General features: G+C 39.6%; 58 protein-coding genes and 3 pseudogenes (2 of these 61 running past the window's edge). 55 read left to right on the top strand and 6 right to left on the bottom strand.

What is annotated here, in order from left to right; all coding sequences use genetic code 11:
* From B9T30_RS08450 to B9T30_RS08415, 8 genes are all read left to right on the top strand, one after another.
* Positions 1-624: the 3' portion of a helix-turn-helix domain-containing protein gene (locus B9T30_RS08450; protein ID WP_086184585.1), read on the top strand. The gene continues 72 nt to the left of window position 1, outside the view; the window shows 624 of its 696 coding nt (coding positions 73-696); its start codon lies beyond the left edge, outside the window; the stop codon is at positions 622-624.
* Between the two features lie 3 nt (positions 625-627).
* Positions 628-1,488, top strand: a complete 861-nt coding sequence (locus B9T30_RS08445; RefSeq protein WP_086184584.1) for a hypothetical protein — start codon at positions 628-630, stop codon at positions 1,486-1,488.
* A gap of 87 nt (positions 1,489-1,575) precedes the next feature.
* The gene (locus tag B9T30_RS08440; RefSeq protein WP_086184583.1) at positions 1,576-3,732 is read left to right on the top strand and encodes a phage tail tip lysozyme; all 2,157 of its coding nucleotides are present in this window, start codon (positions 1,576-1,578) and stop codon (positions 3,730-3,732) included.
* A complete protein-coding gene (locus tag B9T30_RS08435; RefSeq protein WP_086184582.1) occupies positions 3,725-4,273 on the top strand; it encodes a hypothetical protein in 549 nt (182 codons plus the stop codon). The genes B9T30_RS08440 and B9T30_RS08435 overlap by 8 nt, the downstream gene beginning before the upstream one ends.
* Positions 4,274-4,389: 116 nt before the next feature.
* The gene (locus tag B9T30_RS08430) at positions 4,390-4,905 is read left to right on the top strand and encodes a hypothetical protein (RefSeq protein WP_086184581.1); all 516 of its coding nucleotides are present in this window, start codon (positions 4,390-4,392) and stop codon (positions 4,903-4,905) included.
* A gap of 88 nt (positions 4,906-4,993) precedes the next feature.
* Positions 4,994-5,473, top strand: a complete 480-nt coding sequence (locus B9T30_RS08425) for a hypothetical protein (protein ID WP_086184580.1) — start codon at positions 4,994-4,996, stop codon at positions 5,471-5,473.
* Positions 5,474-5,555: 82 nt separating this feature from the next.
* Positions 5,556-5,777 carry a hypothetical protein gene (locus tag B9T30_RS08420; RefSeq protein WP_086184579.1) on the top strand — a complete coding sequence of 74 codons (222 nt, stop codon included), beginning with the start codon at positions 5,556-5,558 and terminating at the stop codon, positions 5,775-5,777.
* A 338-nt stretch (positions 5,778-6,115) separates the two neighbouring features.
* Positions 6,116-7,015 carry a hypothetical protein gene (locus tag B9T30_RS08415; protein ID WP_086184578.1) on the top strand — a complete coding sequence of 300 codons (900 nt, stop codon included), beginning with the start codon at positions 6,116-6,118 and terminating at the stop codon, positions 7,013-7,015.
* Positions 7,016-7,128: 113 nt separating this feature from the next.
* Here the strand turns inward: B9T30_RS08415 and B9T30_RS08410 are convergent, their stop codons facing one another.
* A complete protein-coding gene (locus B9T30_RS08410; RefSeq protein ID WP_086184577.1) occupies positions 7,129-8,400 on the bottom strand; it encodes a hypothetical protein in 1,272 nt (423 codons plus the stop codon).
* A 433-nt stretch (positions 8,401-8,833) separates the two neighbouring features.
* On the opposite strand from B9T30_RS08410, the gene B9T30_RS08405 reads away from it, so the two are divergent.
* The 45 genes and pseudogenes from B9T30_RS08405 to B9T30_RS08185 all read left to right on the top strand — a co-directional run bounded on the left by B9T30_RS08405 (position 8,834) and on the right by B9T30_RS08185 (position 48,955).
* Complete coding sequence (locus B9T30_RS08405) at positions 8,834-9,187, top strand: hypothetical protein (RefSeq protein WP_086184576.1); 354 nt, start codon at positions 8,834-8,836, stop codon at positions 9,185-9,187.
* Entirely contained in the window at positions 9,184-9,525 is a 342-nt protein-coding gene (locus B9T30_RS08400; RefSeq protein WP_086184575.1) for a hypothetical protein, read from the top strand. The genes B9T30_RS08405 and B9T30_RS08400 overlap by 4 nt, the downstream gene beginning before the upstream one ends.
* Complete coding sequence (locus B9T30_RS08395; protein WP_086184574.1) at positions 9,509-10,948, top strand: hypothetical protein; 1,440 nt, start codon at positions 9,509-9,511, stop codon at positions 10,946-10,948. The genes B9T30_RS08400 and B9T30_RS08395 overlap by 17 nt, the downstream gene beginning before the upstream one ends.
* A pseudogene (locus B9T30_RS08390) lies at positions 10,936-11,544 on the top strand (hypothetical protein); the annotation flags it as partial. The gene B9T30_RS08395 and the pseudogene B9T30_RS08390, both read left to right, overlap by 13 nt.
* An 804-nt stretch (positions 11,545-12,348) precedes the next feature.
* Positions 12,349-12,813, top strand: a complete 465-nt coding sequence (locus B9T30_RS08385) for a hypothetical protein (RefSeq protein ID WP_086184573.1) — start codon at positions 12,349-12,351, stop codon at positions 12,811-12,813.
* Positions 12,813-13,010: a hypothetical protein gene (locus tag B9T30_RS08380; protein ID WP_086184572.1), complete on the top strand. Its 198-nt coding sequence runs from the start codon at positions 12,813-12,815 to the stop codon at positions 13,008-13,010. The genes B9T30_RS08385 and B9T30_RS08380 overlap by 1 nt, the downstream gene beginning before the upstream one ends.
* A 12-nt stretch (positions 13,011-13,022) precedes the next feature.
* Complete coding sequence (locus B9T30_RS08375) at positions 13,023-13,247, top strand: hypothetical protein (RefSeq protein WP_086184571.1); 225 nt, start codon at positions 13,023-13,025, stop codon at positions 13,245-13,247.
* 73 nt (positions 13,248-13,320) lie between these two features.
* On the top strand, positions 13,321-14,244 hold the full coding sequence (locus B9T30_RS08370; protein WP_086184570.1) for a hypothetical protein: 924 nt from the start codon (positions 13,321-13,323) through the stop codon (positions 14,242-14,244).
* A complete protein-coding gene (locus B9T30_RS08365) occupies positions 14,241-15,047 on the top strand; it encodes a hypothetical protein (protein ID WP_086184569.1) in 807 nt (268 codons plus the stop codon). The genes B9T30_RS08370 and B9T30_RS08365 overlap by 4 nt, the downstream gene beginning before the upstream one ends.
* Positions 15,040-15,549 carry a hypothetical protein gene (locus B9T30_RS08360; protein ID WP_086184568.1) on the top strand — a complete coding sequence of 170 codons (510 nt, stop codon included), beginning with the start codon at positions 15,040-15,042 and terminating at the stop codon, positions 15,547-15,549. Before B9T30_RS08365 ends, B9T30_RS08360 begins: the two co-directional genes overlap by 8 nt.
* Before the next feature lie 726 nt (positions 15,550-16,275).
* The gene (locus tag B9T30_RS08355) at positions 16,276-16,818 is read left to right on the top strand and encodes a GTP-binding protein (RefSeq protein WP_086184567.1); all 543 of its coding nucleotides are present in this window, start codon (positions 16,276-16,278) and stop codon (positions 16,816-16,818) included.
* Positions 16,819-16,827: 9 nt separating this feature from the next.
* Positions 16,828-17,244 carry a roadblock/LC7 domain-containing protein gene (locus tag B9T30_RS08350; protein WP_086184566.1) on the top strand — a complete coding sequence of 139 codons (417 nt, stop codon included), beginning with the start codon at positions 16,828-16,830 and terminating at the stop codon, positions 17,242-17,244.
* 74 nt (positions 17,245-17,318) lie between these two features.
* Positions 17,319-18,314: a hypothetical protein gene (locus tag B9T30_RS08345; RefSeq protein WP_086184565.1), complete on the top strand. Its 996-nt coding sequence runs from the start codon at positions 17,319-17,321 to the stop codon at positions 18,312-18,314.
* Positions 18,315-18,355: 41 nt separating this feature from the next.
* Positions 18,356-18,712, top strand: coding sequence for a hypothetical protein (locus B9T30_RS08340; protein ID WP_004649182.1), 357 nt, complete (start codon positions 18,356-18,358; stop codon positions 18,710-18,712).
* Between the two features lie 717 nt (positions 18,713-19,429).
* Positions 19,430-21,424, top strand: coding sequence for a Hint domain-containing homing endonuclease (locus B9T30_RS08335; protein ID WP_086184564.1), 1,995 nt, complete (start codon positions 19,430-19,432; stop codon positions 21,422-21,424).
* 60 nt (positions 21,425-21,484) lie between these two features.
* Complete coding sequence (locus B9T30_RS08330; RefSeq protein ID WP_086184563.1) at positions 21,485-22,318, top strand: hypothetical protein; 834 nt, start codon at positions 21,485-21,487, stop codon at positions 22,316-22,318.
* Between the two features lie 68 nt (positions 22,319-22,386).
* A complete protein-coding gene (locus B9T30_RS08325; protein ID WP_086184562.1) occupies positions 22,387-23,952 on the top strand; it encodes a phage tail protein in 1,566 nt (521 codons plus the stop codon).
* Positions 23,952-24,383, top strand: coding sequence for a hypothetical protein (locus B9T30_RS08320; RefSeq protein WP_086184561.1), 432 nt, complete (start codon positions 23,952-23,954; stop codon positions 24,381-24,383). The genes B9T30_RS08325 and B9T30_RS08320 overlap by 1 nt, the downstream gene beginning before the upstream one ends.
* 104 nt (positions 24,384-24,487) lie before the next feature.
* Complete coding sequence (locus B9T30_RS08315) at positions 24,488-24,757, top strand: hypothetical protein (protein ID WP_086184560.1); 270 nt, start codon at positions 24,488-24,490, stop codon at positions 24,755-24,757.
* Between the two features lie 12 nt (positions 24,758-24,769).
* Complete coding sequence (locus tag B9T30_RS08310) at positions 24,770-25,876, top strand: hypothetical protein (RefSeq protein ID WP_086184559.1); 1,107 nt, start codon at positions 24,770-24,772, stop codon at positions 25,874-25,876.
* Positions 25,876-26,433 (top strand): hypothetical protein, encoded by a 558-nt coding sequence (locus B9T30_RS08305; protein WP_086184558.1) that lies wholly within the window; start codon positions 25,876-25,878, stop codon positions 26,431-26,433. Before B9T30_RS08310 ends, B9T30_RS08305 begins: the two co-directional genes overlap by 1 nt.
* 21 nt (positions 26,434-26,454) lie before the next feature.
* The gene (locus B9T30_RS08300; RefSeq protein WP_086184557.1) at positions 26,455-26,757 is read left to right on the top strand and encodes a hypothetical protein; all 303 of its coding nucleotides are present in this window, start codon (positions 26,455-26,457) and stop codon (positions 26,755-26,757) included.
* Between the two features lie 143 nt (positions 26,758-26,900).
* The gene (locus tag B9T30_RS08295; protein ID WP_086184556.1) at positions 26,901-28,664 is read left to right on the top strand and encodes a hypothetical protein; all 1,764 of its coding nucleotides are present in this window, start codon (positions 26,901-26,903) and stop codon (positions 28,662-28,664) included.
* Between the two features lie 70 nt (positions 28,665-28,734).
* Positions 28,735-29,427: a hypothetical protein gene (locus B9T30_RS08290; RefSeq protein WP_086184555.1), complete on the top strand. Its 693-nt coding sequence runs from the start codon at positions 28,735-28,737 to the stop codon at positions 29,425-29,427.
* On the top strand, positions 29,420-30,613 hold the full coding sequence (locus tag B9T30_RS08285; RefSeq protein ID WP_086184554.1) for a BspA family leucine-rich repeat surface protein: 1,194 nt from the start codon (positions 29,420-29,422) through the stop codon (positions 30,611-30,613). Before B9T30_RS08290 ends, B9T30_RS08285 begins: the two co-directional genes overlap by 8 nt.
* Before the next feature lie 135 nt (positions 30,614-30,748).
* A complete protein-coding gene (locus B9T30_RS08280) occupies positions 30,749-32,050 on the top strand; it encodes a hypothetical protein (protein WP_227518953.1) in 1,302 nt (433 codons plus the stop codon).
* 20 nt (positions 32,051-32,070) lie between these two features.
* Positions 32,071-32,847 carry a hypothetical protein gene (locus tag B9T30_RS08275; protein WP_086184553.1) on the top strand — a complete coding sequence of 259 codons (777 nt, stop codon included), beginning with the start codon at positions 32,071-32,073 and terminating at the stop codon, positions 32,845-32,847.
* Between the two features lie 161 nt (positions 32,848-33,008).
* The gene (locus tag B9T30_RS08270) at positions 33,009-33,656 is read left to right on the top strand and encodes a hypothetical protein (protein ID WP_086184552.1); all 648 of its coding nucleotides are present in this window, start codon (positions 33,009-33,011) and stop codon (positions 33,654-33,656) included.
* 5 nt (positions 33,657-33,661) lie between these two features.
* A complete protein-coding gene (locus B9T30_RS08265; RefSeq protein WP_086184551.1) occupies positions 33,662-34,108 on the top strand; it encodes a hypothetical protein in 447 nt (148 codons plus the stop codon).
* Complete coding sequence (locus tag B9T30_RS08260) at positions 34,108-35,004, top strand: hypothetical protein (RefSeq protein WP_086184550.1); 897 nt, start codon at positions 34,108-34,110, stop codon at positions 35,002-35,004. The genes B9T30_RS08265 and B9T30_RS08260 overlap by 1 nt, the downstream gene beginning before the upstream one ends.
* On the top strand, positions 35,001-35,822 hold the full coding sequence (locus tag B9T30_RS16665; RefSeq protein WP_227518952.1) for a hypothetical protein: 822 nt from the start codon (positions 35,001-35,003) through the stop codon (positions 35,820-35,822). Before B9T30_RS08260 ends, B9T30_RS16665 begins: the two co-directional genes overlap by 4 nt.
* 109 nt (positions 35,823-35,931) lie before the next feature.
* On the top strand, positions 35,932-36,216 hold the full coding sequence (locus tag B9T30_RS08250; RefSeq protein WP_086184549.1) for a hypothetical protein: 285 nt from the start codon (positions 35,932-35,934) through the stop codon (positions 36,214-36,216).
* Positions 36,216-36,539 (top strand): annotated as a pseudogene (locus tag B9T30_RS08245) (hypothetical protein); the annotation flags it as partial. The gene B9T30_RS08250 and the pseudogene B9T30_RS08245, both read left to right, overlap by 1 nt.
* Positions 36,540-36,663: 124 nt before the next feature.
* Positions 36,664-37,632 (top strand): hypothetical protein, encoded by a 969-nt coding sequence (locus B9T30_RS08240; RefSeq protein ID WP_086184548.1) that lies wholly within the window; start codon positions 36,664-36,666, stop codon positions 37,630-37,632.
* Between the two features lie 64 nt (positions 37,633-37,696).
* Positions 37,697-39,235, top strand: a complete 1,539-nt coding sequence (locus B9T30_RS08235; RefSeq protein WP_086184547.1) for a hypothetical protein — start codon at positions 37,697-37,699, stop codon at positions 39,233-39,235.
* 5 nt (positions 39,236-39,240) lie between these two features.
* Positions 39,241-39,954 (top strand): hypothetical protein, encoded by a 714-nt coding sequence (locus B9T30_RS08230; RefSeq protein WP_086184546.1) that lies wholly within the window; start codon positions 39,241-39,243, stop codon positions 39,952-39,954.
* A gap of 74 nt (positions 39,955-40,028) precedes the next feature.
* Complete coding sequence (locus B9T30_RS08225) at positions 40,029-41,906, top strand: hypothetical protein (protein ID WP_086184545.1); 1,878 nt, start codon at positions 40,029-40,031, stop codon at positions 41,904-41,906.
* 24 nt (positions 41,907-41,930) lie between these two features.
* Positions 41,931-42,236, top strand: a complete 306-nt coding sequence (locus tag B9T30_RS08220; RefSeq protein WP_227518950.1) for a hypothetical protein — start codon at positions 41,931-41,933, stop codon at positions 42,234-42,236.
* Positions 42,237-42,294: 58 nt separating this feature from the next.
* Positions 42,295-45,339 carry a hypothetical protein gene (locus tag B9T30_RS08215; protein WP_171264141.1) on the top strand — a complete coding sequence of 1,015 codons (3,045 nt, stop codon included), beginning with the start codon at positions 42,295-42,297 and terminating at the stop codon, positions 45,337-45,339.
* 69 nt (positions 45,340-45,408) lie between these two features.
* Positions 45,409-46,269 (top strand): hypothetical protein, encoded by an 861-nt coding sequence (locus B9T30_RS08210; RefSeq protein ID WP_086184544.1) that lies wholly within the window; start codon positions 45,409-45,411, stop codon positions 46,267-46,269.
* A gap of 5 nt (positions 46,270-46,274) precedes the next feature.
* A complete protein-coding gene (locus B9T30_RS08205) occupies positions 46,275-46,976 on the top strand; it encodes a hypothetical protein (RefSeq protein WP_086184543.1) in 702 nt (233 codons plus the stop codon).
* 31 nt (positions 46,977-47,007) lie between these two features.
* Positions 47,008-47,184, top strand: coding sequence for a hypothetical protein (locus tag B9T30_RS16480; protein WP_171264140.1), 177 nt, complete (start codon positions 47,008-47,010; stop codon positions 47,182-47,184).
* A pseudogene (locus tag B9T30_RS16815) lies at positions 47,185-47,445 on the top strand (hypothetical protein); the annotation flags it as partial.
* A gap of 521 nt (positions 47,446-47,966) precedes the next feature.
* Entirely contained in the window at positions 47,967-48,341 is a 375-nt protein-coding gene (locus B9T30_RS08190; protein WP_086184541.1) for a hypothetical protein, read from the top strand.
* Complete coding sequence (locus tag B9T30_RS08185) at positions 48,338-48,955, top strand: lysozyme (protein WP_086184540.1); 618 nt, start codon at positions 48,338-48,340, stop codon at positions 48,953-48,955. Before B9T30_RS08190 ends, B9T30_RS08185 begins: the two co-directional genes overlap by 4 nt.
* Positions 48,956-49,018: 63 nt before the next feature.
* On the opposite strand, the gene B9T30_RS08180 is transcribed toward B9T30_RS08185, so the two are convergent.
* The 3 genes from B9T30_RS08180 to B9T30_RS08170 are packed head-to-tail and all read right to left on the bottom strand — an operon-like array spanning position 49,019 to position 51,709.
* Positions 49,019-49,810 carry a hypothetical protein gene (locus B9T30_RS08180; RefSeq protein ID WP_086184539.1) on the bottom strand — a complete coding sequence of 264 codons (792 nt, stop codon included), beginning with the start codon at positions 49,808-49,810 and terminating at the stop codon, positions 49,019-49,021.
* A gap of 37 nt (positions 49,811-49,847) precedes the next feature.
* Positions 49,848-51,146 carry a Y-family DNA polymerase gene (locus B9T30_RS08175; protein WP_086184538.1) on the bottom strand — a complete coding sequence of 433 codons (1,299 nt, stop codon included), beginning with the start codon at positions 51,144-51,146 and terminating at the stop codon, positions 49,848-49,850.
* A complete protein-coding gene (locus B9T30_RS08170) occupies positions 51,143-51,709 on the bottom strand; it encodes a LexA family protein (RefSeq protein WP_086184537.1) in 567 nt (188 codons plus the stop codon). The genes B9T30_RS08175 and B9T30_RS08170 overlap by 4 nt, the downstream gene beginning before the upstream one ends.
* Positions 51,710-52,036: 327 nt before the next feature.
* On the opposite strand from B9T30_RS08170, the gene B9T30_RS08165 reads away from it, so the two are divergent.
* Positions 52,037-53,860, top strand: coding sequence for a DUF4209 domain-containing protein (locus B9T30_RS08165; RefSeq protein ID WP_086184536.1), 1,824 nt, complete (start codon positions 52,037-52,039; stop codon positions 53,858-53,860).
* An 80-nt stretch (positions 53,861-53,940) separates the two neighbouring features.
* Here B9T30_RS08165 and B9T30_RS08160 read toward each other — a convergent pair whose 3' ends face one another.
* A complete protein-coding gene (locus B9T30_RS08160) occupies positions 53,941-55,557 on the bottom strand; it encodes a tyrosine-type recombinase/integrase (RefSeq protein WP_086184535.1) in 1,617 nt (538 codons plus the stop codon).
* A gap of 122 nt (positions 55,558-55,679) precedes the next feature.
* On the opposite strand from B9T30_RS08160, the gene dusB reads away from it, so the two are divergent.
* Entirely contained in the window at positions 55,680-56,726 is a 1,047-nt protein-coding gene (gene dusB, locus B9T30_RS08155; RefSeq protein ID WP_086184709.1) for a tRNA dihydrouridine synthase DusB, read from the top strand.
* Positions 56,727-57,120: 394 nt separating this feature from the next.
* Here the strand turns inward: dusB and B9T30_RS08150 are convergent, their stop codons facing one another.
* Positions 57,121-57,671, bottom strand: partial view of an NAD(P)H-dependent flavin oxidoreductase gene (locus B9T30_RS08150; RefSeq protein WP_086184534.1) — the 3' portion only. 496 nt of this gene lie beyond the right edge of the window; 551 of the gene's 1,047 nt are visible here — the last part of the coding sequence; the start codon falls outside the window, past its right edge; its stop codon occupies positions 57,121-57,123.

Below are 57,671 nucleotides of genomic sequence, written 5' to 3'. Positions count from 1 at the left end.
GGTATGCTCCAGCATGAAGTCGCTCTTAAACTGTTTGGCGTAGCACAAAAGAATCGTATTAGTGAAATGGAGAATGGGAAAACTCTGCCCGATGCAGAATTACTTCAGGTGATGTGCAGTCTTTACCGGGTTTCAGTGGATTGGGTGCTCGGCTTTACAATCAATCCTGAATTGAATGAGACGGAATCAGTAGCTGGTGTTCTGTTTAACAGTGTGGGAGATATTCTTGCTGAAAACTTAAACGCCGTAGCAGCACAAATGTCCATGTTATGCGCAAAGCATATTGCCAGTTTCCCAAAGCCTTTGACAATTCAGCTTTTAGAGCAAGCTAAAACCGTAGTGAACCAATACCTATTGGATCAATGCTCAAATGATAAATTACAGCCCGTTATGATTGAACTGATCCAAACAATTAAAGAGTGTGAAAAGGATCGAGCGATTCAATTCAATTACTTGGCCAAAGGCTTAGATGATATTTTTGAGCGTGATGAAAGTGATGTACAGGAAAAGATTTTAATTGATCTTAAAAAATCAAGAAAAACACGCTTTGCTCAAACCACATTGCCAAAGAGTGACTGCAAAGATATGCAGATGGATTTTTTAGACGGTTCTGGGTTGGGTTAATTTATGGCTGTGCAATCTTATCCTCAAGAGGTTTGGGATCGATTAAAGGAGGTGTATGAAACATCTCCTAAGTTGACATGGCAGCAGCTGGTAGATTTTGTTGCTGAAGAATTAGGCTGTGAAATGCCTTCGGCGTCGGTTGTACGCCGTAAAGCATTGGCTGAAAAATGGAAGAAGAGGACTAAATCACTAGTCAAAAAGAGTGCCCAACAGCTCAATAAAGAGATCAAAAAAATGACTAGTCAAAAGACTGGTCAAAAAAGTTCACAAGCTGATGATAGTAAAGATAAAACTAGCACTGAAAATGACGTCAAAAATCCGTCATTTTTACCTACTTTTGCTAGTCAAAGTGATGAGAAATCACATAGTGATGACCGCATTCATAAAAACAAACTTTCAGCAGCCACAATTATCAGAAAAAACCGCAATCGATTAGCGAGTTTGGGCGAGTTAGCAGGCGATACAATTGATAGTGTGATCCATATCCGCGATGAAATATTGGAGATCGATATAAGCGGTCCAATCACTGAAGAAACTGAATGGGTGATCAAGAATGTAAAATTTAAGATGGGTCTTATTAGTCAAATTGTTGAGTTGAACGTAAAACAGAGTATTACCCTAACGAATATTGCCCGATCTGAAGCCTTGTTCTGGGGCTTCGAGCAGGAAGATCTTAAGGACCTATCAGAAGTACAGGCACGGCGTACAGCTGTTGTTTCAGATGCTGAAAGAAAACTACAGGAGGCTAAAGAAAAAATGAAAGAAGGCAAACGTGCAGCATTCCAGCGTAAGCTTGAAATTATTGAGGCGGGTGAAGTAGACGATGATGGGATAACGGTTATAGATGGAACAGATGTTCATTAATCATTTTTGATGTCGATGGAACTGACAGTCAATCAGCCACTGCCAATACCTCAAAATCATCCTATGTAAAAATAGGGTGATTTTTTTATGTCTCAATCTGCAAGTGGTTTGCAATATGATGAGCTGGGTTTTCTGATTGGCTTGAAAAAGACTGGCCGTGATGTGGCCAAGATTGACCAGAATGTAGAGCAGATTATCAGTCTGCTTGAACGGGCTTTAAAAACCAGAGAAAGCCAGCAGTATCAGAACGATTTGCCTCAGCCTAAGCTCAGTGCATTGGCGCAGGCATTGATTGATGCACAACGTGAGCCGGTTAATTCTGAAGACTTAATTCGAGAACAAAGACAGGCTACAACGGCTATTAATCAATTATTGGAAACAGTAGAGGATCTAGTCTCTGAATCAGTCCAACCATCTAATTCAAAAGCGAAGCCAAAGCGGTCTGCAATACAGAATGATTCGGTCACAATTGATTCGCAGGAAAGCATTGCGCGTGAACTGGGATCAGACCGCCAGCGGGATGCAAATGGTCGCTTTATTGGTTCTGGCCAAGAGAGTGGATCAGCCTTAGGTAAAATTACTCAAACGCTCAGTACGGCGATAACAAATGGCTTGAATAGCACCCCTCAAGGCGTAGATCCTACCCTTGATGCTATTAATGAAGTGGCAACGGTACTTTCTCCAGTTAAACGCGTGGCTGGCTTTATGTTGCGTCCTTTGTCCGGTCTGATGAAGAGCCGTAAACGCAGTGAGCCATTGCCTAAGGAAGAAAGCGAACACAATAAGAAGCAGATTAAGATGCTTCAAAAGATCGCTGATAACTTGGCTTCAAGAGGTGGATTGCTTGGTGGTATTGGTAAACTTTTGGGTGCTGGTGGTGGCCTATTAGGTGGTTTATTAGGCGGGTTATTAGGCAAAGGTGGTAAAGGTTTAACTAAATTACTGAAGCTTGGTAAAGGGTTGCCAGTCGTTGGGGCTTTACTTACCGCATTGTCATTCAGTGATTGGAAAAGTCAGAACACCAAAGAGAAAGGCGGTACGGTAGGTAGTCTTGCAGGTGGTACTGTTGGTGCGATTGCTGGGAGTTTGCTTGGGCCTGTAGGAACACTTATCGGTGGCATGGCTGGTGCTTGGGTTGGTGATAAGCTGGGCAGTACTGTAGCGCCGTATTTTAAGGAATGGACAGACAGCTTAAAGGCAGCAGATTTACCCGGTATTTTAAAGGCTGGCTGGGACAGTTTTATTGACCTTGCTACGAAGGCTTTTAATTTAACGCCAGCTGGTAAGAGTGCTAGTCTTATTAAAGATGGCTATGACTGGATAAAACAAAAGCTATCGGGTAACAGTAGCGGCACGTCGCTTTTATTCCGTAAACAATACGGCGGACAGGGATTAGATCAGCCTGCGCAGTTTGGTGGGGGATCAATACCTAAAATTAATCCGTCAGATGCTAGATCCAAGGCCATGGACTTTTTTATGAGTGAAAAGGGAGGAAAGTGGACAAAAGAGCAGGCGGCGGGAATTGTTTCTAACCTTGAAGCCGAAAGCAATTTCAATCATAAAATACCCGGAGATGGTGGAAGGGCCTATGGGATTGCGCAATGGCACCCAGATAGACAGCAAGTATTTAAGCAGGCTTATGGTAAAGACATTAGAAATTCAACTTATGAAGAGCAATTAGCATTTGTAAATCATGAATTGAAAAATAATGAGAAAGGAGCAGGTAATTTACTGCGTAAAACAACAACACCTGAACAAGCTGGTGCAATTGTGTCTAAGCATTATGAAAGACCAGCTGCAAGGGAGTTAGAAGCGGCTAAACGGGCAAATATGGCTAGGGCGGTATATAACCACGAAGGCAAGAAGGCAGTAAAAAAAGAACCTAAAAGTAATGATGCTAAACAATCTCAGAACAAGATTAATGGCACGAAAAATGCGCATACTGCGATAGTAAATACCGCAGAAAATATGATGCGGAGCGTAGAGCCTCGTACCTCAATGTTAAGTACAGAAAAGGCTGAAGTTCCTGTTGTTACTCGAACAAACTCCTTAGCTTCTTCATTTACGCCGCCTAAGATTAATACTCAGATAGAGCCGGCCAAAGAATATCTAACTTCTCCAAGCCCTCAGCAAGTCGTTGTTGTTAATCAAAATGGTGGTAACATTAATCAAAATGTGAGCGATAGATTCTTTGCTCATGCTATTACAGGGGGGTTAGGTATGGGAGATAACTGGAATGGGTAAAATAATATTATTAATGAGTTTATTTGCATTTACTCCATTAGTTAATGTTTATGCTGCGGATATTTGTCAAGGGAAAGTCATCAATAGTTTAAAAACAAAAGATGATCCTAATCCTTATTATAAGGTTGGCAACACAATAACCGCTATTACGCAATATAATTATGATATTGAAAACAAGAACTATTTTTTTTGTAGTCATGGAGGTGGATGTTATCCTCGTTACAACAAGGTTAATGGAAAAACAGTTGAATCCATACAACTAAAAAATTGCAGTATTGGAGAGATTATTGATCGTGATCAATATGAAATATCATATAAATTAAATGTAGATCGTAAAAATAATCCAACATCAAAATTAAGATTCAATGATATTGAAAACAAACTGTTAGATTTTAATATGTGTAGTGCGTGTGCTAACAATGCAACGAATTATTATATAAAACAACCTAATTCAAAATGTGGAAAGTTGGTAAAAAGTGCTTTGGAAGGTAATCCAGATTCGATAAATAAATTGTCAAATAATCCGAGTTACTGTCTTTAATTCACACTAATATTAAAGCTTTAAAGTGAGATTCATATAATTTCTTATTGGAACTCCTAAGAATCAACTTTCGAGCGAATGACAAAATTGCCCTATTCAACAATAGGGCTTTTTTTATGGGCAATCTCAACCTTACAGCTATTACAGACCAAACGCCGTATGTTCAAAAGATTAAAGGCGCTTTAGAGAAGGCATCGGGACAATCCATCCCACTGACAGAAGTTAAAAAGGTGCAGCGTAAAGGCGGCGTCAGTGTTGTGCCGATTGTATTTTTATTTGCTGGCGGTCAGGAATTAACTTTATTTGCCCGCGCTAGTGCAGATGTATTCAAAGCATCGCTGAACGGTAAAGAAATCGTACTGTCTGGTGACTTTAGTGATGATTATAAGCAGACATTTGATAACGCCGTATCAGGTGTTGCCCAGTTGATCCGCACTGCACAACCGAAGATTGAGCAGCAGAATAAAAAAGAAAAAGTGAATATTCCACGGCGTCAGTCCAATAGCGTTCCGAAACAGCTGTCAGAAAAACTGGAGCAGGAAAAGCAACTTGATCAGGAAATAGCTGATAAGACAACACAGCGTGATCAGCTACTTCAGCAGTTAGAGCAGGCAAATACACAGTCGGCCTAATTATTTGGCAATTCGTAAGTAGTGGAATTTAAGTTTTAAGAATAGTCCGTGTTTCGGAATAACGTGTGTAATTTAAAAAGGTAATACTATGAGACAAGCACTGAAAATCAAATTAAAAAGCCATGCTCAATTTTTAGAAGCATGGAAGTTGTTCATTAAATTAGGCTACCACTGTGACAATAAACCACATACATGCCCATACTTGTATGCCGATAAAGAAGGAGCTTTAACTTATGATTTCTTTGATGTTGAAGGTTCTGATGGTGCATTGCAGTATTTTAATGATCATACAAATCAGGAAGTAACTTTAGTTGAATTACAAAGTATGGTGAATTTGCAAAAATTTTGGTCTAAAGCACCAGTGGATGCTTGGGTGTGGGAACGATTCCCTAATGGTAAATGCGTTTGGCATTGTCGTAAAGAAGGGAAATCTTTTGATAAAAAAGCCCCAAACTATGAAACGGAACGAAATACATTATGGCGTGATGCTGATAAGCAAAAAGAAGCTGATCAAATGAATGCCGATACTAATAAGCAATTAGCTGATTTAAATATAGCTTTAGCTTAATTGAAAAATTGTGTGGTTTTGCTTTTTTAGCACTTCCACACGTTATTTCGAATAGTCATTTAAAAAAGTAAAGGAAATTAACATGGCAGGTGTTGGAACATTTGAGAAGTGTCGAAAGCAAATTGAAAGCGGTATAAAAAGGCATCTAAAAGAAGGTCATAATTATATTGCGCTAGATTTGCCATACTTCACAAAAAGCGATCAATTAGAAACGAATGCTTATTTAAAGCAACTTGAAGAAAGAGGATTTAAGGTTGAAATACACCATACTGATTCATCCAAGTATGGGAAAGCGTATTGGTAAATCATTTCGTGTAGATTGATTACTCCATAGAAAATAAGCATCCAACTTTCGGGGGCAGTTCAATGAAGGGCTTTTTTAGCCGGTTTTTCTTGCCGAATGGTTAAACTACCTATTTAGCAGTACTAATCAAATTTGTGGAAGTTTGGTCAAAGAATAGGCGTGAAACGTGAAAAATCATAAAAAAAGCCCAATCGGTGGCGATTGGGCTGAAAAATAAGAACTACAGCGTTGAATTTAAAGGGTAATTATAACGTATTTCGTATAAGGTGTATTATGTTAATTTTAGCTACTTTAAATAAAATACTTCTAAAATTTTGATTTTTCATTGAGAGAAAAAATTGTCAACAATTAACGTAGAACAGCTATTTATACTGCTATGTGCAGATGTAACGCACTTGATTACTTTTGAAATCGAGACTCAAAATAAAGGAAATAGCTTTATTCACTTTTCAGCAAATAAGCTAAAAGATCAAAAAAAATACCTCATAAAATATTCAAAAGATGCTGGTAACGCGAATATAAAAGATGTGGAGGAGCTCTTAGAATATGTGGTGATTTTCTGTCATGAATTAACACATTGTTTAAATGATCATAGTACTTTTCAAGCTGGCTCCAATAAAGAAGTAATGGCGATGGAAACACATGCTGATTTTCAAGGAGCAAGAATAGCTACTGCTTTATATACTTATGGAAAAAATCTAAGAAAAATATTAAGAGAAGATTTTAAATACGCTGATAAATTAAAAAAAGATAAAACAACTTTCTGCAAGTTAATGGGAAGAGTTTTTACTAAACTATATTACGACTTTTACAAAGATGGTGATACTACAAAGTATCTAGAACCATTTGAGCGTGTAGGAATGAATATAGCAGGTGTTGCTTCCTTTTTTTATAGATCACCACAATTCTTACAAGTTCGAGGAGAATATGTTGGTATGCATCTCAAGATGATAACGTCTTTAGATAAAGAGATCGTAGAAGCATATCAAAATAAATCTTCTTTAAAAGGATTTCAGATCATAGATGAAGTTGTTGCAGTGCATAGAAAAATACAAGGAAATCGACCAAAAATAACGGAAATTAGCTCACCTATTTTTGAACCTATTTTCGGGACTAATTACCATAAAAATGATAAATATCGCTTAATTCAAAAGAAAGATATGAAAGATGAAATTATGGAATATGCAAAAAATAATAATCTAGATTTTATTAAAGATGATATTTTTAAAGAAAAGTAGCTCCCATTTAACATAATAGAGCTTATGCGAAATTTTAAAAAATATAGTAAAAACATTAACTTAAGTCTAGATTTTTTTGCTTTCGCATAAGGTGTATTATATTAATTTTAGAATTAATTAAATATAATATCTTTAAACATATCTTCGAATTGATTTCTAGCACTACGAGGACGACTTTCAATATCCAAAGGATCATCTTTGTGATTCTTTAACAAACATACAAATAAATTTTTAAATGCTATATGAATTTTATTTAGCGTATTTGTTTGCCTTAACATTTTAAGTCCATTAATTGTTCTATTAAGATTTTCATAAATATAGTCTACTTCGTTTTCTAGAGCATACTCATTAGAATTCTCATATTCTTTATAATAGCATTCTGTTAAGCAATGAATATCTTCAGAAAAGTATTTTCCATCAATAATTGGTACACTAATTTCCTGTATTGCTCTAATAACAGCTAAATCTGATAGAGATAAATTTAAATCTTGCTTTGGTTCCATTAAACAATTTAAGCAAAATTTTATAAGTTTTTGCTCATCAATTTTCAATTTATACTCATCAGATACAATATTATTAAACTCAATATTATTCTTAATAATTTCTAAAACATCTCGAAACTCTCTAGAACCTACTCCATATTTATCTTTAACATATGATTGATATTGCTTTAAATTTATATTATTCCAGTTGTTTTTTGTTGGTAATAATAAAGCTATTTTTTCTATATCATCTCTAGATAAATGCTCTGTATATGTCCCGACCTTATACTCTTGAAGTAAATAATAAGTTAGATATGAAAATTCTGAAGCTGCTTTAGAAAATTTAAGAAATTGTTCATAAAATCTTTTTAAACCTATAACACTATGATTAGTCAAATGTAGTGAGTTTGTCTGACTATATGGATATCTAAAAGTTTCCCCAGTTGAATCAATATTATGAAACTGCAATATAAATAAATGAATTTCATATAAATATTTATTTAAACGAATATCACAAACCGATTTTACCTCATCTAAAAATAACTTCCATAATTTATGAGTATCATGTGTTTTCAATAATTTAAGCTTAATTTCATAGTCATCTTCACTTTTATTTTTTAAATAACTAATACGTAAAACTTGTTGTTTCAAAAAAAGTTCTAAAAAATGTCTAGCAGAAAACAATATTGGATAAACACAGGTATCTAAACACCATATAAACCCATCATAATCCTCTTTATTAACATTTTTGATCAAAGATTCTAATAAAATTATAGTAGATGATTGAAATCCATCAATATAGCTATGCATTCCAACCCAGCCATTATTTCCTACACAAGCATTGTATTTAGGAATATCAGATCTATTCTGTTCACTACCAAATAACGTATTTTTTAATTTCATAAATCCCCCTTACATATACATTAAAATGTTCTTACTCACCCTAAGAGCGGTCAAAAAACCACTCTTAAAGTATTCCGATCTTCCTAATATCTTGGCTTCGGAGCCACGTATCGGTCGTATCTACGCAACTTATAGGCTGAGATTACGATTCACATACCGCATTCACACGTTCCGAAATCTATTTGAGTTTATTTAACATAAAATCTTTTTTATACGCAATTTAGATGTTATTCCCAAGTAGAAATGTCCGATTTTGGGATATTCACCTAGAGATTATCTTAGCCATACGATATTCCGTTAGTTTTTATTTTTAATGGGATTCTCACTAGATCCAAAAGAAGACTGCTTAGGCGGTCTTTTTTTGTTGGAACAGGTCCGCTTACTGAAGTCATAGAAATCTTACCCTAAGCATAAATAGCTTTAGGAGCGGGTAATGCTGAATTTTGGTTTAAATGTACTGCTGGTCTTGCTCTTTTCGGTGCATGTATATTTTGCATTCAAGGGTTTTCGTGACAGTAAAGTACAGCTTATGCATCTTTTACGTCAGGGCGTTGTTGATAACGTATTTAGACAGTCAAAAAAGATGCTTTATCTGCTGATGATCCCTGCGGTTTTGATCACTGGCATTGCCACATGGTCTTTTTATAATGTGCTAACTTACTGCGGTGCTTCCGCATTTATCCTTTATATCATTTTGGGTGCATTTGCCCTGTATTCCATGACAGTACTTGCTGCCTTCCTATTCTGTAAAGTCATTCAATTGGCAGCACATAAGGCGGGGCTATGATCGATCGAAATAAGATACACGCCATGCTGGATCACTGGTTCAATTCTGAAATCAACGGCTATTTTGGATCATCATATGGGCCAGACTTGAATAGTCTGCTTATGGGGCCTTTAGATTCTCCAGTGGCAAATGAATTCATCAACAAGATGAAGCAGGATATTCCGATTCTTCAGCAGCTCAGTGCAGATCAGCTTGCGCTATACAGCCAGAATGAAGGCTTTGAAACCAAAGTGATTTACCTCAAAGTCGGTGATGTCGCAATCAATTTGAATCAGATCCGTGACAATCAGATGTCGCAGTCAATGCAAGGAGAGACATACGATGCTGACGCAAGCTAATTTTGAAGCACGTATTGTTGCCTCATTAGATGACTATGAAATTCAAGAGCGCTACAACGCGCAAGATCCATTGGTCATTCAGCAGATCCGCTCTATTGCAGCATTTTTGGCGTTGTTCAGTCAGGAAGTTGATATTGCAGAACTGGAACCGTTCATTAAAACCCGCGACCGCTCAATTATCGCTGATGCGACCAATAAAGGCATTCTACCGATTGGAATGCCGGCACAGCATATTTTGGAAGTGCTCAACCGTTCAGGGAATAGCATTAGCTTAAGCCAAGGCCGTCAAATTGAAGATAACAGTGGTCGTCCATGGCGTTTACTACAGTCTGTGACTGTATCAGCGGGTGAAACAGGAGAAGTACTGGCAGAGCAGAGTGAATACAGAGAAGTCCAATACCTGGTACAGAACAGTGAAAGATTCCATCGTACGCAGATTAAATTGCAGGATGATTTGTCATTAGCCGGTATTACGGTGCGTGATGATCAAAACAATCTCTACCTGCATAAAAAGCGCTGGATGAATGTCGCACCTTTAGAGATGGCATTTAATTTATCCACGGATAGCTTACGCCGTATCTTTATAGAGTTTGGTGATGATGAGCGCGCAGGATGCACTGCAAAAGCCAATCAGGTATTTACCTTTGGTATTTTGGAAACATACGGCGATGTCGATATTTCGCGTTTAAAAGATGCTTCACTGGTCGATGTATTCAATGCTGATGAGCAACGTGTCTCAGTGCGATTTAAGCAGAGTGGAGCGGTACTTCAGGGGGCAGATCCGCTAAATGTATCTGAGCTGCGCGTACTGTCCAGCTATCCATCGCTGTACGATGAAAATGCCGTGTTTCTGGGTAATTTTGATTATTCAGTTCGGGCTAAATTTATGCCACGCGCTAACTATCTGGCGGTGTGGAATGAAAATGAGCATGACCGCTACTATGGCGCGACCTATCAAGATATCAATCATCTACATATTGCAGTAGTTGCTAAAAACAGCGTGGAGCAGGCAACACTGGAACAGGAAATCATCCAGTACATTGGCCAGCTGGACAGCCTGTATAAAGACCGGGTAAGAGTGCATGCAGTATTAGAAAAGCCTTTTGCAATAGTGTTAAACGGTCGCTTGGCCGCCGTGCACGATTTGGACGGTGTGAAAATGCAGATTAAAGGCTTACTGATTGACCGTTATGGCCAAACTAAATTGAGTTCAAGCCGCTGGCTGGTGAATGGCTTCAATACACAGGAAATCTCTACACAACTGCGTAAAAATATTACAGCCTTTCAGGACAATATTAGTGACTTTTCACTCAGTGTCCCTTCGTCCCTAAATAAACCGCATGAATGGGTCTATGTTTCTGACTCCAGCATCACACTGAATCTAGAACGCACCGCAGAGATGGGGGCAGCATGGGTAATGTAAGTTTTACGCGTCCCATTGATCAGCAAGTCAATAATCATCTGGGCTTAGAAACGGCATTGGCCAAGGCATTTAAACAAGTCTTTGCCGATGTTTTTGAACAGCAGGTGCAGGACATGCTGGACTATGGCTGTCCGCACTTAGGCAGCCGAAAAGTGATTGAACGCTTTTCTAAGCAAGATGGGCTTGTGGTACTACGGCGTCCACTGACTTCAGATACGCTGATGCGGGTAATCTATGCAAACTGGTCAAGTCTGGCCAGTGAGCGCGGTTTAGGCTTTTTAGAATTTGTACTGCGCATGATCTGGACGGATCAGTGGCAGATTAAACGCCTCTGGCATCCAATCAAAACCTATTTGAATTATCCAGCCCATATTACGGTTGAAGAAAAGCCTGATCATTTCCTCACAAGCCGTTTGCGTATTTCAATTGAGGACACAGTTGATACTTCTGAGATTGTTGAGCTTGCACCTATTATACGGCGTTTAGTACCTGCGAATGTCGTGGTGAAAGTTCATGCAAAGGCTTTGGATGTTGAATTTGGCAATAAAGCAATAGGTGTAGCAGTATATGGTAAGGTTTATCAGGTGATTGATTTCAGTGACCATGCCGCTGAACCTGAGATAGAGCATGAATGGAGTGACTGGATTCTTAATTCAGCTGTAACAGTGAATACTAACGGTATTGCGCACTACATTGCAGTTAAAACAAATCAGCGTGAATATTATGATAGTTATGCAAATTTAGACTTAACTGAAGCAATTGTTCGTTCATTGCATGATGAGGGTATGCAACAGTGGCAAGCTGTAATTGATGCTTGTAATGAGTTGACTGGTGGAATTACCTGGTTGTGGGATGAAGTAAACGGTAGAATTTTTTATAAAGAATATGATCTCAGTAATTCTGAGTATTTATACTATATTAGTGGATTAGGGTGGTATGAGCCTTCTGTTGAACTTGTTTGTGAGCGCTGGTGGGGTGGAGTTGCAGGTGGCTGGGGGGATAAAGAACCTGTTATTGTCGAAGGTAATTTGTGTAAAGGTAAGTTTTCAAATGAATCTAACTATCAAACGAGGAATGTTCAATCACAACTCAATCCCAACTACAATCCAGATGATTTTATTGAAAAATACGTCTCTTTTTTAACAATTGCTCAAAAAATCATTTCAAACGCTTCATCATCGAACCAAGCAATTTCGCTGCTTGCCGAAGCATATTTAGAAAATGTGGCTCAAAGCATTTTTAGTACAGATGAATCAAAACAGTTTGTAAAAATTGCTGACTTGATAGATCTATTTGAACTCAATAAATATTTACGCTTATAGAATTGTTTGGAACTGGCAAGGCTGAAAAATATTTGAAAATGGTTTGATGTAATTCATCTTAAACTAAAGAGATATTTTATGTCTGCCAATACCGAAAACATTACTATCGCGCTTACTGCTGATGCTGGAAGTGACCAGAACTTAATTGTTGAAGAGTTTTTAGGGCACGCTAAAGCTGATTTAGATTCGGCTGTCATTGAGCAGGTACAGAACGGTGAACAGGTGGAAGGTGTAACAGCCTATGCCCGTGGTAATTATTATAAAATTTCTTCCAATCCAAAATCTCCAGACTATATCGAGCCATTTGATATTCACCTTCATTTCCAAGATGGTCCAACCGTTTTAGAAGGCGTGAATGGTGCGACCAATGAAGCACTTTTAAATGTGCTGATTCATCGTACCAAGATTTTAGATGGCCAATTTCCTTCAGAACATAACAAGCAGGCCATTGCAGCAATGAAAAAAGCTCTGGCTGCTTTTGATGCGCGGACGGCTGAACGGCTGGCACGTGTTGTTGAAGGTCTTATGCGGAGTAAAGACTAATGAAACTTAAACTATTCAGAGTGGTTTTGCTTGGAGCGTTAGCTCGCGGTTTAGAAGTCGCCCATTCAGGCGGTTACTCAAGTCCAAGCACAGATAAATCGCCGTATGCTTTCACATCCAAGCGTAAAGTCAAATCAAAGGTGAATAAAGTCAGTCAGAAGAAAAAGCGTTTGAATGTACGGCATTTAGGCCGTTAAGGAGAATATTCAATGCTTACTAAAATCCGTTGCTGTAAAAAATGCAATGATCAGTATGTTGATTTAGATGATATTTCGTATATTGAAGTTTCCGACACTGACTATTGCGGTGGAATGAGAGGGTATGAAAGTAAATATGCCAGCGTCATTTTAGGCATGAAAAATGGTCATAGTCTGTTGCTGACAATGGAAAGAACGAAACTTGATGAGCTTACAACACGTAAATCTCAAGTCTAATTGGAACACTATAAAACCTACACTACGCCGTCTTGCCAAAATAGCCCTAATAATCACTTATTGGGGCTTTTTCATGGCTGATACAGCTCGAAAAACCAAGAAAATTAAATACAACTTATTTGAGCGTGGCCGCCAACATTCAGGTAAAAACCGCGCCAATGTTGATATGAAAGAAATGATCAATCAGATCAACCATCCTAAAGTTCAGGAAATGATTAAGACAGGGACGTTGTACGGATACAATGGGCATGAGATCCGCCGCCGTTACGGCATGTTCCCGCCTGAGTCTACGGTCATTGATGGCAAAGTGGTGTATTTAGAGCCAGCATTTAGAACACTTGAATCCTATGCTGATAAAAATGGCGATGTGACTCATATAGCAGAGTTTTTCGACAATGAAGCAGGGGAATATGCACGTAAGCAATATCTTACCCGTGCTGGAGGTTTCAGCTCTGCACAGGATTACCGCCGTTCTGGACTTAGCTTAGTACCAGTCAATTTTTATGGTTATGACTATGTCATGCAGCCCAACTACACAACAAATGTAGGTGATGGTCAGCTGTTTGATGGACTTGCCGTTCCAGAACAGCAAGAAGGCCTTGTTTCCTGTTTTGATAGCGCGACAGACATTTCCTTGCTATCACCTTCGGAAGCCATGATTGCGAATATGCTAGAACAGCAGATTGTGCGGGATTTTGATAATATTCACGCCCAGCTCCAGCTGCATCAATTCAATGAGCAGGCTTTAGATCAAGTGGATCAGCTGGTAAATCAGCTGGCTAAACGTGATCAGCGTGCAGCATTACAGGTTCAGCGTACACAGGATTTCTATACAGGCATGGTCGGGGAGATCCGCTCTTTTGATTCAGCGTGTGATGAAGCAGAGCAGCTGCTAACAGAAAGTGAAATTGCGCGTATGCAGATCGATGGTGAAAAGCCAAAGACAAAACCCGTAAAAGCTAAAGGCTTTAAACTCTTTGGGTGGGGTGGAATGTGAGCATGCCTAAAGATTCGCTTAAATGCATTCAAGATGCTTGGTATAAAATGCTGGTCGATTTTCGGGCATGGTATATGCCTGAAACCGTTCAGACGGATGAATGGAAGGCTCGGCAGATCAGCACAGCCATTAAGTCCTGTCCAAGCCGTCTGATGGACGATTCAGAGTCGATGCTGGCTGAATATCGTAAAAGTCAAAATGCTGATGTCTCAGGCGGTGCAACGGCGTTTATACCGATTATGCTGACGGCCACGGCGTTGATTGATCAGCCGCCCGATGTTAGTCAGCTTTTGCCAGTGCCATACTTTGTGCCAGTGGTAATTGATGATAAGCATGTAAAGATCCGTTTAATTGCAAAAACAGTTCGTGCGCAAATTGCTTTTTATGCGACCAACTCACATGATGCCCGGTCTGTCTGCGACCAGTTCTGTACCTATATGCAGGATGAGGATAAGCGCCGTGTTGCAGTGCCTTTTGAAATGGCCAGCAGTCATATTGAGTACAGTACATTTACAGTTTTAGAAAATCAGTTGTTTCCATCACCAGTGCCCAGTGAAGCAATCAACCTGTCTATTTTTACGATTGATGTGCAGTTGATTGGTTATGTTCCTCAATTATTGGGACTTGGTGGACAGCATGACAATAATACCGACAACGGTTATAACCCAGATGGGTCGGCAGTAGAAAAACCATTGGAGGATTTTGTGGTGATTCAAGCCGATAAATTTGCTGAAGACGGTCATGTTCGTATTAAAGCAGATAGAGACACGGGAGATATTACAGTGGAGAACATTCATGACTGAAATGATCCGTATTGATAGCCGTGTGACTGGTTTCTCTGATCAACCTGTACGCTTAATGGCGATGTGTTATCAGGACACAGGTGAAATTCTGCTGCAAAAAACTGAGATATTCACAGCCTTGGCCGTACCGCCAGATCTGCGTAAAAATACGGTCGTTGTTACCGATTCGCCTAACTTGATTAAGAACTGGCAGCTGAAATTCGATGCACAGCAGCATCTTGAAGAGGTGATCCGTATTTATCAGGCAAGCTATCGTGGTGGACTGGTTGAATTTGAAAATTCAATTACCCGCTATAACCCAATGAACATTCTGCAAGTGCGGAAAATTGATAAAAAGGGCATGCAGCAGGAGTTTGACAGTAGTTCGTTAGACAACGGCCATATTGCAGCACTACTAGCGATTTGGGCAAGTCATAAAATTGCCACTGCATATGGAGTGATGTCGAATCAGGTACAAAACGAGGACGATGTTGATCGAACAATGTTGCCATTCAGTATTTAATTCTTATATTTGTAGTTGATATTATCAAGAAAACGGCAATTTGCTGTTTTCTTTAGTTGACCCGAATCGAAGAAAAGAAATTGAATTGAAATAAATGGTTAGAAACTATTAGGTAGTTAACATACCGCCTAAGCTACTACCTATCATTTAATTGTAATATATGGAATATGCATCTTAATCTTGCGATATTGATGTTTTTCAGCATTTTGAAGCAGTATTTGAAAACCTTAAAATAATAGAATAAACGCTTGAGATTTTACTCATCATTGCTAAGTCTTTCATAGATCGTGTTTATCGCTATATCGAGTATAAATATTCTCAACTCAATAACTTTAAAGCGTTCTTTTTGCCCTGATAAAAAATTAGTAGAATTATCATTTATTAATTAATTCAAAAAAATTTAAGTTTACTAAAAGTTTTTATCAACTGGTAATAACTAAGTACGGCTGTATTTAGGTTATTTCGCAGTTTGTCATTAAAAATAAGCAAATAACACAAATTATGGAGGTATTGATCTAAGCCAGATTAGGGTTAATTAAGTTAAATCAAAGTGGCATCTAGTTAACTTGATGCCAGTAGAGCTTAAAATTTACTAAAGGTAGGTAAATGGTTGGTAATTTATACTTCATATCTTTGTATAAAATACTAAAAATAAGTAATACTTTTTCATTTAATTTGTGTATTATGTGATATAAATCACATAATTAGAGTTTGGTTTATTCAGAAATGATATTGCAGCAATATAAAATTGTTTTCGGGGGAACAATGGGAGCAGGAAAATCTGCTGCCATAAAAGCATTATCTGATACTGGTGTCATCAGCACTGAAGCAGTTAATACAGATACTCAAGCACATCAAAAAGCGTTAACAACTGTCGGCATTGATTATGGCGAAATCAGTTTAGATGACGGTACTAAGATAGGTTTATACGGCACACCGGGACAAGACCGCTTTGATTTTATGTGGTCAATTGTATGTAAAGGTGCGATAGGTATCGTCGTTTTAATTGATCACAGTAGTTCCCAAAGATTAAAAGACCTAGAGTTCTATTTAAAAGCATTTGAAGATTTAGGTACGAATATTGTGGTTGGGGTAACACATTTAGATTTAGAACATGATCAGAAGTTAAAAATATATCGGGATTGGATGCAAATTCATCAAAAAAAATTCCCCTTATTTGCAGTGGATGCACGCAAAAAAGATGATGTTTTGTTAATGATAGAAACGCTCATTGCAAAATTAGAAATGCAACCTGCAATAACGATATAAAGGTAGAAAATGATTAATTCACGTGAAATAGAACAAGAATTCAAAGCATTTTCTAGCCAAGAATTGCACGATTTTTTAAATGAAGTGAGTGGTGTAAATTTTGTTATGTTGTGCTCATCTGATGGTTTTGAGCTCTCCCTTGCTTCAAAAAAAAATATAGAGAACACAGGGAAAATTGCTGCCGTAAGTAGCTCAATCTTAGCCATGGTCTCTGCTTTCATATCTGAAATTCAATTAGTCGGATGTCAAACAATTACTTTAGATGCGGAAAATGGCAAAGTATTTTTAACTGCTGTAGATCACCCACACCATCCTATGGTGATTGTTGCTGTGACCAATAAAGACATTTTGATGGGACAAATGCTGTATTACTTCAAAAAGTTGAGTGAGAGTTTAGCAACGTCTCAAATCAAACAAGTTTCTTAAATATTTAATAGCTTCGATTGAGAATTTAATTCTTTTAGATATAGCTAATATCAGGATTTTAATGTGGGTTTAAAATGGCGCAAGCTTTAAAAATAGCGATATTTGGTTTAAATACGACAGACCTAAACCAATTAAAGACTCAGATTTCGTTATGTCTGCCTGCAAATACACATCTTAAGTGGGTCAATATTGCTGAAGATAAAATTGATGTGTTATTGGTCAGTGATGTTTTTTTTAATTCGATTGGTATTCAAAAGGTATTAAAAGAAAAAGTGAAACGCTATTTGAGATTAACAAAGTCAAATAGTGATTTGGGGAGAATTATTGATGATCAATTATTCTATCCTTTTTCAGACTTAAAATACTTGCATGAGTGGCTTTCACAAGAAATTCTACTTGATATTGAACCCATCGAATCTAAGTTAAATGATAAGCAACTTTATCTTGATACCAGAAATAAGCTTCCTGTCGCTTTGAAACCTGATGCGACTATAGAAGACGTATTTGCAGAGATCTTTACGCCACGCAATGGGTATATTCAGTTGTTTGATGCCAGTGGATTTATTGCACTTATTGATACACGGACAGAGCGTGTATGGGTTGAAGCAAATATGACTGGGCTACAGTTTAACGAATCTTTGAATCAAACCTATGCAACGAGTCAAATCGTGCAAGAACAAACTGAAGGCAAGTTAATTTATGATTTGCGAGTTTGGTTGTGGCTGATTTTAAGTCAGTCTTCGATGATACAGCTTCCGAAAATAGAACTAAATCAGAATTTTAAATTAGAGATTTGGCCACAGTTTGAAAGAGATATGCGCCGACGAGATTACTTGAAAATGGCAGCCTGTTTTTCAGAAGGTGCCAATATTGAGGCGGTTAAACAACATCTTAATTCAACGGATGAAAAAATATTGAATTTTGTTGGCTGTGCAAGCTTACTTCAATTGGGGCGGATTGTTGAATCTGATGAAGTTAAATTCTCTACAGAAATAAACCTGATTGAAACAGGTCAAACAAATAAACTTCGCAGCTTTTTTGGGAAGCTTCGAAAGAAACTTGGCTTATAAATAAATTTTTCAGGGGAAACCCTATTGTTGAGGTGTAAAAAATGGCACGTATTGGTTTAGATACATTAACAAATTTAGATGGTTTTGTTGCAGCTGCATTGGTTGATAGCGAAAGTGGACTCGCTTTGGCAACACAGGGGAGTGGTGTAGATTTAGAGCTTGCAGCAGCAGGGAATACGGAAGTGATTCGTTCAAAACGTAAGGTTGCTAAAACATTACAACTAAATGATGATATTGAAGATATTTTAATTACTTTAGGTAAACAATATCATTTAATCCGTCCTTTAGATTCGAATGATGCATTATTTCTTTATTTAGTCTTAGATCGTTCAAAATCGAACTTAGCAATGGCTCGTTATGAGCTAAAAGCGTTCGAAAAAGAATTAGATTTTTCTTAATAAATTATAAATCGTTAAGACAATTATTTGATCAGTTCAGTAATTGTCTTTTATCGTTGATGGAACTAGGTGGTTCCATGTCAAATAGAATATGAAAAATTCGATGGCGCACTGCAATAACTAACTTTGAAGATATAGTAGTGTTCAGTAGCGGTTGGTTCACGATAATCAGTTTTTTTATTTGTTCTAAACAATAGGTTAATTGAATCTAATATTTTGATTTGATTAGTATTATTTTGGATAATGTTATATTTTGCCACTGCAAAATATGACATTAGTGTAGAGAATATGCGGCAGAAACTAGCTGTAGTTTCCGACCTTTAAAGGTCCTTAGTTTCGCCCACATCATCTTTCCTTGAGTGGGCTTTTTTTTTGCATGGAGAAACAATATGCTCCAACTCCTGTTCTGTTTATTTGGTTTACATGGTGCAACTGAAGTTGAATACCCGATTATCGATAAAGAAACCAATGTTTGTCGAGATTGTTTGACGGAAGTTTCTAAATAGTTGAAGTATTACGACATCTACAACCCCGCTCAATGAACTGCACCTCGAAAGTTAGACACTTTTAGTCTGAGTTAAAGGGTGCTTTTTAATGGCTAAATATTTTCAAAAATTAAAAAATTATTTGTAATAGTGAATATATTCACTGGAACAGCTTAAAATTACAACAAATTGAAAAACTTAAAATAAAAATAAAACTTCAATCAGCTTTCTAATGGCACTCCAACATCTTAAAGAAATCCCTGAATGGTGGGAACTCTGCGTTCGGTATCGCTATGACATTTATGCATTTGCGGTCGAAGCGCTTGGCATTACACCCACATGGCAACAAGAACTTTTATTCGAGTCGATTGCATTTGACGGCAGCCGTACATCTGTTGCTTCTGGACATGGTTGTTTTGGCAAAGGCACAAAGATCCGCTTAGCGAATGGCAAGTGGAAGCGTGTAGAAAAAATAACAATTAATGACGCCGTATTAGGCAGTGATGGCATTAAACCGCGGGAAGTGATCAGCACAGTTACTGGCTGGCAGGATTTATACCATTTCGAATATGAAAATGGCAAAAGCCATGTCTATAACAAGTCTCACATTCTCTGTTTAATTGCTCTTGAAACAAGAAATGGCTGGAAAGCTGGTGATTACATGGAGGTATTGGTCTCCAAGTGGCTAGAATGGCCAGAGGAAACCAAGCGTCAATTTGCTGCCTATGAGCTGAAGCATAAGAAATACAGCCCTATACGCATTAAACGCGCCATATCACTGGGTGAAGGTGAGTATTTCGGCTTTGTACTGGATGGTGATTCAACTTTCCTTACCGCTGACAGCATGGTGCACCACAATACGGGTAAAACCGCTTCTGCAGGCATTGTTGCGCTCTGGCATCTATTGTTCTTTGATGAATCCATCACGATGTTTACTGCTCCGCAAATTGGGCAGCTGAAGAAACAAGTCTGGAAAGAAATCAGCATCAACCTTGGACGGCTTAAGAGTGGTCCACTTGGATGGCTGGCGGATTATGTCGGCTATCAATCTGAACTGGTCTATATCAAAGGATCGAAAGAAAAGTGGTATGTCTTTGCTAAGACAGCACCAAAGCACCAGCCGACCAACCTTGCAGGGAACCATGCTGATAACTATCTCTTATGGGGAGATGAAGCCAGCGGTATTCCTGATGAGGTTATGGACGTTGTTTTGGGTGCCTTAACGCATGAAGATAACCGAGCTGTTTTAACGTCACAGCCAACACGCAATGCCGGCCTCTTTTATGAAACCCATCATACACTGAGCCATCGATCTGGTGGTGTGTGGACTGCGCTTACATTCAATGGTGAAGAATCACCGCTAGTCAGCAAGCAATCCCTGAAAGAACAGCGTCAAAAATACGGCAGCCGTGATGATCCTCAATATCAAATCCGTGTTTTAGGTCAATTCCCAGATCGAGCAGATGAGTTCCTGATTACCAAGCGCCAAGCAGAGAATATGTACTGCGGTGCTTCAATTTTTAAAGATCATCTGTTTGGTTATGTGATTACCGTCGATGTTGGCGGCGGTGTTGGTCGTGATGATTCTGTTATCGCCGTATCTAAAGTATGGGGTGAAGCGCAGTGGGGGGATCGAGCGCGGCGGGTTGAAGTAGTTGATATCCCGCTTTGTAAGAACAAGGATGATATTACAGAGCTGTTCGCTAAGATCCACGAATGCATTCTGAAGTATCCGAATGCAACGCTAGTTGTTGATGACAACGGTGCAGGTAAAGGCCTAGGTCAGTTGTTAACGAAAAATGGTATTTGGTATATGCCAGTACATTGGGGCGGGGCATGCTTCAGTAATAGCAATCGCAAAGAATATGTGAATAAACGTGCTTTGGCCTATGTCGGACTCTATCGGGCGGTAGATCAGGGCCGGTTTAAACTTAAAACGATTAAATTTAAGGTCAAGATTCAGGCTCAGATTATTAAAATCCCATACACCTTTGATGAGCACAGCCGCTATAAAATTTTTAGCAAAGATGAAATGAAACGCATGGGGATTAAGTCTCCCGATCTAGGTGATGTTTTCGCCTTCTTATTTCTGGAAAATGTGTTCTATACCGAAGCATATGAAAATGTTGCAGTGGTAGATGAAAGTCCTGAAGCGCAAGAGCAGGCTGCAAAAAAATCACGTTTCAGTCAGTTAAAAGAGGCTGCCGAAAAAGAATTTGGAACATGACTCTTTTTCAGCACCATCGAGTTATTAGCATTTAGCTTTAAGTTAAGTGAAGAATAGTACATGACAATGAAGCGGATTAATCAGGCTGTAAATGCCATAGCGGCAGGTGTTCGACTATTTAGTGATTTAAAAGAGCTGGTCAGTAATTTTAAGGCCAATGTGCGTCGTAACAATAAGGCTAATTTGCAACGTAACAAAATGGCCAATGTGCGCCGTAAAAATAATGAAAATCAGCCAAAATATAAGCCTTTATTCACCGATGAAATAATAAAAAAGGTGTATTTGGATCCTAAAATGAAACTGTCGGATTATGGCCACTTTATTATTGCAAATAGTAAATATATTGCGGTTGTAGCAGTACAAGGAAATACACCTGATTCAAGAAAAGTAGCCGTTGAGGGAAATATACCTGCTTCAAGAAAAGCAGTTGTTTTAGAGTTTAAAGAAAATAGTGCTATGAGTATTGACGATATTCTACAGCTTTTATCTACGTACCCTGAAGCAACACTCATTGTTAATGATAATGGCGAGGGTAAATTTCTAGGCCAGTTATTAAATAAAAATGGTATTTGGTATATGCCAGTGCATTGGGGTGGAAGCTGCTTTAGTAATGACAATCGTAAAGAGTATGTCAATAAGCGTGCACAGGCTTATGCCTGCTTATCTTACGCAGTCAATACGCATAACTTTAAAATTTGTCATCCGCACAATAAAGAAAAAGTACTGAAAGAATTTTCTAGTATTCAATACAGCTATTTCAGCACTCAATACAGTTTTGGTGAGCTTTCACGCTTTAAAATCATGCCAGCATCTGAGATGCGAGAGATCGGGCTTGATGCTCCAGATATTGTAGATTTATTTGCGTATGTATTTCTTGAGAATACGACATATTGATTGGAACTAATCAGTCTTTAAATGGATTGCACCACCAACAATACCTAAAGTGATTAATTGGGTGAATTATGGCTATTAAATTTTATCTGACCGATATTGGCCGAAATGCAGTATTAGAAGCAGCTAATATTCCAAGTTTAAAAATTGAGTTATCTCATATTGCTGTAGGCACCGCAAAATATAATGGAGCATCTGCTCAATCAAATACAACTTTGATCAACGAAATAGCGCGTTATCCACTTAATGGCGGAAGTGTAGATGAGTATTCTCACACATTGCGTTTTATTGCCAATATTGAGTCGACTGTTACGGCGGATATTTTTGAAATAGGGCTGTATACAGATAGAGGAGTTTTGTTTGCAATTGCGGCAACTGCAACAAATAATGAATTGATTCATTTGTCACTGGATATTGTTTCAATTTTAACTTTTGGTTTAGTACTGACTGATGTTGAGTTAAGTAAAATCGTAGTAAATATTGATTCGAATTCTCCAATTGCTGTGGCGCTAATGAATCAGCATTTGGCGCATTCAAATCCACATCCGCAGTATGCATTTTTGGAAGACTTTGAAAACCTGCGGGATGATCTTCTTGTCTGGGCAGAACTTGTGGATGGCAAAACTAATGATCTGCAAACCCAACTCTCTGATACAGTTGAAGCACTACAGCAGCAGCTTTCAAACCTTGCATCAGGATTAGCCTCTTTATATCCAAAGGTGATTTTATCTGGTGTGATTAAGCAAGGTCAGGCTCGGGAAATTAATAGACCTGCAGGCAGTAATATCAGTTTTCTAGATACCCGCTATGCCATTCAACTTACTCCTGAAGGGGTACATGAAGGTTGGGGTATTTCGCGCCAAGATGCAAGAATTGGAATTGATGTTTTTAATCGTTCAGGTAATTCCCGTGTCGGGTATTCAGGCAATATTTGTTGGTCAGTTATTCAGGTTGAAGGTCTAACCTCATCAACAGGTAATGGCTCATATGTTTATACAGGTACACCTGTAGTTTTTCCGATTCTTGCTGGTGAATCTAAAGCCTTCACTATTATTGGTGCTGGTGGAGGTGGTGGCTCTTCTCGTTACGATGATTTAAATGTGAATCCCAATCCTGCAACTTTAAAAGGACAAAATGGTCAAGATAGTTATATCTCGATAGATAACACGACGATTAAATTTACTGCTGGCGGTGGATTTTCCGGAACAGGTGGTATTTCTGGTGATAACGGACAGAAAATCAATGGCATTGCTGGTGCTGGTGGTAATTGGTTATTAGAAGGTGAATATGCTTCTGCAAGTCGATTTACTGGACAGTCTGGTAATGCAACAGCAGCAGATCATACTGGAGCTTCATCGGATACAGAAAGTCGTGGTGCTGGTGGCGATGGAGCAGATAGCTCTGTTGATGCAGGTATTGCCTTTGGTGGTGGTGCTGGTGAGGGTGCACGCCTATCCATGATTTATACAAACAACTCACCCCAAACACAGTATGTACGCTTATACGTTGGTAAAGGTGGTACGGGTGAACGTTCCTTAATTACTACAAATGAAGAAGGCAATGAAGTTACGCCTGATCACTATGTTGTTGGTGAAGATGGCTCACATGGCTTTATTCGTGTTGCGAGTGCTATTTAATGATTAAGCATCTAAAAGATTACGTGTTAGATCATGAGATATCATCAACTTTTGTTTTAAATTCTATTGATCGTATTAGAGAAGTACTTTCGCGTTCAATTGATGGGTTGAATATTGTAGGGACATCACATCCTTACTTTGGTGTTCAGGTGTATGGCTGGCAATCACCGTTACCAGATCATATTGATAAAACAGGTTATGTATTCATTATGCCTATTCACATTTCAACTGGTACTGATCGAATCATTTGTGCTGATACTAAATGTGATTTAAAAGTTGGGCATTTATATTTGTTAGATGATAAGAGACCACATCGCACAGAGGGTAATGGCAGTGTTATTGCACTATTTATGGGTTCATATAAAGCTAAAGCATTAAATGATGATTTATATCGACGCATTTTTAATGAGTTTACAGAGTACATAAAGTAGATATTTTAAGCCTCACATAACTGTGAGGCTTTTTAGTTTGGAATCATCAGAAATACGAATTTCAGCAGCCATTACCATATTTAAAACAGCTTGAAGCAGCAGCAATGATTAGCGAATACCGCAATGCCATCCGTGATCATATCAATCGCTTTATTGAGCAAGGCAAGCTCAATAAGTTGATTGTTTGGGACGTTCAACAGGATGAAGCGCAAGATCCAACACTATTGAGTTTAAGAGTGTATGGCTCAAGGGCATATACAGATGTCATTCAAGTGGCTTGTGGCACCAGTGGCATCTGGGAAAAATTGCCTGAAAAACGAATAGCAGTGCCACTGATTGCAGACGTTCTCAAGCTACGCCGTGAATATCTGTAAGGAAAATAATTGATGGCTAATCCAACTCCAGACCAATTACAGCAAGCCCATAAGCAGATGCAAGAAGCACTGCGCAACGGCAGCCTACGCCGTGATCTTCAAGGCCGTAGAAGCGCCGACAGCAAGCAGCGTGGGGAAGCTGATAAAGAATTTAACTTTGATGAGTTCGGCAGAAAAATTCCTAAGCCGACATTTTTGCGCCCTGAGAATATCGCAAAAGGTGAGAACTATGATGTCGAGCGGGTGCTCTATACCACGCTTGGCCAGCAGAAAGGTGAGCCACCTCGTAAGATCACCCGTGAAGATATTATGGCCTTTAAGGACAATATTGACCTATTGCGGGAACAATATTCTACGGGCATCACCATTCAAAACATTATCAATCTCAGTCATGCCGATGATATAGACCGCGCCAATGAGCAAATACATCTTGTCGTGCCGCTGAGTAGAAAAGATAGTCTTGTGCATTTAATGACGAATGCAGGTCCTAAAAGCAAAGTAACCAACCATCATGTTGAAATTGGGTTCAGCAGCTTCAGCTCCCTAGTTTCAAGTACCAGTCAAAATGCCGTTAATCAAGTTAAGCGCTGGTTATCAGGCGGCAAGATAAAGTTTGAGTGTGATTGTGAACGTCATACATATTGGTATCGCTATATGGCCACAATCGGCGGCTATGGTTTAGGCCGTAAGGAAAATGGCTATCCCAAACTCAGAAACCCTTTGCTGTCAGGTGTTGCGTGCAAGCATGTGCTTAGAGCGGTTCACTGGGTTCAATCACCTTCAGGTGTCGAGTATCTTAAAAAAGAAGTTAAAAAAGACCGAAGCAAACAACTCAGCGTGCGGAAGAAACAAACTGATAAGCAAATCTTGGCAGAACTGAATCAGCAAATAAGCGGTTTAAATAAAGAAACCAAAGGTAGGATTCAGCCAAATATTCAGAAAGCCGAAAAGGAAATGATCCGCCGTGCTGCAAAAGTAGCAAAGGAGTATTTTGCTGCACAAGGAAAACAGACAAAACAGGTTCAGGATGCACAAGATAGATCGAAATATACAGAATGGCGTAATAGTGGAATTGTGACAGATGAGGTTTATCAGGAACTCATGCGGAGATTTAAATAGTGCTAAATAGAGTAGTCAACCGTGTGGCCAATGGTCGTCATATGGCCGCGCGCCGTATTGTAATGAATACAGTGTCCAGCATTCCAGCGCAGGTGTGGCGCAAGCGTATTGTGTACAGCAATCCAGTGGACGCTGGTAAGCCAGCAGATCCGTTGTCATTTGAAGCTAATGCGTTGTCTATGCAGGATGAGCCGAACTATGAATATGATCCTATCGGGCATGCTTTTGTGCTGGCGGACAAGTTTAACGGCGGATATATCCATAAGAACAACTCAATGAATAACCCGTCCGATTTGGCGATATTGGCGCAGATCGAAGTTTATGACGCGGATCTACCAACCTTAGCAGAACAGCTTTTGCAGATTCCTGATATCCAATTAAATGAGGGGGATTTGCTGGGCTTGATGATCTATGAAGGTTTTATTTTATGGTTTGAAATTGTTGGAATCAGTGGGCAAACATTGATGTCTGATTTCGGCAAAAAGTATGTGTTGAACCGCCGTGATGAGATTGGGCTTGATCCAGTGAAAAGTGAAGTTGAATCACGTACACAGTAATTTTTTAAGTGAGTAAAAGTCATGTCATTTTTAGTTTTCAATAAAAAAGATCAACAAGTCGGCGATATAGGAATGGTAGGGCAATGCACTTCAGCTATTTTTAATTATCAAGTGATTGGATCTGGCGCTGTCGTTGAATTTTCAGGAAGTAACAAACCTGATTGTGATGTATTAATAGAGCAACATTGGGAACCGATTGTCACAATTGAAGCGGGTACACCTGATTCAGAGCCATTTCGACAACATGCATGGGATAAGATCCGCTATAAGGTCATTGCGGGCGCGGATGTGGAAATTTATGTATCTAGCGGTGTTAGCGGATAGTGATGTCTTCAGCTTTAAAATGAACCTGCTTAATAGCAGGTTTTTTTATTTCAAAAATGCCTTTGGAACTCCCCACCTCTAGGTTTTTCCCTTCGTGCGAATCTATTTCTATCCAAGATTTTAGACCCACGACAGGTAAAAATATGTCTCTATCTGATGTACTAAAGCAACAATTCCAAGCGCAGCAGCTTGCCACACAGCAATGTCAGAACTATTTCTATAAAGACGGTGAAGAAACTGGCTTTGATAGCGCTATGGGTATGCCGGAAACTCGTCCACAGGCGCTGAATGATTTGCTTGATATCATAGGCTTTGACAGCGCGGTTGATATCGATGGTGCAATCAAGCTGGGTATCAGTCAATATCAATACTGCCATGGCGGTGATTTGCCTCATCCTTCTGTAATCGCATCTGCCTTAAACAATGGTGTGGCCATTGCAAAGAAAGTACATGGCTACAGTGCTTCAATTTCTCAAGGTTACTCTGATTTAGAAAAAGGCTTTGATGACATCAGCAATACGCATCAGGAATCGGTGAGTATTGTCCCAGCGCTGTCAGTGACCACGATTGCAACAACCATTGCCTATGCATCGCCGATTGTGGCTTATATCCCGAACAGCAACGGTTCAAATGAAGTGCCGATCGTTGCAGCGCGTTTTGTGACTGATCGTGCATTTGGTGCGATGAATAAAAATGATTATCTGGATGGTGTTCAGGCTGCGAAACCTTATGCCGAAGGTCGTTTCCGCTTTGCGCTCAACAATAATGGTGCAGGTGCAGTTTATGCGGTGGTAGCTCATACGCATTATGCTGACTATGCTGCCAAAATACCGGATACCAATGCACCTTTGCTGCCATTCATCAGCGGGAATATTTCTATCCGTATTGGTGGAAAAGAAGTGGCGCACACCCGCAACCGCAGTAAATCTAAGCTTTCAGGCACAATTTCTGCAATTGCTGAAAAATCAGCAAAAATTGCGGGTGAAGAATATACGGTGACAGGAAGCAGCATTAATCTGGATACCAGTAATATTTCAGTTACGTTGAATCAGGAATTACCAGCAGGTGTAAAACTTGAAGTCTGTTTAATTGCTGATTTTGATGCCCGAGACACATCGAATAAATTCAAGATGGAACCTGTCGGCGTCAGTATGGAACCTGAGTACGAAACACTGGTCAGTGCGCCGATTATGACGCAAATCCGTGCCTCTAAACTGTTAGTCAATCAGATTTCAAGTGAACTGAATGTGGGCTTTGTTGGGACTGCTTTAGGGTTGATGCAAGGTAAAATCTATCTTGAACAAACCATCCGCCTGTTGGGTGAAGGTAAAGACCGCGCCATCTATAATGTACGCGAGTTTACCTTTGATGCTTCTCGCGGTGTAACTGGAAATTTGGCCGCTGCTTACAACACTTCAGGCGATTTGTTTGGCGAATTCATGAAGTATCTTGAAGCAGCCAAGTTAGGCATTATTCAGGACTCTGGCGCTGCGACCGTTGGTTTTGATTTGTATGTCGGTGATACGGCTAAAATCTTCTTTGCTCAGCTTTCATCAGACAAAATGCCAGTTAAAACTGGTGCAACCGCAGGTCATGGGCAGATTGTGCGTATCGGCACACTAGCAGATGGCACTAATGTTTATCATGTCCCTAGCTCTGCGGGTGTATTGGCTGAAGCAGGTCAAGCCTTTGAAATGTTGGTGATTGGCCGTGGCAATGAGCCAGTGCGTAATCCATTTATTGGTTTCACTGAAATGCCATTGACTGTAAGTGAAGCGACTCCAGATCCGCGTGAACAGTTGATTGCATTAATTGGATCACAGGCAGCAGAGCTTAATCCGCTCGATCGTTATGCAGATCAGTTTGCATTGATCACCGCAGTCAACATGCCAAAACTTAAAAACTAAAATTCTGCAAATTAAGGCGCATGGAAAATGCGCCTTAATTCATTTCTAATTTAATAAAGGGTGACACACGATGACTCAAACAGATCAAAATACTCCTGCGACTGCTACAACCAGCAAACGCACAACAAAAGCAAAAACAACTACCGCTAAAGCTGCGGCAGATACTAAAGTACTTACCCCAGTTGAAACGGAACAAACTCCATCACTTGATGCAGCAGTCAATCAAGAAAAGACTTCATCACACGCTGAATTACAGGAAATGCAGAGCGATACCGCAGATCAGAGCCCAGTAGCAGATGTTGAACCAGAACAGGCCACTGATAAAGAAGCTGATGCTATTCAATCTGATTCTGAACCTGAAAATAGCAATCAGGAAAACCCAGTAAATGGGTCAGTTGAAACTGAGCAGGTGGCCTTTTTGGATCAATCAGTACCGTCTGCAGCTGTCGCCGTCCAACCTGATAAAAAAAATGATGGGGTATGGAACGGTGAAGCCAGTGGTGTAGAGCTGATTAATGCAGTACTTCCTGAGGTTCAAAGCCCGTCACCTGTAAAGCAGAGTACAGCAGTAAAAAGTAGCTTATTCGTGGTTGTTAAAAATACAGGTGTACAAACCGTATTTGAACCGCTGTCCAAGACTTCAATCAAGTCTGGTGAAACGGTAGAAATCCGCTGTAGTAATGGCCAGTTTAAGCACGATGTCCTGAATAACCTGAAGCAGTTTATTGGCTTGGGTAAAAATTTGGAGATCCAAAATGCATAATTTTGATGGTACAAATCCGCTACTTGAAGCACTGGGGGATGAACCAGAAATTAAAGAAATCACTTTAACGAACTCATCGGCATTCATCATTGTTGAACCCTTAACCCAAGTGCGTTTGCAGCCTTTTGAAAAGACAGTAATTCAGGTGACAGGAAATGCTGCATATGAGCATATTATGGCGAATATTAATCAGTTGAATGCATTGAAATCTGATGTGATTTCTATTGAAACTTCTGAACCTGAACCTGAACCTGAACCTGAACCTGAACCTGAACCTGAACCTGAACCTGAACCTGAACCTGAACCTGAACCTGAACCAGAGCCATCAATATTTAAAACCAACGGGGTGGCTAATGATTCAGTTTACATCACTCATGATAGTGGCCCTGCAGTAACAATCGATTGGGGTGATGGAAGTGAGCCTACAGTAATCGAGCGTGTAAACAACTATAGACCATCAGCACAGCACAGATATCAGGACACTAATAAATACACGATCACCGCTACATCGGTGGGTGGATCAGTGTTTGCTGTACAAGGTGCTGTTGAGGAATTGGTGAGTTGGGGGAGCAACAACCCGTATTTCAATCAAAATGGTAATAGTGTACAAACGGGTTCACTAATTAAAGTGCCTGAATTACTACCACCACATATAACTAAATTGAAATTCTCAGGTCAAAGCGCATTCAATCAAGATATAGCGAGTTGGGATGTTAGTCACGTGACTGACGTTGCAGGGTGTTTTGAAATGTGTTTAGAGTTCAATCAGTCTTTAAACTCTTGGTTTATGCCTCTGGTAACTGATTTAAGTAATCTGTTCGCCAATGCTCGAAAATTCAATCAATCTATTGCTGATTGGGATATTTCTAATATTACCAATACGTCGGGTATGTTTAAAAATGCTTGGGCATTTAACCAGTCAATTAATACCTGGAATATGTCGAATGTTGTAGATGCCTCTAATATGTTTGCTAATGCGAGTGCATTTAATCAACCTTTAAACAACTGGAATGTAGCGCGTATTGAGTATATGAGCATGATGTTCGCTAACGCATATATGTTTAATCAAGATCTGTCTGGATGGTGTGTGAGCTTACAAACACAGAAACCAGTCATGTTTGATAGTAACTCATTGTTGGTTTTAGAACATTTACCAGTGTGGGGAACTTGCCCAAGCCCGTCCTGATTAATCGTCGTTTGAACGATACAGCATCATGAAAAAGCCCTGCAATAGCAGGGTTTTTTTTATTGGAACTGATAAGAAGTCTATCTGGCCCGTCCTGCAAAAATAAACATAAGAATTTTGCCATAGGCAGCCACAATGATTTTAAGTTTAGATCAGCAAGGCATGTTAGCCGTTTCATCTTCATCAAATGAAGAAAATGCGGTTTTTGACCTTGAATTTGAAACACACAGCTATCTAGCGGATACACAGTTGGAAGCAGCATTTATCAGTAAAGTTGCCAATCCTCAACTGTCTGATATCGTCATGCGCCTGCGTATTGTGGATTCCATCAATGGTGATGAGGTTCTGAAGATTCAGGGAACGCTGGATGAAGATCCAGATAACTTAGCTTCAATTGTTGCAGTCGCGGATGCTACGAATGCATTTGAAGTATTTGAATTAACTTTGCATGAACTTGCTGGTGATGTTTTAGATGTTATTAAGCTTTCACAAGCCTTTAATGCTTCCAATAGCTTAGGGCGAAGCAAAACGGTTATTGAATTGCCAGACGAACAGACACCGCCATTTGACGGCGATGAGGTTTACAGCATTCTAACCAATCTTGTTGATGTACCCGCCTATATTGCGCTACCGCAGACCAATGATCTACCGCTGTATGTTGCAGCGCTGCGTGCAGCGGAAAAGTTGAATATCCCGCTGGATGCCGAGATTGATCCAACCATTACGGCAGAACAAGCTGCGGAATTTGCTTTATCCATGGATGCGCAATCATATCGTGTTCAGTTTATCTGGTCGCCGAATCTCTGCCGTTCCCGTGATGCAGTTTCTTTAAGCGGTCGTAAAATTTCAGCGCCGTACATCGGGCAATATATCGGTGACAAGCTGCTGCGTAATGCACGTACCGATGCTAAAGGCTATGCACCGCTTCATGTTGGTGTGGCATGGAAAGATTTTCCATTCCGCAAGAAAGTTTTAAAAATACGTCCAGATGTTGTCCTTGATGAACCGACTTTAGAAATGCTGGCCAAAGCTAAAGTAAATGTCGTGCGTCCAATTAAGTTTAAGCAGGGTATTCGCTATGTGCTCAGTGATTTGTTGACTCAGTATCAAAGCAAAAACAGCGCATTGCGTCTGGTGCCAGCTGCTGAAATTGCCATGCGTACATCCAATGAAGTGGTTTCAATACTGAAGGAACACATGCTGAAACCGACCGATAACTATTTAAAAGATGCCAGCGATGACATTGATAAGTACCTGTCAGGCGCTGTGACTGCAGGTTGGCTAAAGCCAGCGGAGGATTTAGGTGGAAAGCCTTATGCATTCCGTTTAACACCTGATAAGGATTTTCCGTTTGAGCGTGTTCGCCTCTACATGGCACGACGTCCTGAAGGTGCTACACGTGCTGCAATTTTTGATGAAGATGTTTTAGTTAAATAATTTTAAACAGGTGAACAATCATGTTTGGTTCAAAGAATCCATTAAATGCAAAATCTCAGACTCTGGTTCTACGCGATTTTGATTCAGCTGCTGCAGAAATTAAAACCTCTGTTTCAGCATTAACCAGTTCTGTTCGTGAAGAACTGTCTTTTATTGAGCATGTCCGTGAACAAGCCCTGAATATTGTTGCGGATCTTGCAGATGCCGTAACAGATGGAACATTGGATGAAGGTGAATTGCCATCAGACCGTCTGGACTTTCTGATTTTAGAAGCCACTGATGGCGCAGATGATGATGAAAACACTTTAGAAAATGCTGTTTTAGAATCGATTGCTGATGCGTTGGCCACATTTGGCGTGGATGACTCAGTGATTGAGGAAATGATGGGTGACAATATTGAAGCGGCCGATGCAGCAATTGAAGCAGCTGCCAGTACAGTGATTGCCAATATGCCAGATGAAGGCGATCCGCTCGATGACTTGGTACGTGAATTCATCTATGGTGAACCTGATGAACTGGAAAGCGGTTTTGATGCAGCGACAGGAAAAAAACTATCACGCGGTAAAATGAGTACAAAATCCTTTAACGGCAAGAAGATCCGCTATAAAGCTGTTGCTGCGATTCGCAAAGGGGTGAAGACGATTGTGAATAAGCGTTTAGCTGGGCAAAAGGTGCGTTTATCAAGTGGTCAAAAGGCTGGATTGAAAAAAGCGCGTCTGAAAGCTGTATCTGCAAATTCACTGCGCAAGCGCATGAAGTCTTTGCAAAAAGGTAAGAAGATTGGGCTTTATAAGTAATCAGTCTGTAAGGTTAAAAAAAGCATCCTAGGGTGCTTTTTTATTGTTTGTAGTACTAGGGGAGTAGATTATGCATTCGCGGTCTTTTTTTGGAACTCAACATATTTGCATATTGCTACCCGCTTCAAAATGACGGCATCACAGCATATTTGAGAATAATGATGCGTCAAGTTAATCCTGTTTTACTCAATCAATTAAGAGCTGATTACCTCGCAATTCAGCAGCTTGGATCACCTCTATTATCTTGCAAAGGTATGCTAGTACCTCGCGGCATGGAAGATTTCCGTTTCCTGATTAAGAGCTGCCCGCGCCCAATTGTTAGTAATGAAGATCCAGCTGAGGTTCAATATGCCGGTGGATTTACAGGTATTGCCGCTGGTGTACCGAAAACACACTACACAGGCAATCTACAAATGCTAGTAACTGAAGCAGGGCATGATCAGATATTTGCAGACTATATCGTTGCCAATGCTGGAATGATTGACTGCGATTATTACGATGGCCGTGTAGACAGCTACACTCGTGCATTTTCATTGGAAAACTGTGCTATCCGCTTTGAAATGGCGGAATTTGATTCAGACAGTCGTTCTCAAGTCATGACGGTCTCTTGCCCGATTGATTTTAACTATTTTGGCAATTTTGCAGACATTGGAACGAACGGCACTGTTATGCCCGGGCATCTTCAGATTGCTGGAGTTGAGGGCCTTGTCAATCGTGTGCAGAAAGTCATCAATACCGCTCAAGCCGCGACAAATATTGGCCGTAATATTGGCAGCGTAGCGCGTCAGATTGGCTCACTTTTCGGGTAAACACCATGCAGTTATTGCCAAATGACGGAACCGGTAATTTTAGGGCAGTGGCAGGCGCAATTTCTGAGCTTGCTGCACTCTATCATCAGAAGCTGACACTGAAAGGCTATTCACTGCTGCAAGAAGAAATTCAAGCCGCTTTTATTGAAGAAGTGAAGCGCTATGCAGGTTGGCAAAGTCTGACCTGCCAAAAGTCTTCAGCTGTACCGATCGCTGTGGATGAACATTTAATCCTTGAAGCTTTTGAATGGGTCATCATTGAACCGTGCGTAAAGGCCAATTGTGACCTGATTCAAGCCTCACTGGTGGAAGCATCGCGCAGCATGGGCGGGGATGGCTTCGGCATGTCAGTCAGTGAAGCTGAGCAGGCCTATGAAGCTGAGAAAGAGAAAATGCCGAAGAATGCTTTTGTCCAGCCGCCGTTCAGCTTCAAAACAGCTGGGGGCAATTAATGCAAATCGTCATTGCTGCATCCAATAAGTTAATTTCAGCTTCAGAATTAATGTTGGCCACACTGCGCAATGATCTTGTGCCAGTGCCGCTGAGTTTTGAATTTTCGGTGAAAGCGAATCGAGAGCTGGAGGAACAGCTAAAAGAAGGTGCTGAGATTCTTGTGGGGAATATCAGCCAGCCATTTGTGATTGTTCTAGTACAGCCAGTCAAATCGCAAACAGTGAAAGATGACCGCAGGATTGGTGCCATATCATGTATTGCAGTTTTATCCGGCTGTCAGAAACTCATCATCAATACCGATAAAGCGGTGATACAGAGTGAGACTTCTTTTAATTCTGCAATTCGTGCCTGCGGTGCCAGAAATATCCGCTTAGGTGATGATCTGCCGTTGCCAGAATTTATCTGCCTAAAGGGGCGTTTGCCGACTGCGCGTCTAGCACTGTATTTACAGCAAGAAGCCGCTGTTATTTGTTTTAGGAACAGCAAAATCAGTGCAATAAAACTGGATGCACTGTTTAAACAGGATGCAGTTTTAAAGCTTGATCCCAGCGAAGTGCATTGGCTGAACAGTGAACAGAAAACCAAACATCAGAAATCATCTTATGTATCGGTTGAGCAGGATGGTTCAACGGTAATTGGTGATGACACCACAACAGCGGGGCAAGCTGTTGTTCAAAGGGCCGGTCTTGATGCCCGTCAGCTGAAAAATATGGAAAAAGTACTCATTCCACGCGGAACAATACAACGTCCGCTGAATATGGAACTCATGGCGGGTTCAGTTGTAGAAATTAGTCAAACTAAATATGTGATTTTGACTGCTGCCCATCATGTTGAAACAGGTGCGGTTGGAGGCAATGTCGGATCTACAACAAAACTATGGTTGGCAAATTTATGAATACGACAAAGATTTTAGGTGAAGCCGTTGGCATCCAACGACAAGACATTATTGACCGTACAGAAGAGCAAACTGCGGATGGTCTGACAGGTGCTGTAATCTTAGGTCGCTTCAAGCGCGGTCGGGTTGATGCGCCAATGTTTATTCATCAGGGTAATATTCGTGGTCAACTTGGATATGATCCCAAGAACCCAGACTACATTGCAATTCAAGATTGCTTAGATACAGGTGTACCCAGTGTGCAGGTATTACGGTTGAGTGGTGGAATTTCATGTACACCAAATAAACTGATTATTCCCGCAAGCACTTGGCAATGGGATCAAAACAATGGTTTGAGTATGTTATGTGAGTTATGGATTGACGATGTGTTAGATAGAACAGGTCGGATTAAACTATCATCTGGAGAATGTACTACTTATTTCACTTCAAAAGGTCAATTTACAGCAGATCAAATGTTACTTAATGCAATGTTTTTTTATTCAGGGCATGATCTATATAGACAAAGTATGTTCGGCGTTCAAAATTTCGCAATGGGTGCAAGTGGAACAAGCAATATTTTGGGTGATGGTCTTGAAATACAATCAGGGAATTATCTACCACTTTCTGATCGTAATTTTTATTTAGAAGGTTATCCGTCTAGCAATGCAGATAATGGTAATTTTGACTCAGATCGAACATGGGGAAAAACATCTATCGAATTACGCTTTAAAGTTGACAATGATCTACCAGACGGATACAGCGATTTAGTTCAGCAGCTATGGGGTAATGAGCCACAGACGTTGTTTAGTTGTGCTAGATATTACTGGACTGAAGGATAAGTTAATTCATAAAAAAGCCCGAATTTTTCGGGTTTTTTTATTGGAACAGGCATTTTATATTTATTCCTGCTAAAGCCAGAATAATAGTAAAACTAAGGCTAGCAAATTTATGAATACGACAAAAATTTTAGGTGAAGCGGTTGGCATCCAGCGTCAGGATATTATTGACCGCACCGAAGAGCAAACCTCAGAGGGCTTGACGGGCGCAGTGATCATAGGCCGTTTCAAGCGTGGTCGCGTGGATGCGCCGATGGAAATTCATCAGGGTAATATCCGTGGTCAACTTGGGTATGATCCAAAGAACCCTGACTACATCGCGGTGCAGGACTGTCTGGATACAAATGTTCCTAGTGTGCAGGTGTTGCGCATTTCTCTGCGAGAGGAAGAAGAGTGATGCTATTCGGATTCAAGCGGGCCAAAATTCTAAGCTACAGCGCAAAGAACCGGACGGCAAAAGTACATATCCACGGAATGACGGATGGGGCAAGTGAAGGTTTGACAGCGACTTTTGCATATCCTGTTGGTGACAGTGACAAGGATACTGAGCGGGAAATTTTAGCCGGGGAAGATGTGTATGTTTTCTTTGAAAATGGCGAAGAGTCCCGTCCAGTAATTGCTTTCTTCAGCAGCCACGGCGAAGACGCTGTCGTAGATACGCGCCGTATACGTCAAGAAAATATTGAGTTGCTGGCGCGGAGTAACTTTAAAGCACAGGCCAAAGTTATTGAAGTTGAAGGGAGTGAAACGGTCAATATCCATGGCGCGGTGCAGATCAATCTGACCTCAGAGGCGAAAGTTAGCATTTCGGCGCCTCAGATCAGCATGAACGGAGTATAAAATTGTGGCGCAGTTCTGCATTTCATTTCCGCCGCCAAGCTATAAAGAACTGTTTGAGCAGCTGAAGGGAATTAAGCCTGACTTTTCAAAATGGCAGGGCCTGATTTCTTCAATCGGCATACCGATCCCTATTTATCTGGATATCAGCCAATACTCGAATGAAATCTCGCAAATGATCCAGTATTGGCAGAGCAGGATTTCAATCAAAACGCTGATGGCGATGATTCGGCCAATGGCCAGCCTGTTAGGGCAAAGCTTGGCGGATTTGCTGCCTAAAATTCCATTCTTGAATATTAGTATTATTGATTTGATGGCCATGGATGCAAATGTTCTCAGGCAGCGGGTTAAAGATACATTGAAGCAGCATGGCCAAGCATTTTTAGATGCATTGTCCTCCTTTTTGCCACTGCCGATTTATTTTGGCTTGAGCATCCCGTCATTTGAAATCAATGCAATTATAAAAGCGATTTATAATTTCAGCTGTACTGGCTTAATTGAGTTGGTGAAAGGTCTGATTGATCAGGTGCTGAGTAAGCTTAAGATTAATGCCGTCTTAACCTTACCTAAGTTGCCGACTTTAAAAGAACTACAAAACATGATTGTTGAGATGGTCAAGGCAAAGGCTGAAGCAATTGCAGGGCAGGTCATCGATGCTTTTACAAATGAGTTTGAAGCTATTAAGCATGCAATGCAGATTTTGAAAATGGATATAAACGCCATATTTGCAATGATTCAATTCCCATCATTGCCTGTCATCAAATTTCCATCACCCTTTTTCCCTGATTTCAGCTGCTTAGCATTCGAGCTGCGTGAAGCAATGCAAATGTATATGCAGGCAATGATGATGGCTGTTATGGAGAAAATTGTCAGCTTTGTAAAAGTTGTTTTAAGTATTTTAAATATTCAGTTCCCCAGCGTCTGCATTGATATACCAGACACCCCAGCCATTCCAAACAACCCGAATGGAACTTAATACATTTTGGCAAACTTCGTTCAGCCAGAATTGATATTAATTTTAGAATCATGGCTTCGGTGGTATGGCTGCATCAGATATCCTTTCGTTATTGCTTGGACCGAGTGCCAACAGCATTCCTCAACAGCTGGCAAATGACAACCAAGAAACCATGGTGCAGATGTACGATTCATTTGCGCCATTTTCACTTGGCACCAATTCTACTCCACAGAACCGTAAACGAACCCGCAAAGAAATTTATACGAAATGGGAGCAAATGCTTCGTTTTTCGCCAGTAGCGGAAGGCATCGGCATTCATGTCACATCGGCTTTAGGTGGTGATACCCATAATGGCCAGCAAATTTTTATTACACCTGCTGAACGCCTGCGTGGTGAAAAAGGTGCATCGGCCAAAGATCAGTTGGAGAAGCTACAAAAGCGTATCAAACCCATGGAAACATTGATCAATAGATACATCACTAAGATGTGTTCTGATGGCATTTCTTTTGGTGATGCTTATGCACGGATCTATGGTAAAAAAAGTAAAGGCGTTACAGATATGCTTTGTAATGAATTTACCCATCCGCCTCTACTGCAGGCATTTGAGCAGGGAAGTAAAACGGTCGCTTTCTTTGCCTTGAATCCTAAAAACTGGACCAAAACCATTACCAAACTGAGTTCAATGCAAATGGTTCGGCTAAAGATGCCCCGTATTGTCAATGTGCCTCAATTTGATTTAGTGGAAACGGGTCTGATTGTGCAAATGCTGGAGGGAGATGAACCCGATGAATTGCCGATTCTACCTGCCATGGTGGGTGGTTCATTCTTGTTTGCAATTGAGAAAGCCTATGATGATGTGATGCTGTCCTTAACCACTATGAATAGTCAGCAAGTCGCAGATGCTGTCAATCAGATGTTTTTATCCTTGAATATGGCAGGTATGCCTGAGGCGCAGCGCGAAGCATATAAGCGCGGTTTAGAGGGGATGCTGCAAGATCATGAGAAGTTTGTGAAAAATGCGTTGGAAGGTGGCGAAGGCATTTGGAATACCAAATATCATGTACTGCCGACTTGGGATGAAAAGCAGATTCTAAACCCCGTTGGTGACATTAAAGGCCAGCGAAATTCACCGATCAATATAGAAACCTTCATGATTAATGTGCGCCTGCTGATGGGGGGCTTTGGTCTTGATCCATCCTTAGTGGGTTGGGCAGATATGCTTTCAGGTGGTCTTGGCGATGGAGCTGCGACCTTGACCTATTCGAGCCAAGTCATGCGCCGTTCTATGTGGATCAGGCAGTCAGCAACAGAGTTCGTCAATCACATCATGCATCTGGATTGGGGCTATGCATATAACGAGCAGTTTGACCCGCTAGATTATCCTTGGCAGGTTGAGTTTTCAAGCAGTCAATCGGCGGCAGTTACTGAAGAAAATAGCAATAAGCAGACACAAATGAATACTTCATTGTTAAAGATTCAGGTGATTAATTCACTGAAAGAATCGGATCTGAGTGAAGAAACCATGCAATATATTCTAGAAAAAGATGCTGGGTTCAATTATGACGATGCTAAGCGCGTTGCAGCTGATATAGCAGCTTCTAGGCAAAGCAATGGAAGTGAGTAATTTGTATGACCTTACATCTTAATATTTCAAAAAGTCGCAATGCTTATGGTATGTGGTCTGGGATGCCAATCGATGAAGCATTAATTTACTACAAAAAACTTTACGCATTGGGAACAATATCAACTATTCATTTTGGAGTTTGGTTAGAGCCATTTGATGAAAATGGAAAACTTGCGACAGAAACAATTGAATTGTTTGATACATATGATTTAACACATCAACTCGTTGGGGAATTTAACGCTTTTGAACAAGGAGAAAAGGGATTTTTGGCGAGTACATTTATAGATAAAATTCCTTTAATTGATACTTCAAAATTACCTTGGTTATGTCAAAGCATCGATTTATCAGTACTGGATGCTCAAACTGATAGCGCGAATGTCGGTAGTTTTCAGCTGAATTATCTGACGGGGAATAGTTCTGGTGAAATTTCGATTCCATTTATTGAGACTCGAAATGCAGCAATATTAAATAGTGCTCGAGCCATAAAGGCCATTATGTTTCCAGATGGAGCAGAGGGTGGCACTCAGGCTTTACCAAAAGACTATCTAATGCGGATGACGATTTATATTTATGATAAACATAGCTATTCAACAAGAGTGTTTGAAGTTCAGCATTTAGTCGCCCTACAGACTGGCAGTATCCCGCTGGATGCAACTAACCGTGGCGGTGTTGGAATTGTGACGCTTAATTTTATAAAAATGTTTCCAATGCTGAAGTGATTGGAACAGTTTAAGTTGACTCAGTTCCTGAAGTGACAAAATTGCCTCAAGTATAAAAAGTTGAGGCATTTTTAATGCGTAATATTAATATTTTCAAACAGCATTGGGCACCGCATCAATCCCGTACCGTTGCAGGCTTTGACTCAGTTGTAAACAGCGGAACGTGCTCCATCGGCATCATTCAGGGCACATATCGGACTTTGAATGCAATTGTGACTGAAACAGCCACAGAGGATGATCAATGGCGTATCGTGAATTTAAAAGGCCATAAAGATGATATCGCAGCATTTGATTCTGTTGCGGTATTGGGCGCCGTAGATGATATGCAGGCTTCATCACTGGCGGTATTGCAGTTCGGCCGCATATTCGATTTTGATTCAGCTGTAGATAGTGTGATTGAAACCAATACACAGGGTCTTATGCGCCATTTAGCAGTACCGCACTATCATAAAAATAAAAACATCATTCCTGAATGGCAGCTGGACCAACTTCAAGATGTGACTTGCGGAACAGTACCGGGTTGGGACGGAATTAACCTCACTTCCCATGAAGGTCAAACGGCCCATTTAATGCTAGATATGCAACGTCATGACGACCATGGCGGACTGCTTCAGGAGTTTGACGGATTAGTACCGCTGTTGGAGTCTATTGGTGCAGTGTATGCGGACTTTGATTCAATTATTGTTGAATACCAGTATTTAGAAAAGCTGATGGGTATGCTGCATAAAGTCATGCAGAGCACTTCAAAAGGCGGGGTAAAAATTCTGAATGTTGAACAGAGTGAAAAGCCGTTTAAGCATAAAAAAGTGCTGAACATCGCCGTTTCCTATAATTTTGAAGACGGTCAAAGCATCACGATTTTATTCCACCATCCTGACCGTGAAGCTAAAAAGATTGCGCCGCAGGATACGCTGATTTCATGGAAGATCCTTATGAATAACCGTGATATTACTGGCGCGATACAGCCGAATCAGGGTGAAGGCATTGCAATGCCGGTACTGGCTGGCCGTATCATGAAATTGGTCAATCAGAACAGCGCCCGCTTTAAACGAACTCAGGCAAAAAAAGCTGAGAATGTTCAGGCACTAGCAGATGCAGAACAGCGTTTGCTTGATAAACAGGATACTAAAGCAGTGCTTGAAGCGGAAATTCAGGGGCTACTGAATCAGCTAGATGAACAACCGGCTCAGAATGAGAATGTTGCTAAAGATCCAGATGGAAAAGCTGTTTCAAAATCAGAACTTGAGAAGCAATATAAGCTATTGAGCTTTGAGCATCATATGTCATATACCACTGCTGATCCTGAAGAGTTTTATTCAGTGAATTATCCAGAGCGTATTCAGGATAATTTGCAAAAATCAAAAGATCTGCTAGATCGGCCCTTTAGTCCTGCTGCTGAAAAAGATGAAGATAAAGCAGCACTGGTGAGTTTGGTTGCGTTTGTGGAAGAAACGATAAAACTTTGGGAAAAGGGCAAGCCACAGCCACTTCCTCCAAAAACATATCCGCCTATTGAGGATTTAGGCGAAGGCTATTATCAAGCCTTCAAGAATGACAAAAAAATTGATTCTTGGACTGCGCATGTGAATACAAGTGGTGAGTGGGAAGTCTCAGCCAATAATGCTCAGTCTCGGGCATGGAACCGCGGATTTGGTGCACCGAGATTCTTTAATACGATTGAGGAAATGATTGCAAAATATCCTGCTTTTGCAGAGCTTCCTGAAATATTGGATACATCGAATGCGGGTGACGGCGGTGCAGGAAATTCAGATGACGCTGATTATTTAAATAAAATTATTAAAGGCGAGGTGGATTTCACCAAAGCAAACGAAATTGAAACGCAGCTTGAAGAAATAGGAAACCGTCTGCCAGCTGATTTAAGTGATTTGTTTGAACAAGCTGTTTCGTCTTATTCAGTCTACCAAGTTGGTCAAGCATCCCAAATTCACTGATAGGAAAATATGATGATGAATGCTATGGAAAAACTAAAGTTGACTAGAGAGCTGCGCCAGCTGGTAGATGCAATTCCAGCTCAGAAAGGCATGGAAAAACTGAGCAGCGCTAAGCGCTTGCGCGAGCTGATTGAGCTTTTAGGTGGAAAAGTTGCAGAAGCTGTAAACGCACTGTATCAGTCTATTATTGATGGCAAGGCAGAAGCATCTGTCGAGCTGTTGCAGAAAGTACGGGCTGAAGCGGAAAAAAATCTGCAAGATCCATTACTGATTAATGCTGTAAACGTACTGATTGCCCAAGTGAACGATATGGTTGGAACAGCGGAATAATTAGCCGTACTACATCTTTCAAAATAGCCCTTAACAGGGCTATTTTTTTGAGTGTGTGATGAGTGATTTTGCAAAAATTGACAGTATTCAGAATGAATCTGAAGTGTTAAAAACCATCGATGAGCTAATTGCTAAAATTGAGAATAATGAGATTGTTGAATGGAACAGTGAACAGGCTGAAAAACAGTACCGTGAATATTTATCCAATCTCGAAAACCATGACGGAAAACTAATCTTGGCCTCAAAAGCTTATTTTAATGAGCACCTATTAGGTAAGTCGGTGAAAACAGCTATTGGATTAGTCCGAATCAGTTCTAAATCACGGGGAAAAATTCATGACCGGATGCGGGATGTGAAATATCTTGCGATACCTTATATACCAGAAGTACTTATGACAGGTGAAATCAGTGATTTAGTACCGCTACATAAGGATAGGGAAGATAGTTCAGAAGGTTTTTATCATTTTACAAAAGATATTGTACTAAAAGAATTTACGCTAAAAATTCAGCTAAAGGTGTCTTTAGATGAGCATGGAAATCTGCTCTATTATTTAGGAGCTTCAAAACAAAAAAACCTACTTACGGACTTTATCACAGGCTCGAGACCCCAAAGTGCAGAAGTAGGCTTTGACTCAATTGAAGCACAAGCTGATCAAGAAATCAACATTGAAATTCTAAGCATCACTGATAAGGAAGGTCATGAATTATCTGAAGAAGAAGTATTCAAGACACTATTTAAGGCTTTTAGCTCTGGTGTAATTAAAGGTCGCAGCAACAAGGTTAAAACAGCCAAAGGCACTCAGGTTTCAACGGTATTTGCATTACTCGAGTCTAATCAAATCATTGCTTCACATACCTCTACAGGTGCTGAAAATCCTAATTATCCTCAAGAGCTGCAACCCCGTGACCGCAGCCGCGAATCATCACAGGCTTGGGTTCAAAAAACCTCAAATGGATTAGATCCGGAAAGTCTTGGCCGTTCTGGTCGTGCTGATACTGGTGCACCAATTGTGGGGGATGATTTAGTGGTTGAATCCGGCAATGGACGCACTATGGCCATACAGCTGGCTTATGAGCGCGGGCAAGCGAATGAATATCGGCAGTGGCTAATTGAAGAAGCTGAATATTTTGGATTTTCAGCTGATCAGGTTGAGAATTTTACAGCACCTATTTTAGTGCGTATCCGAACGTCTGAGGTGGATCGGGTTCAATTTACAGTAGAAGCCAATCAAGACGATAAGCTCTCATTCAGTGCAACTGAGCGTGCTAGATCTGACGCTAAACGACTAGATGAAAATCTATTGGCTTTATTTACTCCTGGTGATGACGGGGATTTGCTGACTGCCAGTAATCAGAAATTCATTCTTGGCTTTCTGAAATCCATTGGGGATACAGAAGCAGCGCAGTACATGACCACAGAGGGCAAGCCGACTCAGGCGCTAGTGACACGGATTAAAGCAGCTATTTTCAGCAAGGCTTACAACGATGATCGGTTGCTAGAAATGATGGCGGACCAAACAAAACCAGATTTACAGAATATGCTAAATGCCTTAGGTGCAGCCGCACCGAAGTTTATTGAAGCTCAAGCTGTGAGTCGTGGTGACATTCAAGATGTCTCTAGTTCAATTATTGACGGTATGGAGCAAGCATTAGATAAAAGGGTAGCTAATGCCATTATCGATGCAGCAAATACAATTGTAGCTGCAAAGCGAAATGACCAAGATATTGCCGAGTTTGTTCAGCAACAGGGTTTATTTGGCGATTTGGGAGAGGGTGTACCAGAACTGGCTGTATTCCTGTCTAAGAATAGCCGAAGTGCCAAGAAGATGGGCATGCTGTTCAAGGCCATGGCTGATTTTGCGGAAAAGCAGGCGATTGATCACTTAAATATGGGGCTGTTTGGTGAACCTGAGCCTGTCAGTATTAAAGATGCAATCAACTATGCAGTATCAGTGATCAATGACAATTACGGGGACCATGCCACGATCAGCATGTTTGATTCAGCCAATGACTCATTTACGCTCATTGATAAACATGCCCATCAAGCTGCTACTTCACCCTATAACAGAACATTACTGCCTGATCAGGATAGTTTGATTACTGGAGAGTATTTAAAAGGCAACGTACAGATTGGTGAGCTGAATATTGCAATTGAGAACCCAGCAGATTCAGTTCGTTCTGGTACTGATCCCAACGGTAAAGAATGGCAAATCACAATGCAGCATCATTATGGCTACATCAAAAATACAACGGGTGCCGATGGCGATGAAATCGATGTATTTGTTAAAAATCATTTAGATTCAGATCCAGAACATGCCTATATCATTCGTCAATTGGCTTCAGATGGTAGTTTTGATGAGCATAAAATCATTATTGGTGCTGAAACTGAGGATGAAGCTAAAGAGATTTACCACTCAAACTTTGAAACTGGTTGGCAAGGGTTTGGGAGTATTGAGCGCATTGCTATGGCGGATCTACCAGCGAAATTTCAGAATACATGGTCTGAGTTTGACTCTATTGACAGTATTGTGACGAAAGAGAATGTGCTGGATGTGATTGATCAATTGATTGATGTTGTCGATCATTTGGGAGGCCAAGAAAATCAGCCTAAAACTGTATTGGAAAAGATGGCAGTTAAACTCGCACGTTTAGAAGAAGAATTTAACACCATATTTGCCGATCAGCCTTTTATGGGGCATGGGGGAACGCCGTTTGTTGATAATTCCAAAGGCCGACAGATGAGGCGTAATCATGAGAAACGTCAGGAGCGTTTACAAGCCAAGCAAAAAGAAATTGAGCATCAAAAAGACAAAATTCAGCAAATGGAATGGCGAATTGCTGGTCGTAATACACAAACCAAAAAAAGTGCAAAGTTTATCGAAAAGAATCCAATTCATTTAGGATTATTTGAATTGGAAAAACAGGGACTGGTCAAGCAATGGAAACGTAATCCGCAGTATTTCTTTGTTAACGGTTTGGATAAGGTGGCATTGGCAACATTTAACGGCAAGATAGGTTTAGCCAATCGTTTCACTGCTAAGACGCAGGCTGAATTGGAGAGAGTGAAAGAGTTGGCTGCTTTGGCAAGTGAGCTGATAGCGTGATTGGAACTGTGTGAGTCAAATTCAATTCTAGTTTGAGAAAATAGCCCTGTATATCACAGGGCTTTTTTTATGGGTAATAATCTTGCAAAAGTGCCAGCCGCTAATACTCCTGTAGCGGTTCAACCGGAACGGATGAATGCTGATCCATTTTGGGGAACAGTTTCAAAGCATAAGTTTGCGGAATTCAATGTCTGTACGACTTCACTGGATGAAAATAACAATGAGGTTATTGCCATAGACACCAACCAACCCACGATCCGCGCTTTCTTGGTAGATGGCGATAAAACTATGGAAAGCCAATGGCAAACGCCTTTTGAAAACAGTAATCCAGAGCTGAAAATGCCGATGCTGGTGGCGGGTTTGCAGACTGGTCAAACCTTAGAAGCTATGGGGAGAATGGCTGAAAATACTCAAAATACAATACTTGGTGGCGCTGTTAAAGCTGCTGGTGAACTACTAAGCCCTTTTTCACAATTTGCCGAATCCGTAAAAGGTAAAACTAATCTGAATAAGGTCAATACAACGCAGGTATTCCTTTCAACCGCTTCTATACGTCTCAACCTCAGTCTTTTTTTTATTGCATTAGGGGATGCCAAAATTGAAGTTGAAGAGAAAATCATGCAGCTGGAATCGTGGATGGTCCCACAGTTTTTATCTGATCAATCTGTTTTAACAGATGTATCTGAAGCTGTTAAGCAAGGAGGTTGGAAAGATGCCCCAAAAGGACTTTTTTCAGGGGTTATTCCGCCGTATATCTCGCTGACGACACACGGTAAAACCTATTGGCCTTTTATTATAGAAAGTGTCTCTGCTCCAATTGTTACACCGATTGATGAACATGGAAACCGCTTAAACCTCGCCGTAAATCTAAGCATGGTGAGCCGTACCGCATGGGATGCTGATGATGTCCGTAAACTTTATGGGAAGTAATAAAGATGCTTAGTTTTGATCCTGTGCCTATTGGCAATAACACATATCAAATGAAAGAAATTGTATTCAATGATGCTTTGAAAGTCGCAGCCATTAATCAACAACTGAATGAGAAGCGTATCAGTGCATTTTTATCACATGCACTGTCTAATAAAGAGCAGCCGCTGAATATGACAGTTCAAGAGCGTTATTGCTTGATGCTGAAGTATGTAGAAAAGCAGTCAGCCACACTTTTTTCCACTGATGCAGATTTTTCTAAATGCTATTTGCATTCTGAAGAAAACTGGCAGCCTGAAATCTCACAAAATGGCATTACTGTGCGGCAATTAATTGGTCGGGAAGCAGAGTACCTTGAAGAGCATTGTGCCAATGCTGCGGAATGGATTGCATGCATGCTGGCATTTCAAATCAGTTATGCCGGGCATGAAATTCTATCGGAACTCCCTGACCGCAACGTCAATGATAGTGAATTTATTAAACAGTTTGCTGAGCGACTAGAATTCTTAAAGAAGCAGACTCAGAGCGATTTTGATTTGATCTATCAAGATTTCATTGCGCTCAATAACCAATTATTTACCATGATTCATTTAAATGTCAGCAATCAAGGTTTAGTCATTTCAAGAGGTGCAGATGACGCGCCGCTTCGATTTCGCCCCGCTGCCGCCTTTTTCGGAATCATCAAAGAATTGGACCAATCATTTGCTTAGCACGGCTCAGGATCTGGCCCAGCATTGCAAGATGTCTTTATATGAAGCTCTAAATTTGCCTATAAGTTTTGAGGCCTTTTTTTATTCATCTGATGCATGGGAAAAGAGAAAGTTAGAAATTGAAGCTGAAGCACAAAAGCATAATGCCCTTATCAAAATGGGGAATGAAATAATTAAAGTAATCAGTAATTCGGGAAGGAAAAAATAGATGAATACAACAAAGATTTTAGGTGAAGCTGTTGGCATCCAGCGGCAGGATATTATTGACCGCACGGAAGAGCAAACTGCGGACGGTCTGACAGGTGCTGTAATCTTAGGCCGTTTCAAGCGTGGACGGTTTGATGCACCGATGGAAATTCATCAGGGTAATATTCGTGGTCAACTTGGGTATGATCCAAAGAACCCGGACTACATCGCCGTGCAGGACTGTTTGGATACAGGTGTGCCCAGTGTGCAGGTGTTGCGATTAAAAGAGGCGGAAGATGATGCATGTGTGGGTGCAACCAAAAAAATTACACTAGGTTCAATTAATGAAGGTGGATATTATGATGTTGTAATCAATAAAATTCATTCATATCGTATTATTGGGTTTAGAGATGGACGAGAAGATTTAAAATCTATATTTGCACTGTATGGTATTGAAGTAAAACCACTGAATTCGGCTTTTGAAGAGGTTATCTCTAATGGTGGATACTATAATGAGGTTGAGTATGCTTCATTCTTTCATCCTGCAAATAACCATGTCGATGTTAAAATCGCTACCGTTGATGCCAATGCTATAGATGAATATATTGTTGATCCCGTGTATGGCAGAAATGAAACCGTAGTTTTTGAAACAAATTTATATGACGGTGTTAAGTTCTGTCTAAATTAAAAAAGTTTTATCTTAAAGCCCGCTATATAGCGGGCTTTTTTATTTGGAACAGGCTTTTTTTCACATTCATTTGTCACGCCAAAATACCTATATAGAAAATCATAGGTAATTAAGCCATGCAGGAAAATACTATTCCGTGGATTATTAAAATAATTCCAGCCATTGTTGGGGCTATTCTTGCCCTTGTCTTAAGTGGGGATATTGATAAGAACGGAAAAATACAAGTAACTGTCAGCGTTATTTGTAAATTTGCAGCCAGTGTTACGGTTAGTCTTTACGGTGGTTCAGCATTCATTGAGCATTTTGAAATGCTGAAGACTTCAACCATGTATCAGGGCTTCATCATGCTGATGTTCGCTGTATTTGGCTTAATGGCGATCGGCATTCTTTATCAGTCAATTGCACTACTGAAAGGTAAACCACTCTCTGAAGTTATTACTGAGATTAAATCAGCTTTCATTTCGATTATTGGAAATGGGGGTGACAAGTGAGTATTGATCAATCGCAACAAGTTGCTCAAGCATATTCTTGGCTTCGTGCTTTATCTGGTGGGAAATTATCAAATGCACAAGTGATTGCTGGCGATAAAGTTATTGCAATGCATGGACTGCCAGTATTCGCAGATATTATCGGATTTAAACTGAATGCCTTAGTTTCTGGTCTGCGTGATATTTCGGAAAAAGGTTTATCCCTCATTCGTGAAGCAGAAAGCCTTGAATTGCAAGCCTACTTGGATACTGGTGGCGTATGGAGCATTGGGTATGGAACAATTAAATATCCTAATGGTGTACGCGTTAAGAAAGGTGATGTATGTACCCGTGGACAAGCAGAAATTTGGCTTAAAAACGATTGCCTATGGGTTGATGCTTGTCTTGATAAACACGTAAAGGTCGCTGTAAGTCAGAATCAATTTGATGCACTGGCATCCTTTGTTTATAACATTGGCGAAACTGCTTTTATTAAAAGTACGATGTTAACGCTAATTAATAACAGCAATTTTTCCAGTGCTGCATCTCAATTTGATCGTTGGATCTATGACAACGGCAAAGAAATAAAGGGGCTTGTTAATCGACGAGCTAAAGAAAAAACTCTATTCCTCAGTTAAGACTATTAGGCCTGTAGAAAAGCCCTCAAATTGAGGGCTTTACCTTGGTAGAATCAGTTAAAATTAGCTAGATTTATCTAGCTTTAATTTGTCAATGCAGTGATTTAGGATTAATTCATGCATCTGAATTGTTTCTTCAAGGTAATTTAAAAATTTAAAATAAAATATTTTATTTTCTAGAGTTCCTGTTCGATCTTCTTTAAAAAAGCTTTCTATTTGAATGATTTGATCCTTCAAACCCAATTGATCGGAATATCCATAAATTTTTTCTTTAATATCATTGGCATTACCTTTATTTTCATATATTTGATTGATTTTAATTGATTTATTATAATAATCACTATAAAAACCGATTAAGAATCTATAGTGCATTTCAATTTGAAAACATTTTTTATCGAATTTATGGTAGGTATTTTCTAAAAAATCATCTTTTTTTATTTTGGAATAAATATTAATGTCCGGATATAAAGCTAGAAGTGAATTTTGAAAATTAAGGTTACTTCTAATTATAAACTCATTATATAAAATTAATTTCACACTTGTGTTTTTTATTATTAATGAGTTGCCTCTGATTATTATCAGCTCTTCATAAATTGGTTTTAAATTTTTTATGATGTTGGATAAATACTCATATTCCAATTCATATTTTCTCTGGTCTTTCCAACTATCCAATAAAAAATATGCGGCTATCGGAGCAAAGATTGTTGCAGACCAGCCTAAAATCCCAACTTTTGCATTAACAATTTCAGCGCCTGTTTCAGGAAGTATAACTAATGAATAAAATAGAAAACACAAAACAAGAAGAAATGCATATGTTATAAACAACTTGCCAATTAAATTAACTTTCTTATCCATAATTATCTTTACTTAGAATTTAATAAATAATGAGTTATTAATTATTTATCGTCAACATTCCATCCCAACTAAAATAATTCTGAGTCAAACTCTGCCGTGACATAGCCCACGCTCTGCCATGCATTTTACATGGGCCAATAGCAATCTTCTTATCTCCAAATCTTACTTTAACTTTCTCTAAAGCTTCCTGAAGTTTTTCATTTTTCTTTATCTGTGTACTATCAGAAAGCAGGTCATATATGTATGTCGATTTCGGTTCGATAGCAGTCAAAATTACACCGCATTTTTTAAACTCAATTCCTTCTTGAAACAGCTTTTTCATATGATGCATCACAGCTTTATTCATTACAGCAGCGGAGTCTGTAGGTTCTGGAAAGCCAATGCTTATAGATTCATTGTAAAAGGGCTTATTTTTATCAAAAGGATTGGACTGAGCGAAAGCAATTACACAGCCGCACAGGGAATTATCTTCTCTCAAGCGTTTTACTGCATTTTGTAGATAATCACTCATAGCTTCAGATAGAGATTCAATATCTGTAACCCTAGATCCAAATGAACGTGATGAGATAATTTGTTTCTTGGTAGGTGGTGCTTGTTCAAGTTCAATGCATGAAGTGCCTTGCAGCTCCATAACTGTACGTTGCATCATGACAGAGAACTGTTTACCCATTTGGTGAGGATCTGCTTGCGCTAAATCTAAAACTGTATTAATGCCCATTTTGTGTAGTTTTTTACTATGCTGACGACCAACACCCCAAACTTCAGACACATCAATCAAACCTGAAAAGTAATCTCTATGCTTTGGGTCCATTGTCACAAGGTTGCAGACACTATTAAAGCGTTTTCCTTTTTTGGCCATGTGATTTGCAAGCTTAGCTTCAGTCTTGGAACGACCAATACCAACACATACAGGAAGGCCAATCCACTTCATGATCCGCTGACGTATTTCTTGGGCATATTCAGTTAAATCATAGTTTTCAGTGTAAGCAGTGAGCCTCAAAAAACTTTCATCAATGGAATAGATCTCTTGTTCTCCTGGTGCAACATAATCAGACAGAATCGAGTGAAAACGATGAGACATTTCAGCATATAAGCCGTAATTGCTTGAGAGGACTTGGACGTTATGCTTTTCGACAATATCGCGGATCTGAAATAGGGGAACGCCCATTTTGATTCCTAAATCCTTAGCCTCTTGAGAACGTGCAACAGCACAGCCGTCGTTATTGGATAAGACAATGACTGGTACATCTCGAAGCTTGGGATTAAATAGACGCTCACAACTCACATAGCAGTTATTTACATCAATGAGCGCGTATATTTCTTCTTGAGATTTCATCTGAATTTCTTAATCACGTTTGTTACAACGCCCCAGATTTCGAATTGCTGACCTTCTTCGGGGTGAATGTCTGAGTAGCCTTCATTTTCAGCTTTAAGCCAGCAGCCTTTCGCATCAACAATAAGTCGCTTAACAGTAAATTCATTATCAATACAAGCAATAACGATATCTCTATGCTGCGCTTCAATACTACGATCGACAATCAAAGCATCATTGATATCAATACCAGCATTCAGCATTGAAAGTGAATTGGCTCGAACGATAAAAGTTGCATTTGCGTTATTGATTAAGAACTCATTCAAATCAAGTTTTTTATCGGTGTAATCTTGAGCAGGAGAGGGAAAGCCAGCTTGTACGCGCTCAATAACAAGTGGAATTTCCATTTTGGTGACAGGATCGAACTGACGAATATCATCAATTTCATTTCCTTTTTTGGGAGACTTTAAGTATTCTTTGATATCAACGATACGAGATTCAGGCACTCGAATAACTTTTGTTTCTTCAACACCTTTTTTTCGACCTGCGCCAGCTCTTGCGCCCCCATGCTGAATTTGCTCACTCATTGTACACCTTGATATATGTTACATTAATCAAGATTGTAAAGAGTTAGGGTTTCCCAGACAAACTTTAAAAATCCTTCAAAATCAAAATTACGACATTAGCTGTCGCATTATTTTATATTTTCTGATAAACGGTTGACTCCTTATTCGCTTTAAATTTATTTTTTATTTCAGATATTTGAGTAGTTTATTATGTGGTCGTATAACATTTTATACGTATTAGATAAGTGTCTAGTTGTGAAAAAGCTTAAACGCAAATAAAAGTAAGGTTTTAAACATACAAATTTTTAAAAACATAAGAGTTAGATAGATTCTGGCAGCAAGGGTGATATGAAAGATTCAATACAGTTAAATCGTCAATTATTTATAGAGTGTGAATGGATTTACGAGGTGCCTCAAGAGCACGTTAATGGTTACCATTCTATTATGTCTAGTCTTGAAAACTCTGCAAAAAAAATGGATTTAGCAGGGAAGAAAGATTGTTCTAAAGCTCTTTCATTGTTAGCACGAGCAACATCAATGAGATTGATAGCAGATAGTTTAAATGAACCATTTGTGGCTTACTATATAAATTATCAAGAAGGAAAAAGAACAACCATACTAGAAGATTTTACAAGTGAAGAGCTGACTTTTTTTGAAGATATTTTGAATGATGTTAATGAACCATACTTAAAGGCAAGGTTAGCGGATTTGCTATGGTTATTAAAACAACCAAGGAACCCTAATCATGCAATAGCCGCAATAGATTCTTATATTGCCAATATAATTGATGACGAACTTTGGCATCACGACGTTAAGATTTCTTGGGAACGTGCTGCACTATTATGTATACAAATCCGAGATATGAATCGTTTGGATGATATTAAGCAAAAGCTTTTTTCAGCATTTCAGCTCGAATATCCAAGTAGTAAGTTTATGGAGCTTTGGATTGCACAATTATTAGATAAATTAAAGATTGATAAAGATTTTAGAGAAGCGATAGCCTTATCACTTTTTAGGAAGGCAGGTACTTTAAGGGAAAATGAGGATTTCCATTCTGCAATATCATATTTTGAATTAGCATCAAAAAAATACCAACAATGTGCTGATGAGGAAGGTTTTATAAGATCCTTAATTTCAATTGCTGAATGCTACGAATTAGAGGCTGATTCCCGAATTATTAACAGTAATATGGTCGCCAATTCTTTCTATGAGAATGCAATACAAGCATATCGTAGAATTCCTAATAAACACCGAGATACTTATGGGCTTGAAAGTAAAATATTAGAGATTCGTACCAAAATAACAAAATCTGGGCAGGCTGCGATAGGCGAAATGACTATGATCAGCACCCCCAAAGTAAACATTTCAGATATGGTTGAGTTATCAATTAACCACGTAACAGGCAAGCATAGCTCTCAGGAAGCATTAATGTACTTTGCTGGTTTTGAGGGGGCAAATTATGAAAATCTGGTTAAAAGTGCGAAAGAGTCCATTCAAAGCGGCTTAATAAGTAGCATGTTTTCTGGGCGTCATATGAGTGATGATGGGCGTGTTGTCGCAAGGACACCAGCTATGAATTTAAGCGCAGGTGATACTGACCCAACGAATTTAGCTGCATTAGATATGCAAATTCAAACTATTTTTTCTATCCAAGTACAACTTGCGGTCGAGGGGCAAATACTTCCTGCATTAAGGCAATTATGTAAGGAACATAGATTTACGAAAGAGTTAATGGTAGCAATTTGCCATGCTTCACCTTTAGTACCAAAAAATAGAACTACATTACTGGGACATGCTCTCTGGTTAGGTTTCGAAGAGGAATTTGGTTCCGCAATCCATTTGCTTTGTCCTCAGGTCGAACATATTGTGCGATCGAAATTGAAAGAGGCTGGAGCACATACAAGTAATATAGATAGAGATGGTATCGAAAATGAAAATGGATTAAGTACGTTGATGGAGTTACCAGAAGCAACGCAAATTTTTGGTAAAGACTTAACTTTTGAAATTAAAAGTCTTTTCACAGAAGCACTAGGGTTTAATTTGCGTAATAAAGTTGCTCATGGGTTATTAGATGATGATACTGCGACTTCGTTAGCATCTATTTATGCATGGTGGATGATCCTTAAATTAATTATTCATTCAATTATTAATAGTGGAATAAAGAAAGAATAAGCTAAATCATATACATTACCTTACATGATTTAGCTTAGTTACTTTCATTTTTTTAAATCAATATGTATGGGAGAAAGACATTATTTATTGATGAGTTTCGATTGATCAAAATTACAGTATTTTGAAATATCTATCCATTTCTCAATGTCTGTTTCCCATTTATATACCCGATCATTTTCAATTTTTAGTAGATCTAGACCATTCATACTAAAATGTGTTGCATCGATAGGAAGTGATTCCCATTGAATTACACCAGATTCAGATAACCAATTTTCCCAAGCATTTTGTATGTATGGGACTACAAATGTTTGTTGGACCTCACTCCATGCAAAAATATTTTGTATATTTGATTTTTCTTTATAGGTATCAATAATGCTTTTAGTGGGTCTAAATGACTTTATAAATTTCTTTAATTGTTCTTCAATGAAAGGGAAATCAGTATTTAGACTATCTGGTGAGTGAACTTCAGCGAATGCTTCTTCTGCAATTGCTAAATCTTCAGCTGACACATAACGCTGCTTAAGTGCAAATTTAGAATAATTTTCACCATATTGTTGGTGTGCTAATTTAATGGCATCTTGGTAATTGATGCGTTCGCCACGTTTTTTTAAGTTTACATAGCGTTTTAAACTATTCCATGAAGAGTGGAGTGTAATAGTTTGAAGTTGGGGGATTGTGAAGCCGTCCTCAGCATAACGTGTAGCAGCTTCATGACGTAAGTCGTGGAATCTTAGATCTACAATATTATTGATTTTGCATGCTCGACGAAAATAATCACTGACTGTTTGAACATTTACAGGAACTAAAAGCTCATCACTATAACCAAGCTCTAGCATACGTTTCCTAGTTGATGGTTCTAATAGTTCTTCAATAATTAGTAATGCATTAGGTTCAAGATGGGCGAATTTATGATTTCCTTTTGATCCATCTGGATTTTTAACATCACGAATTTTCCATTGACTATTTTTTTTATCAAAATCATCCAAACGCATTTCGCAAATTTCACCTTCCCGACGGCCAGAATAAATGGCAAACCACATGATCAGATGCATTGGTATAGCGTTGCGTACGCGCTTCCAACCTTTATAAAAGTGATTGGTGAGAATAAGTAGTTCTTCTGGTGTAATTAGACGATCACGTTCTTTTGATTTAGTGACGATACGTGCTTTCTTCAAGCCATTTAAAGAGTGTGTGAGTTCATCTTTCGACTTTTCAATACTCTCTCCCCAAACAAGTTCGGCATGATTTAGAACACTCGAGATGTGAGATAAGTCTTTTAGGGTTGTAGATGGACTTACGCCATCAATCATTTCTAAAGGGTTGCCTTTACGCCGTTCGATAGCAAATGAAGAAAAATCTTGGCGAGATAGGGTGTAAACATCTTTTTGGGCTATGTCGTAATTGCATATGTTTTTTAGTGCTGAAGCCTTGGTATTCGAAAACTCATCTCCAATTTCTTCAATATATTGTTTTATGAATTGTTCTAAAGTTTTTGACACTTGCTCAGCATCTGGATTTAGAATAGTAGGGTTGACCAGAATCTCTGCTTCAATACGTTTGATCCATTCTTTTGCCAAAGACTCTTTTGGGAAGGTTCTAGTTTTAATAAATGGTGGTAAGCCTTTACGGCTAATTCGTATTTGCGCTCTAAATCTAGTTTTACCATCAGCAGTTGTACGCTGTGCAATTGTTCCCATTAAATTTGCGCCATAAAATGAATTTACGCCACATACTAACCTATGGCGTAAATTGGGCGCAATGAATACTTGCAAATGCTTAAGAATAGTTGAGAATGATTGAGAATATAGGAAGTACCAAGTTGTTAAAAAACAATGTTATAAGTGAATTGTTCGATAAATCAAAGACTACGCCTATTTTTGTTGCGCCGATGGCAGGTGTTACGGATCGTCCATTTCGGACGTTATGTAAATATTTTGGTGCTGGGCATGCAGTCAGTGAAATGATGACATCAGACCAGACCTTACGCATGAGTAAAAAAAGTTTATATCGTGCTAATTTTGATGGCGAGCTTGCCCCGATATCGGCACAGATTGCAGGTTCAGATCCATTAGATCTTGCTGAGGCAGCACGTTTTCAAGTGGCAAATGGTGCACAAATTGTTGATATCAACATGGGCTGTCCTGCTAAAAAAGTATGTAATAAGTTAGCTGGTTCAGCGTTGTTAAAAGATGAAGATCTGGTCGCGCGTATTTTAGATACCGTTGTTGCCGCAGTTGATGTTCCTGTGACTTTAAAAACTCGATTGGGTTATTTAAATGGTCATGAAAATATTATGCGTGTTGCAAAACGTGCAGAACAAGCGGGCATAGCTGCATTGGCATTGCATGGTCGTACGCGTGAGGACATGTATTTAAATACGGCACGTTATCGTTTGATTAAAGAAGTCAAACAAATGTTAAGTATTCCTGTGATTGCCAATGGTGATATCGACAGTCCTGAAAAAGCAAAATATGTGCTCGACTACACGGGTGCTGATGCCATTATGATTGGTCGTGCAGCACAAGGTCGCCCGTGGATTTTTCGTGAAATTTCTCACTATTTGTCAACAGGTCAACATTTAGCTGCACCGAATATTCAAGAGGTTAAGGATGTACTTTTAGGGCACTTATCGGAACTCTATGAATTCTATGGTGAGTACTCTGGTTGTCGTATTTCACGTAAACATATTGCTTGGTATACCAAAGGTTTACGTTCCAGTAATGAATTTCGTCAAAATATGTATAAAGTAGAAAGTACGGCCGATCAGTACAAAGTGGTTGAAGCCTATTTTGATGAACTTTTAGCGCAAGGTGAAATCATGAGTGATGTTCAGGTGGAACAGATCAATTTACTTGAAACAAAATAAAGCGTGGCGAGTAAAAAACCTCTCAATTGAGATAATGCGGATCAGTTGAGGGGTTTTGTAATAAACTCCTTAGCTTTTTAGTTCTTCACAACGGAGTCTTGTATTTTTAAATCAAATACTAGGAGCTCATCTATTACTTTGGATAAGCCCAAATGAGAAGCCTCAAAATATATTTTGAGTTCGCAAGAAAGGCATTGTCTCCGCAAAACTCGCCAAATACCTTTTATTGATTAATAACTTGCAGAAACTGTACTTTTTCAAAGTAGTCTTGCCTCGAACAGTTGCGGATGACGTTTCCGCGTATCGAATAACATCATGAATTTAAAATAAAAAAGCCAGTCAATTTCTTAACTGACTGGCATCATTTTAATGGAGAGGCTTTTTATCATTTACCTTATTGCGTCTGGCTCATTTCTAACACCAGTTGATTGACTAAATCCGCAGCTTCCATTTCACGAATTTGAGCGACATTTGTTCCCGCCCAGAATGCAGAAAAACCAAAATCTCCTTGGGCTGATGCTGCGGCATTGAGTTGTTTGCCCAAATCATAGCAATACGGGTAGGTGGCGACATTAGGTCGTTCAGGTCGATCGATTTGAGTATGCCAATGATTAATTAAACCACGTGCAGGACGGCCTGAAATACTTTCCGTGATTTGAGTAATGGGGGTATTGAATAATGCTTTTCGATAAGCAGCATTGGCATTTGAGCTTTTACATTGTACAAATGCAGTTCCCAGTTGAACGGCTTCAGCACCTAATTGTATGAGTCGCTGGGCTTGATGTCCATTCATCAGACCACCAGCAGCAATGATCGGTAAATGACAATGTTTTTTTAACAACTGAACCAAATCAGAAGTTTTTACCGCACTGTCAAATGTTTCATTAAAAATGCCCCGATGCCCACCAGCCTCAATGCCTTGAGCAATAATAATATCAATACCTG

Origin of the sequence: Acinetobacter sp. ANC 4973, assembly GCF_002135275.1 — a bacterium.
Classification (GTDB): domain Bacteria; phylum Pseudomonadota; class Gammaproteobacteria; order Pseudomonadales; family Moraxellaceae; genus Acinetobacter; species Acinetobacter kyonggiensis.
Note: the sequence above shows the minus strand (reverse complement) of the source record. Positions and strands in the feature narration are given on the sequence as shown.

Coding starts and splice junctions, on each gene's coding strand:
- B9T30_RS08445 (WP_086184584.1), top strand. CDS start 628: ATGGCTGTGCAATCTTATCCTCAAGAGGTTTGGGATCGATTAAAGGAG.
- B9T30_RS08440 (WP_086184583.1), top strand. CDS start 1,576: ATGTCTCAATCTGCAAGTGGTTTGCAATATGATGAGCTGGGTTTTCTG.
- B9T30_RS08435 (WP_086184582.1), top strand. CDS start 3,725: ATGGGTAAAATAATATTATTAATGAGTTTATTTGCATTTACTCCATTA.
- B9T30_RS08430 (WP_086184581.1), top strand. CDS start 4,390: ATGGGCAATCTCAACCTTACAGCTATTACAGACCAAACGCCGTATGTT.
- B9T30_RS08425 (WP_086184580.1), top strand. CDS start 4,994: ATGAGACAAGCACTGAAAATCAAATTAAAAAGCCATGCTCAATTTTTA.
- B9T30_RS08420 (WP_086184579.1), top strand. CDS start 5,556: ATGGCAGGTGTTGGAACATTTGAGAAGTGTCGAAAGCAAATTGAAAGC.
- B9T30_RS08410 (WP_086184577.1), bottom strand. CDS start 8,400: ATGAAATTAAAAAATACGTTATTTGGTAGTGAACAGAATAGATCTGAT.
- B9T30_RS08405 (WP_086184576.1), top strand. CDS start 8,834: ATGCTGAATTTTGGTTTAAATGTACTGCTGGTCTTGCTCTTTTCGGTG.
- B9T30_RS08400 (WP_086184575.1), top strand. CDS start 9,184: ATGATCGATCGAAATAAGATACACGCCATGCTGGATCACTGGTTCAAT.
- B9T30_RS08395 (WP_086184574.1), top strand. CDS start 9,509: ATGCTGACGCAAGCTAATTTTGAAGCACGTATTGTTGCCTCATTAGAT.
- B9T30_RS08385 (WP_086184573.1), top strand. CDS start 12,349: ATGTCTGCCAATACCGAAAACATTACTATCGCGCTTACTGCTGATGCT.
- B9T30_RS08380 (WP_086184572.1), top strand. CDS start 12,813: ATGAAACTTAAACTATTCAGAGTGGTTTTGCTTGGAGCGTTAGCTCGC.
- B9T30_RS08375 (WP_086184571.1), top strand. CDS start 13,023: ATGCTTACTAAAATCCGTTGCTGTAAAAAATGCAATGATCAGTATGTT.
- B9T30_RS08370 (WP_086184570.1), top strand. CDS start 13,321: ATGGCTGATACAGCTCGAAAAACCAAGAAAATTAAATACAACTTATTT.
- B9T30_RS08360 (WP_086184568.1), top strand. CDS start 15,040: ATGACTGAAATGATCCGTATTGATAGCCGTGTGACTGGTTTCTCTGAT.
- B9T30_RS08355 (WP_086184567.1), top strand. CDS start 16,276: ATGATATTGCAGCAATATAAAATTGTTTTCGGGGGAACAATGGGAGCA.
- B9T30_RS08350 (WP_086184566.1), top strand. CDS start 16,828: ATGATTAATTCACGTGAAATAGAACAAGAATTCAAAGCATTTTCTAGC.
- B9T30_RS08345 (WP_086184565.1), top strand. CDS start 17,319: ATGGCGCAAGCTTTAAAAATAGCGATATTTGGTTTAAATACGACAGAC.
- B9T30_RS08340 (WP_004649182.1), top strand. CDS start 18,356: ATGGCACGTATTGGTTTAGATACATTAACAAATTTAGATGGTTTTGTT.
- B9T30_RS08335 (WP_086184564.1), top strand. CDS start 19,430: ATGGCACTCCAACATCTTAAAGAAATCCCTGAATGGTGGGAACTCTGC.
- B9T30_RS08330 (WP_086184563.1), top strand. CDS start 21,485: ATGACAATGAAGCGGATTAATCAGGCTGTAAATGCCATAGCGGCAGGT.
- B9T30_RS08325 (WP_086184562.1), top strand. CDS start 22,387: ATGGCTATTAAATTTTATCTGACCGATATTGGCCGAAATGCAGTATTA.
- B9T30_RS08320 (WP_086184561.1), top strand. CDS start 23,952: ATGATTAAGCATCTAAAAGATTACGTGTTAGATCATGAGATATCATCA.
- B9T30_RS08315 (WP_086184560.1), top strand. CDS start 24,488: ATGATTAGCGAATACCGCAATGCCATCCGTGATCATATCAATCGCTTT.
- B9T30_RS08310 (WP_086184559.1), top strand. CDS start 24,770: ATGGCTAATCCAACTCCAGACCAATTACAGCAAGCCCATAAGCAGATG.
- B9T30_RS08300 (WP_086184557.1), top strand. CDS start 26,455: ATGTCATTTTTAGTTTTCAATAAAAAAGATCAACAAGTCGGCGATATA.
- B9T30_RS08295 (WP_086184556.1), top strand. CDS start 26,901: ATGTCTCTATCTGATGTACTAAAGCAACAATTCCAAGCGCAGCAGCTT.
- B9T30_RS08290 (WP_086184555.1), top strand. CDS start 28,735: ATGACTCAAACAGATCAAAATACTCCTGCGACTGCTACAACCAGCAAA.
- B9T30_RS08285 (WP_086184554.1), top strand. CDS start 29,420: ATGCATAATTTTGATGGTACAAATCCGCTACTTGAAGCACTGGGGGAT.
- B9T30_RS08280 (WP_227518953.1), top strand. CDS start 30,749: ATGATTTTAAGTTTAGATCAGCAAGGCATGTTAGCCGTTTCATCTTCA.
- B9T30_RS08275 (WP_086184553.1), top strand. CDS start 32,071: ATGTTTGGTTCAAAGAATCCATTAAATGCAAAATCTCAGACTCTGGTT.
- B9T30_RS08270 (WP_086184552.1), top strand. CDS start 33,009: ATGCGTCAAGTTAATCCTGTTTTACTCAATCAATTAAGAGCTGATTAC.
- B9T30_RS08265 (WP_086184551.1), top strand. CDS start 33,662: ATGCAGTTATTGCCAAATGACGGAACCGGTAATTTTAGGGCAGTGGCA.
- B9T30_RS08260 (WP_086184550.1), top strand. CDS start 34,108: ATGCAAATCGTCATTGCTGCATCCAATAAGTTAATTTCAGCTTCAGAA.
- B9T30_RS16665 (WP_227518952.1), top strand. CDS start 35,001: ATGAATACGACAAAGATTTTAGGTGAAGCCGTTGGCATCCAACGACAA.
- B9T30_RS08250 (WP_086184549.1), top strand. CDS start 35,932: ATGAATACGACAAAAATTTTAGGTGAAGCGGTTGGCATCCAGCGTCAG.
- B9T30_RS08235 (WP_086184547.1), top strand. CDS start 37,697: ATGGCTGCATCAGATATCCTTTCGTTATTGCTTGGACCGAGTGCCAAC.
- B9T30_RS08230 (WP_086184546.1), top strand. CDS start 39,241: ATGACCTTACATCTTAATATTTCAAAAAGTCGCAATGCTTATGGTATG.
- B9T30_RS08225 (WP_086184545.1), top strand. CDS start 40,029: ATGCGTAATATTAATATTTTCAAACAGCATTGGGCACCGCATCAATCC.
- B9T30_RS08220 (WP_227518950.1), top strand. CDS start 41,931: ATGGAAAAACTAAAGTTGACTAGAGAGCTGCGCCAGCTGGTAGATGCA.
- B9T30_RS08215 (WP_171264141.1), top strand. CDS start 42,295: ATGAGTGATTTTGCAAAAATTGACAGTATTCAGAATGAATCTGAAGTG.
- B9T30_RS08210 (WP_086184544.1), top strand. CDS start 45,409: ATGGGTAATAATCTTGCAAAAGTGCCAGCCGCTAATACTCCTGTAGCG.
- B9T30_RS08205 (WP_086184543.1), top strand. CDS start 46,275: ATGCTTAGTTTTGATCCTGTGCCTATTGGCAATAACACATATCAAATG.
- B9T30_RS16480 (WP_171264140.1), top strand. CDS start 47,008: ATGTCTTTATATGAAGCTCTAAATTTGCCTATAAGTTTTGAGGCCTTT.
- B9T30_RS08190 (WP_086184541.1), top strand. CDS start 47,967: ATGCAGGAAAATACTATTCCGTGGATTATTAAAATAATTCCAGCCATT.
- B9T30_RS08180 (WP_086184539.1), bottom strand. CDS start 49,810: ATGGATAAGAAAGTTAATTTAATTGGCAAGTTGTTTATAACATATGCA.
- B9T30_RS08175 (WP_086184538.1), bottom strand. CDS start 51,146: ATGAAATCTCAAGAAGAAATATACGCGCTCATTGATGTAAATAACTGC.
- B9T30_RS08170 (WP_086184537.1), bottom strand. CDS start 51,709: ATGAGTGAGCAAATTCAGCATGGGGGCGCAAGAGCTGGCGCAGGTCGA.
- B9T30_RS08165 (WP_086184536.1), top strand. CDS start 52,037: ATGAAAGATTCAATACAGTTAAATCGTCAATTATTTATAGAGTGTGAA.
- B9T30_RS08160 (WP_086184535.1), bottom strand. CDS start 55,557: ATGGGAACAATTGCACAGCGTACAACTGCTGATGGTAAAACTAGATTT.